At 66.6% G+C, this 55,450-nt stretch carries 56 protein-coding genes and 1 tRNA gene (1 of these 57 cut by a window edge); 32 read left to right on the top strand and 25 right to left on the bottom strand.

From position 1 onward, the window contains the following. Window positions 1-1,168: the 5' portion of a lipase family protein gene (locus ACFXHA_RS22495; protein WP_379359756.1), read on the bottom strand. Its footprint begins 32 nt before the window's first position; the window shows 1,168 of its 1,200 coding nt (coding positions 1-1,168); the start codon lies at window positions 1,166-1,168; the stop codon falls past the left edge of the window. A gap of 191 nt (window positions 1,169-1,359) precedes the next feature. Between ACFXHA_RS22495 and ACFXHA_RS22490 the strand changes: the two genes are divergently transcribed. Further along, window positions 1,360-2,871, top strand: a complete 1,512-nt coding sequence (locus tag ACFXHA_RS22490; RefSeq protein ID WP_379359754.1) for an alpha/beta fold hydrolase — start codon at window positions 1,360-1,362, stop codon at window positions 2,869-2,871. On the opposite strand, the gene ACFXHA_RS22485 is transcribed toward ACFXHA_RS22490, so the two are convergent. Beyond that, entirely contained in the window at window positions 2,872-4,029 is a 1,158-nt protein-coding gene (locus tag ACFXHA_RS22485) for a lipase family protein (RefSeq protein WP_379359752.1), read from the bottom strand. A gap of 164 nt (window positions 4,030-4,193) precedes the next feature. Between ACFXHA_RS22485 and ACFXHA_RS22480 the strand changes: the two genes are divergently transcribed. Beyond that, window positions 4,194-4,961 (top strand): SDR family NAD(P)-dependent oxidoreductase, encoded by a 768-nt coding sequence (locus ACFXHA_RS22480; protein WP_379359750.1) that lies wholly within the window; start codon window positions 4,194-4,196, stop codon window positions 4,959-4,961. Window positions 4,962-4,964: 3 nt separating this feature from the next. Here ACFXHA_RS22480 and ACFXHA_RS22475 read toward each other — a convergent pair whose 3' ends face one another. Both ACFXHA_RS22475 and ACFXHA_RS22470 read right to left on the bottom strand, forming a co-directional pair. Then, window positions 4,965-6,302, bottom strand: coding sequence for a 2OG-Fe(II) oxygenase (locus ACFXHA_RS22475; RefSeq protein WP_379359748.1), 1,338 nt, complete (start codon window positions 6,300-6,302; stop codon window positions 4,965-4,967). A 42-nt stretch (window positions 6,303-6,344) separates the two neighbouring features. After that, the gene (locus tag ACFXHA_RS22470) at window positions 6,345-6,926 is read right to left on the bottom strand and encodes a TetR/AcrR family transcriptional regulator (RefSeq protein ID WP_379360665.1); all 582 of its coding nucleotides are present in this window, start codon (window positions 6,924-6,926) and stop codon (window positions 6,345-6,347) included. 147 nt (window positions 6,927-7,073) lie between these two features. Here ACFXHA_RS22470 and ACFXHA_RS22465 point away from each other — a divergent pair, with 147 nt between their 5' ends. Together ACFXHA_RS22465 and ACFXHA_RS22460 are read left to right on the top strand one after the other, a co-directional pair. Beyond that, a complete protein-coding gene (locus tag ACFXHA_RS22465; RefSeq protein WP_379359746.1) occupies window positions 7,074-7,532 on the top strand; it encodes a hypothetical protein in 459 nt (152 codons plus the stop codon). A 79-nt stretch (window positions 7,533-7,611) separates the two neighbouring features. Continuing rightward, complete coding sequence (locus ACFXHA_RS22460; protein WP_379359745.1) at window positions 7,612-8,496, top strand: endonuclease domain-containing protein; 885 nt, start codon at window positions 7,612-7,614, stop codon at window positions 8,494-8,496. Window positions 8,497-8,498: 2 nt separating this feature from the next. Here ACFXHA_RS22460 and ACFXHA_RS22455 read toward each other — a convergent pair whose 3' ends face one another. Both ACFXHA_RS22455 and ACFXHA_RS22450 read right to left on the bottom strand, forming a co-directional pair. Next, window positions 8,499-10,295, bottom strand: coding sequence for an ABC-F family ATP-binding cassette domain-containing protein (locus tag ACFXHA_RS22455; RefSeq protein ID WP_379359743.1), 1,797 nt, complete (start codon window positions 10,293-10,295; stop codon window positions 8,499-8,501). 66 nt (window positions 10,296-10,361) lie between these two features. After that, window positions 10,362-11,297 (bottom strand): 4-(cytidine 5'-diphospho)-2-C-methyl-D-erythritol kinase, encoded by a 936-nt coding sequence (locus ACFXHA_RS22450; RefSeq protein WP_379359741.1) that lies wholly within the window; start codon window positions 11,295-11,297, stop codon window positions 10,362-10,364. A 122-nt stretch (window positions 11,298-11,419) separates the two neighbouring features. On the opposite strand from ACFXHA_RS22450, the gene ACFXHA_RS22445 reads away from it, so the two are divergent. The 5 genes from ACFXHA_RS22445 to ACFXHA_RS22425 all read left to right on the top strand — a co-directional run bounded on the left by ACFXHA_RS22445 (window position 11,420) and on the right by ACFXHA_RS22425 (window position 15,880). Continuing rightward, on the top strand, window positions 11,420-11,626 hold the full coding sequence (locus ACFXHA_RS22445) for a heavy-metal-associated domain-containing protein (RefSeq protein ID WP_379359739.1): 207 nt from the start codon (window positions 11,420-11,422) through the stop codon (window positions 11,624-11,626). Beyond that, window positions 11,623-12,516, top strand: a complete 894-nt coding sequence (locus ACFXHA_RS22440) for a hypothetical protein (RefSeq protein ID WP_379359737.1) — start codon at window positions 11,623-11,625, stop codon at window positions 12,514-12,516. Before ACFXHA_RS22445 ends, ACFXHA_RS22440 begins: the two co-directional genes overlap by 4 nt. Next, complete coding sequence (locus ACFXHA_RS22435) at window positions 12,513-14,753, top strand: heavy metal translocating P-type ATPase (protein ID WP_379359735.1); 2,241 nt, start codon at window positions 12,513-12,515, stop codon at window positions 14,751-14,753. The genes ACFXHA_RS22440 and ACFXHA_RS22435 overlap by 4 nt, the downstream gene beginning before the upstream one ends. Window positions 14,754-14,857: 104 nt before the next feature. Further along, window positions 14,858-15,319: a phage tail protein gene (locus ACFXHA_RS22430; protein WP_379359733.1), complete on the top strand. Its 462-nt coding sequence runs from the start codon at window positions 14,858-14,860 to the stop codon at window positions 15,317-15,319. A gap of 60 nt (window positions 15,320-15,379) precedes the next feature. Further along, window positions 15,380-15,880: an LpqN/LpqT family lipoprotein gene (locus ACFXHA_RS22425; protein WP_379359731.1), complete on the top strand. Its 501-nt coding sequence runs from the start codon at window positions 15,380-15,382 to the stop codon at window positions 15,878-15,880. Window positions 15,881-15,884: 4 nt separating this feature from the next. On the opposite strand, the gene ACFXHA_RS22420 is transcribed toward ACFXHA_RS22425, so the two are convergent. Together ACFXHA_RS22420 and ACFXHA_RS22415 are read right to left on the bottom strand one after the other, a co-directional pair. After that, complete coding sequence (locus ACFXHA_RS22420; protein ID WP_379359729.1) at window positions 15,885-16,076, bottom strand: DUF397 domain-containing protein; 192 nt, start codon at window positions 16,074-16,076, stop codon at window positions 15,885-15,887. Next, the gene (locus tag ACFXHA_RS22415) at window positions 16,073-16,945 is read right to left on the bottom strand and encodes a helix-turn-helix domain-containing protein (RefSeq protein ID WP_379359727.1); all 873 of its coding nucleotides are present in this window, start codon (window positions 16,943-16,945) and stop codon (window positions 16,073-16,075) included. Before ACFXHA_RS22415 ends, ACFXHA_RS22420 begins: the two co-directional genes overlap by 4 nt. A gap of 226 nt (window positions 16,946-17,171) precedes the next feature. Between ACFXHA_RS22415 and ACFXHA_RS22410 the strand changes: the two genes are divergently transcribed. After that, window positions 17,172-17,402 (top strand): hypothetical protein, encoded by a 231-nt coding sequence (locus ACFXHA_RS22410; protein WP_379359725.1) that lies wholly within the window; start codon window positions 17,172-17,174, stop codon window positions 17,400-17,402. Between the two features lie 409 nt (window positions 17,403-17,811). Here the strand turns inward: ACFXHA_RS22410 and ACFXHA_RS22405 are convergent, their stop codons facing one another. Both ACFXHA_RS22405 and ACFXHA_RS22400 read right to left on the bottom strand, forming a co-directional pair. Next, window positions 17,812-18,675, bottom strand: a complete 864-nt coding sequence (locus ACFXHA_RS22405) for an Abi-alpha family protein (RefSeq protein ID WP_379359723.1) — start codon at window positions 18,673-18,675, stop codon at window positions 17,812-17,814. Continuing rightward, the gene (locus ACFXHA_RS22400) at window positions 18,666-19,988 is read right to left on the bottom strand and encodes a hypothetical protein (protein WP_379359721.1); all 1,323 of its coding nucleotides are present in this window, start codon (window positions 19,986-19,988) and stop codon (window positions 18,666-18,668) included. Before ACFXHA_RS22400 ends, ACFXHA_RS22405 begins: the two co-directional genes overlap by 10 nt. 409 nt (window positions 19,989-20,397) lie before the next feature. Between ACFXHA_RS22400 and ACFXHA_RS22395 the strand changes: the two genes are divergently transcribed. Together ACFXHA_RS22395 and ACFXHA_RS22390 are read left to right on the top strand one after the other, a co-directional pair. Beyond that, a complete protein-coding gene (locus ACFXHA_RS22395) occupies window positions 20,398-21,222 on the top strand; it encodes an Abi-alpha family protein (RefSeq protein ID WP_379359719.1) in 825 nt (274 codons plus the stop codon). A 104-nt stretch (window positions 21,223-21,326) separates the two neighbouring features. Further along, window positions 21,327-21,848 carry a nuclear transport factor 2 family protein gene (locus ACFXHA_RS22390; RefSeq protein WP_379359717.1) on the top strand — a complete coding sequence of 174 codons (522 nt, stop codon included), beginning with the start codon at window positions 21,327-21,329 and terminating at the stop codon, window positions 21,846-21,848. Between the two features lie 38 nt (window positions 21,849-21,886). Here ACFXHA_RS22390 and pth read toward each other — a convergent pair whose 3' ends face one another. Both pth and ACFXHA_RS22380 read right to left on the bottom strand, forming a co-directional pair. Next, window positions 21,887-22,471, bottom strand: coding sequence for an aminoacyl-tRNA hydrolase (gene pth / locus ACFXHA_RS22385; RefSeq protein WP_379359715.1), 585 nt, complete (start codon window positions 22,469-22,471; stop codon window positions 21,887-21,889). A gap of 45 nt (window positions 22,472-22,516) precedes the next feature. Further along, window positions 22,517-23,104, bottom strand: a complete 588-nt coding sequence (locus tag ACFXHA_RS22380; protein WP_379359713.1) for a 50S ribosomal protein L25/general stress protein Ctc — start codon at window positions 23,102-23,104, stop codon at window positions 22,517-22,519. A gap of 369 nt (window positions 23,105-23,473) precedes the next feature. Between ACFXHA_RS22380 and ACFXHA_RS22375 the strand changes: the two genes are divergently transcribed. Together ACFXHA_RS22375 and ACFXHA_RS22370 are read left to right on the top strand one after the other, a co-directional pair. Beyond that, window positions 23,474-23,941 (top strand): hypothetical protein, encoded by a 468-nt coding sequence (locus ACFXHA_RS22375; protein WP_379359711.1) that lies wholly within the window; start codon window positions 23,474-23,476, stop codon window positions 23,939-23,941. 278 nt (window positions 23,942-24,219) lie between these two features. Continuing rightward, entirely contained in the window at window positions 24,220-24,513 is a 294-nt protein-coding gene (locus ACFXHA_RS22370; protein WP_379359709.1) for a hypothetical protein, read from the top strand. Window positions 24,514-24,569: 56 nt separating this feature from the next. On the opposite strand, the gene ACFXHA_RS22365 is transcribed toward ACFXHA_RS22370, so the two are convergent. Continuing rightward, window positions 24,570-25,232, bottom strand: a complete 663-nt coding sequence (locus ACFXHA_RS22365; RefSeq protein WP_379359707.1) for a lysophospholipid acyltransferase family protein — start codon at window positions 25,230-25,232, stop codon at window positions 24,570-24,572. Window positions 25,233-25,336: 104 nt separating this feature from the next. On the opposite strand from ACFXHA_RS22365, the gene ACFXHA_RS22360 reads away from it, so the two are divergent. After that, window positions 25,337-25,900, top strand: a complete 564-nt coding sequence (locus tag ACFXHA_RS22360; protein WP_379359705.1) for a TetR/AcrR family transcriptional regulator — start codon at window positions 25,337-25,339, stop codon at window positions 25,898-25,900. Between the two features lie 93 nt (window positions 25,901-25,993). Further along, on the top strand, window positions 25,994-27,619 hold the full coding sequence (locus ACFXHA_RS22355; protein WP_379359703.1) for a peptide chain release factor 3: 1,626 nt from the start codon (window positions 25,994-25,996) through the stop codon (window positions 27,617-27,619). A gap of 4 nt (window positions 27,620-27,623) precedes the next feature. Here the strand turns inward: ACFXHA_RS22355 and ACFXHA_RS22350 are convergent, their stop codons facing one another. Continuing rightward, window positions 27,624-29,270: a fatty acyl-AMP ligase gene (locus ACFXHA_RS22350; protein WP_379359701.1), complete on the bottom strand. Its 1,647-nt coding sequence runs from the start codon at window positions 29,268-29,270 to the stop codon at window positions 27,624-27,626. Window positions 29,271-29,375: 105 nt separating this feature from the next. Continuing rightward, window positions 29,376-30,548 carry an aminotransferase class V-fold PLP-dependent enzyme gene (locus ACFXHA_RS22345; RefSeq protein ID WP_379359699.1) on the bottom strand — a complete coding sequence of 391 codons (1,173 nt, stop codon included), beginning with the start codon at window positions 30,546-30,548 and terminating at the stop codon, window positions 29,376-29,378. Window positions 30,549-30,673: 125 nt separating this feature from the next. On the opposite strand from ACFXHA_RS22345, the gene egtA reads away from it, so the two are divergent. The 4 genes from egtA (at window position 30,674) to egtD (ending at window position 35,436) form a co-directional block, all read left to right on the top strand. After that, entirely contained in the window at window positions 30,674-32,110 is a 1,437-nt protein-coding gene (gene egtA / locus ACFXHA_RS22340) for an ergothioneine biosynthesis glutamate--cysteine ligase EgtA (RefSeq protein ID WP_379359697.1), read from the top strand. Window positions 32,111-32,243: 133 nt separating this feature from the next. Then, on the top strand, window positions 32,244-33,587 hold the full coding sequence (gene egtB, locus ACFXHA_RS22335) for an ergothioneine biosynthesis protein EgtB (RefSeq protein WP_379359695.1): 1,344 nt from the start codon (window positions 32,244-32,246) through the stop codon (window positions 33,585-33,587). Beyond that, window positions 33,587-34,468, top strand: coding sequence for an ergothioneine biosynthesis protein EgtC (locus ACFXHA_RS22330; protein ID WP_379359693.1), 882 nt, complete (start codon window positions 33,587-33,589; stop codon window positions 34,466-34,468). Before egtB ends, ACFXHA_RS22330 begins: the two co-directional genes overlap by 1 nt. After that, complete coding sequence (gene egtD, locus ACFXHA_RS22325; RefSeq protein ID WP_379359691.1) at window positions 34,465-35,436, top strand: L-histidine N(alpha)-methyltransferase; 972 nt, start codon at window positions 34,465-34,467, stop codon at window positions 35,434-35,436. The genes ACFXHA_RS22330 and egtD overlap by 4 nt, the downstream gene beginning before the upstream one ends. Before the next feature lie 26 nt (window positions 35,437-35,462). Here egtD and ACFXHA_RS22320 read toward each other — a convergent pair whose 3' ends face one another. From ACFXHA_RS22320 to ACFXHA_RS22295, 6 genes are all read right to left on the bottom strand, one after another. Continuing rightward, window positions 35,463-36,101 (bottom strand): DUF2461 domain-containing protein, encoded by a 639-nt coding sequence (locus ACFXHA_RS22320; protein WP_379359689.1) that lies wholly within the window; start codon window positions 36,099-36,101, stop codon window positions 35,463-35,465. 13 nt (window positions 36,102-36,114) lie between these two features. Next, window positions 36,115-36,606, bottom strand: a complete 492-nt coding sequence (locus ACFXHA_RS22315; protein WP_379359688.1) for a hypothetical protein — start codon at window positions 36,604-36,606, stop codon at window positions 36,115-36,117. Window positions 36,607-36,679: 73 nt separating this feature from the next. Then, window positions 36,680-37,012, bottom strand: coding sequence for a hypothetical protein (locus tag ACFXHA_RS22310; protein WP_379359686.1), 333 nt, complete (start codon window positions 37,010-37,012; stop codon window positions 36,680-36,682). Between the two features lie 162 nt (window positions 37,013-37,174). After that, entirely contained in the window at window positions 37,175-38,155 is a 981-nt protein-coding gene (locus ACFXHA_RS22305) for a ribose-phosphate diphosphokinase (RefSeq protein WP_379359684.1), read from the bottom strand. After that, complete coding sequence (glmU, locus tag ACFXHA_RS22300) at window positions 38,152-39,654, bottom strand: bifunctional UDP-N-acetylglucosamine diphosphorylase/glucosamine-1-phosphate N-acetyltransferase GlmU (protein WP_379359682.1); 1,503 nt, start codon at window positions 39,652-39,654, stop codon at window positions 38,152-38,154. The genes ACFXHA_RS22305 and glmU overlap by 4 nt, the downstream gene beginning before the upstream one ends. Before the next feature lie 76 nt (window positions 39,655-39,730). Beyond that, window positions 39,731-39,801: transfer RNA gene (locus ACFXHA_RS22295), tRNA-Gln, on the bottom strand. Between the two features lie 324 nt (window positions 39,802-40,125). Here ACFXHA_RS22295 and ACFXHA_RS22290 point away from each other — a divergent pair. From ACFXHA_RS22290 to ACFXHA_RS22270, 5 genes are all read left to right on the top strand, one after another. Next, window positions 40,126-40,755 (top strand): TetR/AcrR family transcriptional regulator, encoded by a 630-nt coding sequence (locus tag ACFXHA_RS22290; RefSeq protein WP_379360663.1) that lies wholly within the window; start codon window positions 40,126-40,128, stop codon window positions 40,753-40,755. Window positions 40,756-40,969: 214 nt separating this feature from the next. Then, window positions 40,970-41,617: a TetR family transcriptional regulator gene (locus ACFXHA_RS22285; protein ID WP_379359680.1), complete on the top strand. Its 648-nt coding sequence runs from the start codon at window positions 40,970-40,972 to the stop codon at window positions 41,615-41,617. A gap of 205 nt (window positions 41,618-41,822) precedes the next feature. Beyond that, window positions 41,823-45,440, top strand: a complete 3,618-nt coding sequence (gene mfd, locus ACFXHA_RS22280) for a transcription-repair coupling factor (RefSeq protein WP_379359678.1) — start codon at window positions 41,823-41,825, stop codon at window positions 45,438-45,440. Window positions 45,441-45,654: 214 nt separating this feature from the next. Beyond that, window positions 45,655-46,335: a MazG family protein gene (locus tag ACFXHA_RS22275; protein ID WP_379360661.1), complete on the top strand. Its 681-nt coding sequence runs from the start codon at window positions 45,655-45,657 to the stop codon at window positions 46,333-46,335. 109 nt (window positions 46,336-46,444) lie between these two features. Next, a complete protein-coding gene (locus ACFXHA_RS22270; protein WP_379359676.1) occupies window positions 46,445-47,425 on the top strand; it encodes a hypothetical protein in 981 nt (326 codons plus the stop codon). Between the two features lie 2 nt (window positions 47,426-47,427). Here the strand turns inward: ACFXHA_RS22270 and ACFXHA_RS22265 are convergent, their stop codons facing one another. From ACFXHA_RS22265 to ACFXHA_RS22255, 3 genes are read right to left on the bottom strand one after another with little or no spacing between them, the layout of a single operon-like run. Next, window positions 47,428-47,724, bottom strand: a complete 297-nt coding sequence (locus ACFXHA_RS22265; RefSeq protein ID WP_379359674.1) for an MTH1187 family thiamine-binding protein — start codon at window positions 47,722-47,724, stop codon at window positions 47,428-47,430. Beyond that, on the bottom strand, window positions 47,721-48,296 hold the full coding sequence (locus ACFXHA_RS22260) for a TerD family protein (RefSeq protein WP_379359672.1): 576 nt from the start codon (window positions 48,294-48,296) through the stop codon (window positions 47,721-47,723). The genes ACFXHA_RS22265 and ACFXHA_RS22260 overlap by 4 nt, the downstream gene beginning before the upstream one ends. Before the next feature lie 17 nt (window positions 48,297-48,313). Next, window positions 48,314-48,763, bottom strand: coding sequence for a hypothetical protein (locus ACFXHA_RS22255; RefSeq protein WP_379359670.1), 450 nt, complete (start codon window positions 48,761-48,763; stop codon window positions 48,314-48,316). A gap of 554 nt (window positions 48,764-49,317) precedes the next feature. Between ACFXHA_RS22255 and ACFXHA_RS22250 the strand changes: the two genes are divergently transcribed. The 3 genes from ACFXHA_RS22250 (at window position 49,318) to ACFXHA_RS22240 (ending at window position 52,086) form a co-directional block, all read left to right on the top strand. Continuing rightward, window positions 49,318-50,751 (top strand): stealth family protein, encoded by a 1,434-nt coding sequence (locus ACFXHA_RS22250; RefSeq protein WP_379359668.1) that lies wholly within the window; start codon window positions 49,318-49,320, stop codon window positions 50,749-50,751. Window positions 50,752-50,833: 82 nt separating this feature from the next. Beyond that, on the top strand, window positions 50,834-51,646 hold the full coding sequence (locus tag ACFXHA_RS22245; RefSeq protein WP_379359666.1) for a DUF4389 domain-containing protein: 813 nt from the start codon (window positions 50,834-50,836) through the stop codon (window positions 51,644-51,646). Between the two features lie 59 nt (window positions 51,647-51,705). Next, window positions 51,706-52,086: a hypothetical protein gene (locus tag ACFXHA_RS22240; RefSeq protein ID WP_379359664.1), complete on the top strand. Its 381-nt coding sequence runs from the start codon at window positions 51,706-51,708 to the stop codon at window positions 52,084-52,086. 36 nt (window positions 52,087-52,122) lie between these two features. Here ACFXHA_RS22240 and ACFXHA_RS22235 read toward each other — a convergent pair whose 3' ends face one another. Further along, entirely contained in the window at window positions 52,123-52,473 is a 351-nt protein-coding gene (locus ACFXHA_RS22235; protein ID WP_379359662.1) for a YbaB/EbfC family nucleoid-associated protein, read from the bottom strand. Between the two features lie 312 nt (window positions 52,474-52,785). Between ACFXHA_RS22235 and ACFXHA_RS22230 the strand changes: the two genes are divergently transcribed. From ACFXHA_RS22230 to ACFXHA_RS22215, 4 genes are read left to right on the top strand one after another with little or no spacing between them, the layout of a single operon-like run. Further along, on the top strand, window positions 52,786-52,989 hold the full coding sequence (locus ACFXHA_RS22230; RefSeq protein ID WP_379359660.1) for a hypothetical protein: 204 nt from the start codon (window positions 52,786-52,788) through the stop codon (window positions 52,987-52,989). Window positions 52,990-52,994: 5 nt separating this feature from the next. Beyond that, a complete protein-coding gene (locus ACFXHA_RS22225) occupies window positions 52,995-54,521 on the top strand; it encodes a hypothetical protein (RefSeq protein ID WP_379359658.1) in 1,527 nt (508 codons plus the stop codon). A 17-nt stretch (window positions 54,522-54,538) separates the two neighbouring features. Continuing rightward, a complete protein-coding gene (locus tag ACFXHA_RS22220; protein WP_379359656.1) occupies window positions 54,539-54,931 on the top strand; it encodes a hypothetical protein in 393 nt (130 codons plus the stop codon). Between the two features lies 1 nt (window position 54,932). Then, entirely contained in the window at window positions 54,933-55,322 is a 390-nt protein-coding gene (locus ACFXHA_RS22215) for a hypothetical protein (protein ID WP_379359654.1), read from the top strand. Window positions 55,323-55,450 lie beyond the last annotated feature (128 nt).

Genomic DNA, 55,450 nt, shown 5'->3' with positions numbered 1-55,450 from the left:
CGGTGAAGGCGTTCATGGCCGCCCACATCGCCGGATTCACCTCGGTGTGACCGCCGGTGCCGAGCACCGAACTGAAATCCACGCCGTTCGCCGCGAACTGGGCCATCAGGGCGGCGTGCAGCGGGGACGGGACGGTGGTGTCGGTCGTGTTGATCAGCAACAGGATCGGGGCGTCGTAGCCGCGGGTGGCCACGGTCATGTAGTCGCGCAGCACCGCCTGGAACGGACCCTCCGACAGCGAGCGGGACAGGATCGCCCCGGTGTCCACGCCCGCCATGCGATCGGTGAGCTCGCCGAGGCATTCGTACTGGATGCTGTCGAGCAGTTGCCGTCCGTAGTCGCTGAGATAGCTGTCGACCTGCGCGTCGGGGCGGGTCGCGCGCATACCGACCAGGATCGAGACGAAGAAGGCGTTGGTGTCTTGGCCCGAGGGGCCGGGCAGGGCGGGCACCCAGGGGCCGGCGATGGGCAGTACCTTCTCCACGTCCGAGGCCGGGTCGAGGGCGATGGTGCCGCGGAAGTCCAGCTCCGGCGCGGTGCGCACCTGATAGCTCGAACTGCCCAGGGCCGCATGCCCGCCCTGCGAGGCCCCGCTCACCGCCCAGGTGCGCGAGAGTTCGGGCCGGGCCGCGCGGGCCGCCTTCACCAGGTCGATGGTCGCGCCCGCCTCGGTGCTGATCTCCAGGTACGGGTGCGGGCCGGTGTCGAACAGGCCCAGGCCGATGTAGTCGGGCGCGACCACCGCGTAGCCCTTGTTCAGGAAGAACCGCATGATCAGCTCTTCCTCGCGGCGGCGGTAGGGGAGTACCTCCCGCTCCGGATCGGCCTGGCAGCCGCAGCCCGGGCCCAGGCCGGTGGTGCCGTGATCCCAGGCCATGATGGGCCAGCCGCCGGCGGGCGGCTGACCGGCCGGAACGAACAGCGCGCCGCTGGCTTTCACCGGTTCGCCGTTGGAGCGGGCCGTCCAGTATTCGACGGCGGACCCACCCCAGAGGTTGTGCCAGCCGTCGGGCTGGGTGGTGTCGGTGATCAGAGTGCCTGCGGCCGAACCGGGTTCGGCCGACACCCCAGTTTCGGGGGGTGTGGCGTGCGCTGCCGGGATGCTGACCAGTGCGCCAACGGCCAGCGTCGCAGCCAGGGTTCGCGTGAACGCGCCTGTAATCGGCATTCTTCCTCCAGCGGCGGGGCGGTGGGACTGATCGCCGCAGTCTATCGAGTCATTCGCTAGAGATTTGCCCAGCGGTCGGGTGCGGGCGTGGCGGTCGCGAGTGTCCGACCAAATCCGCCAGCTGACACCGTTTTTCACCGCACATCCGGGTAGCGTCGCCCCTCGGGAACTCTGACCTCGAAGGAGAGTGCATGCCCGCTCAGCGGATTCGACGGCTCGTCCTGGGAGCGACACTGCTCACCGCCGCTGTCGCGCTACCGGCGGGACCGGCGAACGCTGATGCCGCCGCGCTACCGGACCGCTTCACCCAGCAGACACTGGACTGGAAGCCCTGCGATGACGCGGTCCTGGATCCCGCCGGTGCCCTGTGCGCGGGTGTGCTGGTGCCGCTGGACTATTCCAATCCGGGCGGCCGGACGCTGACCATCGCCATCTCGCGCTTCGCCGCCACCGATCCGGCGCGCCGGCGCGGCATCCTGATGACCAATCCGGGTGGTCCGGGTGGCGCGGGTCTGCGCATGCCCGCCAACTATCTGACGAACCTGTCCGATGACGTGCGCGCCCAGTACGACATCATCGGCATGGACCCGCGCGGCATCGGCCGGTCCGAGAAGGTCGACTGCACGATTCCCATTCCGACCATGCTGTTCTCGGCCGGGTTCGACCTGTTCGGCTTCGCGCGTGACACCACGGTCGCGGCGGGTCTGGCCACCGCCTGCGTGGGCACCGATCCGGTCAAGGCGCGGCAGATCACGACGCGCAATACCGCGCGCGACATGGATCTCATCCGGGGTGTGCTCGGCGAGGCGAAGCTGAACTTCTTCGGTGCGTCCTATGGGACCTACCTGGGGACGGTCTATTCGCAGATGTTCGGTGACCACACCGACCGAATGGTTTTCGACAGTCCGATCGATCCGGCTCGCTACTACATCGGCCTCTACCAGGACATGGGTCCGATCAACGAGTACGCGCTGGACGACTGGGCCAAATGGGCTGCCCGCCATGACGATCTGTACCACTTCGGGGCGACCCCCGAGGCGGTCCGCGCCTGGGTCGAGGACCTTATCCGGCGCTCGGCGGGCCATGAGATCTACGGCAGCGGATTCCTCGTCGACGAGCACACCATCCCGATGCTGATCCTGGCCCTGCTGCCGAACCCGCAGTTCAACCCCAACCTCGCCGAGGTGCTCACCATGGTGGCCGGCGGTGTGGCGGGCGGGCCCATCGATATGGACGCGCTCAAGTCCAAGATCTTCTCGGTGGTGCCGCTGGACGCCTCGGCCATGGCCGCCGTTATGTGCGGCGACAAGGCCGCGCCCCGCGATCCGGCCTGGTACTACAAGAATGTCGACGCGGCCCGGGCGACGCAGCCGGTGTTCGGCGCGTTCGCCAACAACATCACCGCCTGCGCCTACTGGCCCGACCCGGTGGAGCCGCCCACCGAGGTCAGCAACAACAACACGCCCGTGCTGATCGTGGCCAATGTCCACGACACCCGCACCGCCTACGCGGAAGGGCTTGCGCTGCACGCGGATCTGCCGCAGTCTCGCCTGGTCACGCTGGCGGACACCAGGATTCACGCGTCGTTCCGGGATGGCCTGAGCCCCTGCCTGAACGACATCGTGAACACCTACCTCGCCACCGGCGTGCGGCCGGCCGAGGACGTGACCTGCGAGCCCGACTTCTCCTGGTTCCCGCAGTAGCTATTTGGCGGGAGTGGCCAGGATCCGATCGCTGAACGCGCCGATGGCATCCCACATCTGAGAGTTCAACTGGGTGTGGGAGCCGGTGCCGACCACGGTCTGGAAGTCGACGCGATTGACGGCGAACTGTGCGGCCAGCGCGGCGTGCAGGGGTGACGGCACGGTCGTGTCGGTCGCGTTGAGCAGCAACAGGATCGGCGCGTCGTAGCCGTTGACCGGGACCTCCATGTAGTCGCTCATGGCGGCCTGGAATTCCGGGGTGTTCAGCGGCCGCGAGAGCATGTCGCCGATGCCCATCCCGTCGACCACCTTCATGATGTCGACGAAGCACAGGCTCTGCGAATCGTCGACGACCTGCTTACCGCGCGGGGTCAGGTAGCTGTCGACATCGACCTCGGGGTGAGTCGCCCGCAGCCCGGCCAGCATGCTGACCACGAAGCCGTTCACCGCGGTTCCGGCCTGGCCCGGGATCTCCGGCACCCAGGGGCCGACGAAGGGCGTGATCTTCTCCAGATCCGACTCCGGATCGACGGCGATGGTGCCACGGAAGTCCAGGTCCGGCAGGGCGGATGCCTGCAGGTGCGCGGTGCCCAGGGCCGCCTGGCCGCCCTGCGAGAAGCCGGTCACCGCCCAGGTGCGGCCCAGCGCCGGATTCGCGGCGCGCGCCGCCTTCACCAGATCGATGGTGGATCCGGCCTCGGTGCTGATCTCCAGGTACGGGTGCGGGCCGGTGTCGAAGCGGCCCAGGCCCAGGTAGTCGGGCGCGACGACCGCGAAGCCCTTGTTCACGAAGTACTGGATGACCTGGTCTTCCTTGGGGCGGCTCAGCTTCGAGGTGTCGGTCTGCCCGCCGCAGCCCGGGCCCATGCCGGAGGTGCCGTGGTCGTAGGCCATGATCGGCCAGCCGCCCGCCGGGGCGGGGCCCGACGGAACGAACAGTGCGCCACTGGCTTTCACCGGTTCACCATTGGAGCGGGTGGTCCAGTAGTCGATGATGGTGCCGTTCGGCAGGCCCCGGAAGCCGTCGGGTGCGGCGGTGGTGGCGATGATCGCGCCCGCCGGATCGGCGTGGGCGGGAGCCCCCGGCAGAACCAACAGTGCACCCGCAGACGCTACGGCCGCAGTGAAAATCCGCGTCCGCCCAGCCACCAACCGCATGAATCCTCCATCAGGGTTTCCCGACCCATTTGCCAGTCGTATACGGGGGAAGAGCTTATCTATTTGAACAACGGTCCAGTATGAGAACACTCTGGCAATTAGCTACCGCAGGGTAGAAACGGCCACCCATTGACTCGACTTGAAACTTGTTCTAATTTCTCGCCATGACGCGCAGATACGAAGGTCGTCGGGTAATTGTCACCGGAGCGGGGTCGGGCATCGGGCAGGGCGTGGCCCTGCGATTGCTCGAGGAAGGCGCGCGACTGGTCGCCGCCGATGTGAACCCGGCCGGGTTGGCCGCCACCATCGACGCCGTTCCGGCCGACCAGCGCGACCGGGTGCGCACGCTGGTGCTCGACATCGCGGACCCGGACGCCGTGCGCACGGTCACCGCCGAGGCGCACGAATTCCTCGGCGGCCTCGACGTTCTCGTCAACGCCGCGGGCATCCTGCGCGCCGCGCACACCCACGACATGCCTCTGGAAGCCTGGAATCAGGTCATCGGCATCAACCTGACCGGCACCTTCCTGATGATCCAGGCCAACCTGCCCGCCCTCATCGAATCCGGGCACGGCGTCATCGTGAACTTCTCCTCCACCGCCGCCTTCGGCTCCAACCCGTACATGGCCGCGTACTCCGCGTCCAAGGCCGGGGTGAACGCGCTCACCCACTCCATCGCCCTCGAATACGTGAAAAAGGGCCTGCGCGCGGTGAATATCGTTCCCGGCGGCATCAGCACCGGCATCACGTCGGGGCTCGCCCTCCCCGCCGACGCCGACTGGTCCCTGATGGCCCGGCTCCCCGGCTGGATCGAAGGCGGCGCCCTCGGCAAGCCCGAGGACATCGCCGGCGTGGTCGCTATGGCCGCCTCCGACGACGGCCGCTACATGACCGGCACCGAACTCCGCGTCGACGGCGGCGCGCTCATGTAGCGCTCAGTTCCCCTTGGGCAACACCACGATTGCCGCGCGCCGATACCAGCGGTCCACCGTGCAGCCGTCGTTGCCCATGTAGCCCTCGGTCTCCACGGCGAAGGGCGATCCCGGCGATCGGGTTGTGTCACCGCACAACTCATCGTCGTAGATCGACGTATCGATCGCCTGCCCCGCGTCGCCCTGCCGGTCGAACCACCAGGTCAGGGTGACGTGGGAGGTGTACTGCCGCCCGAATTCCTCCGGGTTGATGAGGTCGGGATGGTCGGCGGGTTTCGCATTCCCGGACTCGTCCTCGAGGGGTTCGTCGACATCGTCGATCGGCTCGAAGTCCTCGTTCACGAGTTTCCATGCGCCGTCGAGGAATTCCCATTTCCGGCGGCGGCCGCACATCCATTCCTCGTCGTCGAAGGGCTCGTAGGCGTACGCCTCACGAACCTCGGCCGAGGCCAGCGCCGTCTCGCAGCCCGCCAGTCCCGCCGCCGCGATCAACGCGGCGGCGCGAGCCGCGTCACCACCCTTGAACAACGCCTGCGCGAGCCCCCGCTGCGAGTACTGATGGTCCAGCAGATAGATGAGGCGTTGCGGCGCACGGGTTTCCGGACCGCCGTCACGTCGCCATAACGGCACCTCCACCGGGGTTGCGAAATGCTCCCGCAACTGCTCTGCCAGCGCAGTCACCGGCCCGGCGGCTCCCGCACCGGTCCCGTTCTTCGCGATCAAGTTGTAGGTCAAGGAGATTCGATAACCCTCGGTAACCGGCAGCACCTCGTGCTCGCAGTCGGCGTAGAACGCCACGAACCCGAGCCGATCCGCCGCCCCCACATCGGTGATCGACTCTCCGTCATGCTCGACCACCAGCCCGCCACCGCTGAACTCCGACGGCAAGGTCACCACCAGCGTGCCGATCATCCCGTCGGCCTTCTCCGAATCCCGATGCCGCAGAAAGAATTGCCCGGGCTCGTACACCAACATCGAGTGCAACTCCGCCGACAGCTCACACTCCGCCGCCAACCCGAGATCCTCCCGCACTGCCTCGAGTACCGGCCCCAACGTCCGCCCCCACCGCTCCCGATCAATCCTCACCTTGCCCCGCGGAACTTCCCACGTATCTCGCACATTCGGATCCAGCAACGTCTGCTCCCGCAACCCGTACCGAGCCGGATCCGCCACCGCACACAACGCCCGCGCCTGCTCCGCCGACACCGGCCAAGCCAGCGCCCCAACCCCATCCACCTCGATCGACAGATCGCCCGCCGAACTGCTCCGCCGGGTGGCGAACCTCCCCGCCCCCACCCCCGCCAGCAACTCACCGATCGCCAGTACGCTCTGCTCGGTCATCCACATCTCCCCGGTTCAGGCCATTGCCATTCGCCGCGGAACCTACCAACCCGAACCGACAACCGGACCGGTGTGCCGCAGGTACCCGCTGAGGAGAATGACCGTCTCGTCCTCCACTTGCTGTGGGGGAACGGAATTCGAGGCGGTCATCAGCCGGTGGACCATCGATTCGACGGTCACCACCACCACACGTGCACTGAGCGCGGGGTCGGGAACCGCGACCTCGGGATGGTGTTCGAGCAATCCGGCGACCAATGCGACTGCCAGTTCCTCGGATTCGTGTAGGCGGGCGAGCAGACCCGGGGCGCGCGGTGCCTCTTCGAACAGCACGCGATGCAGTCGGGGATTGTCGCGGTGATTGTCGATGGTGGCCTTGATGACCAGCCGTAGGCAGTCGTCCAGTGCCGCGGGCAGGCCCGCCGCGAGACGCTCCTGATACAGCGCCGCACCGGCATCGAGGTGCTCGTCCATCAGCGCCCGCAGGATCGCGTCCTTGTTCGGAAAGTACCGATACAGCGAGCCGATCGAAATGCCCGCACGGTCGGCAATGCGGTTGGTCGTCCCCGCGCCGTACCCGAATTCGGCGAAAACCTGAGCAGCCGCACCGAGAACCCATCGGCGCATGTCGGCGGACCGCTGCTGTTTCGGTTGTCTACGTGGCTGAAAGCGGTCGGTGGGTGTCACCGTGGCCTCCCTGGAAAACGCGAGTAGTCGGCGCTCGGATCCTTCCACAGAATTAGGTGACCCTAATCGTGAAATCGAGGAAAGCCCATGCGCACCATAGAGATTCAGACCGACCTGCCAACCGACGCGCACCGAGTATGGGCGGCAATGCTCTCCCCGGCCACCTTCCTGTACGTCTGCCGCGGCCTGATCGGCATACCGGCACTACGCGACCGAACCGAACCCCTGCACGTCGGCGAGCGCGGCACCGCCTGGCTCTTCGCCTTCCACGTCCTCCCCGCCTACCGCCACACCATCGAAGTGGTCACCGTAGACGAATCCACCGCAACGATCCGCACCCACGAATACGGCGGCGTGATCAAATCCTGGAACCACACCCTGCACGTGGAACCCCTGTCCGCCAACAACTGCCGCTACACCGACACCGTCGAAATCGACGCCGGCACCCTGACCCCCCTCGTAGCCCTGATCGCAACAGGCATCTACCACCACCGCCACCGCCGCTGGCACAAGCTCATCCAATCCAGGGAGTACTCAGCGCGGTAACTCGGACAAATTTCCGCAGTGAGTACACCTTGATCTTGATGGGCTGGGTTGTCGGTGGGGTGGGGGAGGATTTCGGGGTATGGGGGAAATGGTGGGGCCCTTTGTGGGGTCGTGGGCGGTGGCGGCGGGGCTTGTGACGGCGTGGGGGTTGCGGGGTGGGGCCTTCGTGCGGGTGTTTCCGGATGTGTATGTGCCGCAGGGATATCGGGTGGGGGTGCGGGAGAGGGCGGTGGCGGCCGGGTGTTGGGCCAAGATGCGAGGCGTGTTGGTTGGGGTTTCGGCGATGGCGATGTTCGGGAGTCCCTATGTGGATGAGGGGCTTCCGGCTGAGATCGCGCTGGAGAGTTCGCGGTATGCGCCACGTGGGGTGCGGGTGGTTCGCTATCGCATTGGTGAAGATGAATGGTGCGAGGTGGATGGGTTTCGGGTGACGACACCTGTACGCACCGCTTACGACATCGCGCGCAAGCACTCACGGGATGTGGCGGTGCCACTGCTCGATTCGCATTGCGCCACCACCGGAATCCGTCCCGAGCAGGTCGTGGACTTCATGGCTACGCGTGAAAGGGGCCGTGTCGCAGCGCAGGTTCGCGCGATTCTCGCACTCGTGGACCCGGGTGCCGAGTCGCCCCAGGAATCCAGAACTCGACTGTTCCTGATGGACAGGGGATTCCCTAGGCCGCAGACACAGATCGCGGTATACGACGAGCACGGAAAGTTCGTGGCTCGCGTCGACATGGGCTGGCGTGAATGGCGAATCGGCATCGAATACGACGGTGCCCACCACTGGACCGACCCTCAGCAGCGCGCCCGCGACATCGACCGGCTCGTTGCGCTGGAATCCGTGGGGTGGCTCATTATTCGCCTGACTGCTGCCCACCTCCGCAGCAACCCCACACGCATCGTCACTCGCCTCGAGGAAGCTCTCACCAGTCGCGGTATTCGGTTGAATCTTGGTGCCTGAGGTCAGGCGCCGTCGGCGAGTTCGAGCCAGCGTTCTTCTGTTGCTTCTTTTTCGGATTGGACCTGCTTGAGTTCTGTGCCCAGGGAGATCAGTTTGTCGGGGGTAGTGGCTGCCTCGGCTAGGGCCGCGTGGAGTTTGGTTTCGCGGTCGGTGAGCTTTTCGATGGCACGTTCCAGCTTCGCGAGTTCCTTGCGGGCCGCGCGGTAGGTGGCTGAATCTGTGGCCGGGGCAGCGGAATTCGCGGCGGCCGCAGTAGTGGCCTTGGCCGGCGGCGCGACGAGGGCGGCGCGTTTGCGCAGGTATTCCTCGATGCCGCCGGGGAGGTTGGTGAGTTTGCGGTCGCCGAACAATGCCCAGGTGGTGTCGCAGATGCGCTCGATCAGGTAGCGGTCGTGGGAGATGACGACCATGGTGCCTGCCCAGCCGTCGAGCATGTCCTCGAGGCCCTGCAGGGTGTCGATGTCGAGGTCGTTGGTGGGCTCGTCGAGCAGCAGGACGTTGGGCTCTGCCATGAGGATTCGGGTCAGTTGCAGGCGGCGGCGCTCGCCGCCGGAGAGGTCGCCGACGGGGGTGCGCTGTTTGGCGGGGGTGAAGCCGAGCCGCTCGGCGAGCTGGCCGGCGGAGATCTCCTTGTCGCCCAGCATCATTCGCTGCGCCACATCCTGGACGGCTTCCAGTACCCGCATGTTCAGCGGCAGGTCGTCGAGTTCCTGGCGCAGCCAGCCGATCTTGACGGTCTGGCCCTGAATCCGCTTGCCGGTCTGCAGGTCCGCGTCACCGGCCAGCGCGCGCAGCAGTGTGGTCTTGCCGGAGCCGTTCACGCCGACCAGACCGACGCGCTCACCCGGCGCGAGCCGCCAGGTCAGATCGGACACCAGTTCCCGGCCATCCGGGGTGGCGAGGGTGGCGTTCTCGAGTTCGATCACTACGCGGCCCAGGCGCTTTCGCGCGAAGGAGGCCAGCTCCACGGTGTCGCGCGGGGCGGGCACATTGGCGATCAACGCCTCGGCGGCCTCGATGCGGTACTTCGGCTTCGACGTTCGCGCCGGTGCGCCGCGCCGCAGCCACGCCAACTCCTTGCGGGCCAGGTTCTGCCGCCGGGCTTCCATGGCGTCGGCCTGCCGGGAGCGCTCGGCGCGGGCGAAGATCCAGTCGTTGTAGCCGCCCTCGTAGCTTTCCACCTTGCCGCCCTGCACCTCCCAGGTGCGGGTGGCGATGGTGTCGAGGAACCAGCGATCGTGGGTGACGACCACCAGCGCGCTGCGCCGGTTCACCAGATGCTCGGCCAGCCACTGCACGCCCTCGACGTCGAGGTGGTTGGTGGGCTCGTCGAGAACGAGGAGGTCGAGGTCGCGGACCAGGGCGGCGGCCAGCGCGGTGCGGCGACGCTCACCGCCGGAGAGGTTGCCGACGAGCGCATCCATGCCGAGGTCGGCGATGCCGATGCCCTCGACGACGTTGCGGATGCGCGGGTTGGAGGCCCATTCGTGTTCGGCCACACCGTCGGTGCGCTGATCCTCGGCCAGGCCCGCGAGCACCACCTCACCCACGGTCGAGCCCTCGGGGAGCACTCCGCGCTGGGTGACGACGGCGATGCGCAGGTCACCGCGACGGCTGACCCGACCCGAGTCCGGCTGCTCCAGCCCGGTCAGGACTTCCAGCAGCGTGGTCTTACCGCCACCATTCAGACCGACGACACCGATCCGCTCCCCCTCCTGCACCCCGAGGGACACATTGTCGAGCAACGGCGCGATGCCGAAGCTCTTGGAGACCGCTTCGAGGTTGATCAGGTTGGCCACAGGATCCTCAATGTCGTCGATACTTGCCCCGGGCAAGCCTACCGAGCAGCGAGGAACGACCTCATGTCAGCGCTTGGCATCCTGCGTATCGGTGATCCGCCGGGCGCCCGGGACCGGGCCGTAGGCGGTGCGGACGCTGCGGCATACCCCCGCCCCCGCGAGTTCGGCGGCCACGGCGACGGCGGCCTCCTCGTTCTCGCAGAGGAAGGCGCAGGTCGGGCCGGAGCCGGAGACGATGCCCGCGAGAGCTCCCGCGGTGACTCCTCCGCGCAGGGTGCGGCGCAGCTCGGGTTTCAGCGAGAGCGCCGCGGCCTGCAGGTCGTTGCCGAGCAGCGGGGCGAGCTGTTTGGCCTCACCCGATGCCAATGCCTGCAGCAGTTCCTCCGGGTTGCCGAGCCGGGGCGGGTCGCCGACCTCGCGCAGCCGGTCGAGTTCCCGGAAGACGGCCGGGGTGGACAGGCCGTCCTTGGCCAGCGCCAGCACCCAGTGAAAGGTGTTGCGGGACAATACGGGCAGCAGTTCCTCGCCGCGTCCGCGGCCGAGCGCGGTGCCGCCGTGCAGGGAGAAGGGGACGTCACTGCCGAGTTCGGCTGCGATATCGGACAATTCAGTCCGGCCGAGGCCGAGTTCCCACAGGTCGTTCAGGCCGATCAGGGCCGCCGCGGCGTCCGCGCTGCCGCCGGCCATGCCGCCCGCCACCGGAATGCCCTTGGTGATAGCGAATTCCACGAGTGGCGCGCGTCCGCCCAGGTCGGCCAGTTTCACGGCGGCCTGCCAGACCAGGTTGCCGCGGTCGGTGGGCACCTCGTCCGCACCTTCGCCGGTGACCTTCACCCGCAGCGCCGTGGACGGCGCGATCTGGACGTCGTCGCTCAGCGACAACGCCTGGAACACGGTGGTGAGGTCGTGGTAGCCGTCCTCGCGCAGGTCGCCGACTCCGAGGTGCAGGTTCACCTTCGCGGGCGCGCGCACGACAACGGGGCTGGGCACAACTGAGAGCACGCGCACAGCCTAGTGCACAGATTTCCTCTGCGAGTACTTGCGCGAGGTACCCATGGGGGGTATGTTTCTGGATGTCGGGGATACCCCCACACCGTATGGATAAACGAGCTAAGGAGACCACCATGGCCACCAGCACCTACACCGTCACCGGCATGACCTGCGGCCACTGCGTCGGTTCGGTGCAGAAGGAGATCGGCAAGATCGACGGTGTCACCAGCGTGGACGTGGATCTCGCCAGCGGCTTGGTCAAGGTCGAGTCCACCGCGCCGCTGACCGACGCCGATGTGGTCGCCGCCGTCGACGAAGCGGGTTACGAGGTGGCCAGGTGAACGATCGACTGAGGTTCGCCGCCTTCGGCGGTGGACTGGTCGTCTTGTTCGGAGCCGCGCTCGGGATCGGTGCCCTGGTCGGGGACCGATCCGGCGCGGCCCCGAGCGGGGGCAGCGACCACAGTGCTCACCGGACCGCCGAGGCCACCGGCCTGCGGGCCGACCGCGACGGGTACACCCTCAGCGACATCACGGCCCCCGTCACTCCGAATCAGCAAGGGGCACTGCAGTTCCGGATCACCGGACCGCAGGGAACCGTCACCGAGTACAACGACCTGCACGAGAAGGACCTGCACCTGATCGTGGTCCGCACGGATGCGAGCCAGTTCCGGCACGTGCATCCCACGCGGGCCGCCGACGGCACCTGGTCCATCGACTGGAAGTGGGCCGCGCCCGGCAGCTACCGGGTGTTCGCCGACTTCTCACCCACGAACGGGCCCGGCGAGATCGTGCTGAGTCGCACCATCGCGGTCGCGGGCAACGTGACCGCCACACCCCTGCCCGCGCCTTCCCGAACCGCCGATGTGGACGGGTACCGCGTCACCTTGACCGGCGACCTGACCACCGCGGGCAGTGAACTCACCTTCACCGTCACCCGCGACGGCAAACCGGTGACCGATCTGCAGCCCTACCTGGGCGCGTACGCTCACCTGGTGGCATTGCGGGCGACCGATCTGGCCTACCTGCACGTCCATCCCGAGGGCGAGGTCGGCACCACCGCACCCGGCCCCGACGTCGTGTTCCACGCGCAAGCGCCGAGCGACGGCGACTACCGCCTGTACCTGGACTTCCAGCAGGGCGGCGCGGTGCACACCGCGGAGTTCACCCAGACAGCAACCGGCGCAAACATTTCGGACGCGCCCGCCCACCACGAAGGAGGTCATCAATGAGCGCCCCGGCTCCCGAGCGTTCGATCGAACTCGATATCGGTGGGATGACCTGCGCCTCGTGTGCTTCCCGCATCGAGAAGAAGCTCAACCGGATCGACGGTGTGAGCGCCTCGGTCAACTACGCCACCGAGAAGGCGAAGGTCAGTTTTCCCGAGTCCGTGACCACCGACGACCTGATCGCCAAGGTGGTGGACACCGGCTACAGCGCCAGCGTGCACCACACCGAACCGGTGAAAACCGATGCCGCCGACGTTGATCCGGGCCCCACGGCCGCGGATCGGCTGCGCCACAAGCTCTTGGTGACACTCGCGCTGGCCGTGCCCGTGGTCGCCATGGGTATGGCTCCCGCGCTGCAGTTCACCAACTGGCAGTGGCTGTCGCTGACCTTGACCGCACCCATCGTGTTCTGGAGCGCTTCGCAGTTCCACCGGGCGGCGTGGGTGAACGCCAAACACGGTGCGGCGACCATGGATACGTTGATCTCACTGGGCACGCTGGCCGCGTTCGGCTGGTCGGTGTACGCGCTGTTCTGGGGCAATGCCGGAATGCCCGGCATGAAGCACCCGTTCAGTTTTGCCATCGAGCGCGGTGATTCGTCCTCGGCGCTGTACTTCGAGGTCGCGGCCACCCTGGTCACGGCGATTCTGGCGGGCCGCTACTTCGAGGTCCGATCCAAGGAGAAGGCCGGATCCGCGCTGCGGGCCCTGCTGGAACTGGGTGCCAAGGATGTGGCGGTGCTGCGTGACGGCGTCGAAACCCGCATCCCCATCGGCGACCTGCGGGTCGGCGAGGAGTTCCTGGTTCGCCCCGGCGAGAAGGTCGCCACCGACGGTGTTGTGGTGCACGGCAATTCGGCACTCGACATGAGCATGCTGACCGGTGAATCGGTGCCCGTCGAGGCGGGCCCCGGCGACCAGGTGGTCGGCGCGACCGTGAACGCGGGCGGTCTACTGACCGTGCGCGCCACCCGGGTCGGCGCGGACACCCAGCTGGCGCAGATGGCCGCGCTGGTGGAGGACGCGCAGAACGGCAAGGCTCCCGTGCAGCGGCTGGCCGACCGGGTGGCGGGCGTGTTCGTGCCGATCGTCATCGCGATCGCGGTGGCGGCGCTGGGCTTCTGGCTCGGCACCGGCGCGGCCGTCTCGACCGCGTTCGGTGCGGCGGTAGCGGTGCTGATCATCGCCTGCCCCTGCGCGCTCGGATTGGCCACTCCCACCGCGCTACTGGTGGGTACCGGTCGCGGTGCGCAGCTGGGCATCCTGATCAAGGGCCCGCAGGTGCTGGAGTCGACCCGCCGGATCGACACGGTCGTGCTGGACAAGACCGGCACGGTCACCACCGGCAAAATGACTCTGGCCGAGGCGATTCCGGCCGCGGGCGTCGACACCGACGAACTGCTGTCGGTCGCGGCCGCCGTCGAGCACGGCTCCGAACACCCGGTCGCCAAGGCCGTGGTCGCCGGGGTGGCCGAGCGCGGACTCGACACCGAGAAGGTGGAGCAGTTCGTCAGCCACGGCGGCAAGGGCGTGCAGGGTCTGGTCGGCGAGCGGGCGGTGGTCATCGGACGCACCGAACTGCTGCAGGATTGGTCCATCACACTGCCGGAAGCCTTGGCGGACGCCAAGACTCGGGCCGAGCGGGCGGGCAATACCGCCGTCGTGGTGGCATGGGACGGGCAGGCGCGCGGGGTGCTGGTCATCGCCGACGCCGTGAAACCCACCAGCGCCCAGGCGATCTCGGAGATGAAGGCACTAGGGCTCACCCCGGTGCTGCTGACCGGCGACAACGCTGCCACCGCCCGCACCGTCGCGGATCAGGTCGGGATCACCGAGGTGATCGCCGAGGTGCTGCCCAGCGACAAGCTCGACGTCGTCAAGCGGTTGCAGGGCGAGGGCAAGGTGGTCGCCATGGTCGGCGACGGCGTCAATGACGCGGCCGCACTGGCCCAGGCCGATCTCGGGCTGGCCATGGGTACCGGGACCGATGTGGCCATCCAGGCCGCCGACCTCACCCTGGTGCGCGACGATCTGCGTGCCGTGCCGACCTCGATCAAGCTGTCGCGGGCCACCTTGCGGACCATCAAGGGCAATCTGTTCTGGGCCTTCGGCTACAACGTGGCGGCGATTCCGCTGGCCGCGGCGGGGCTGCTGAATCCGATGCTCGCGGGCGCTGCCATGGCGTTGTCGAGTGTGTTCGTGGTCAGCAACAGCTTGCGGTTGCGCCGCTTCCGGGGATGACGGGAGCCGATGTCGTAGCCCGATCCGTCCACCGGGTCGGGCTACGATTGCGTCGGATTCAGGAACGCTCGTAGATCACAACTTGAGACGGTCAGGAGTTCGCCATGGGTTATGTCGTCGACTTCAAAGATGTCTCCACCGTTGGGCTGGAATCATCGCCGGTCGCGGACGCGCTCGCGGGATTGCGGGCCAACGAGGCCAGGTACTTCAAGAACAAGTACGACCACACCTTCACCGTCGAGCCCGCGAGTAAGGCCGAGGCCGCCGTCGCCTGGGTGGCGAAGATCCTCGCGGACGAGCGGTCCATCGTGATCGAATCTCCTGCGCTGGAGGCCACGGAATTCGAGGTCGACGGCATTCGGATGGCGTACGTCTTCTACGAGAGCGGCTTGTCGATCAACGTGATGTACACGCTGGCGGACGCCGGGAAGCGGGCGGTCGGGTTCAAGCTCTCCGACGGCATGGAAGTGCCCGACGAGCTGTCGAATTTCAAGTTCGCGCGCCAGAAGTCGAAGCTGGCCGGAACGATTCGCGGCTCCTACTTCGTCATCAAGGGCGAGTACTGAGCCATCGCGTCATCGTGTTGAATGTCGGGTGACAACCGCCGTCCCCCGCGAGGAGTCCCGTTGACCACCATCGCCGAATACCTGGCCGCCGCCGGAGTGCAAGCCGCCCCGGTCGATCCCGAGGCCCCCGGCGCGCCGAAGGTCACCGTCGGCGTCCCCGAAGGCTGGCAGCAGGTCCCCGCAGGCATGTTCCCCGGCTCCTACGGCGTCTGGACCCAGCCCCCCGTCGACGGCTGGGCCGACAACGCGGTCCTCCTCGTCGCCGCCTTCACCCCCGCGGTCGACGCCCGCGACCTGCTCACCAACGCCTTCGCCGACGCCCGCCAACTCCCGGGCTGGCAAGACCTCGACCACGACACCGCCGACTTCGACGGCTACCCGTCAGCCGGCATCACCGGCACCTACAACGTCGAACACCTGACGCTGTGGGCATACAACCGCTACATCATCGTCAACACCGAGCAGGCCCAATACCTGGTCCAACTCACCATCACCACCCGCACCGACGCCGACGGCTCCGCCCCCACCACCATCCTCGAGGGCTTGTCCATCTCCGCCTGACGCGTCAGCGCCAAACCCCGCTGTCCAGGAAGCGGTCCCACTGCTCACCGGAAAACACGAGCGCGGGACCGCCGGGATCCTTCGAATCCCGCACCCCGACACCGGACCGCCCAAGGAACGCGACCTCGACGCAATCCTTGCCACCGGCGCTGCGGCTGCTCTTGAACCAGTTGGCCTGAGACAGATCACTTTTCACGGCGTGAACTCCTTGGCAAGTCGTCGCAGCATGTTCCTGCTGTCGGCCGCGTCGAGCGCGGCGGCACGAATGGTCGTGTGCGCCTGCCGATACAGCGCCACGCTGCTCGTTCCTTCAAGGTACAAGTCTCCGGCGTAGCTCTCGACGTAAATAACTGTCGGCTCGACGGGTTCGCCATCCTCATCGGTCTCGAAGTCCAGGATTGTGAACGGCCCAGGCGAGACCCCCAGCGGGAAACCGGCTGCGGCGGGCAGAATCTGAACCGTCACGTTCGGCGGCATCGCGGCCAGATGCCGCAGCTGTCCGGCCATGGTTTTCGGGCCACCCACCACTCGCCGCAAGGCCGCCTCGTCTATGACCAGCCGTGCGTCCGCAGGCTTCCGTTTGCGCATGATCAGAGACTGTCGCCGTATCCGCAGCTGTACCCGACGTTCCACCGCCGCGGGCGACTCGTACGAGAAATACGTATGGTCGAGAGCCCGTGCGTACTCGGGTGTCTGGAACAAACCGGAGATCATGTCAGGCCGATAGACGGCGAGGCGCTCCGCCGCCGACTCCAATCCCACATAGACGTTGAACCCGGCCGGAATCAGATCCCCGTACTCGTGCCACCACGATTTCACGTTCGCCTGCTGCGCCAACCCCTTCAGGGGCTCCACGTAGTCCGGCGCATCGTAGATCCGGCACAGCTCCTCGATGTCGCGCAACTGGATCCGCTCGGTGGCACCGCTTTCCAGTCGCTGCAGGCTGCCCGATCCCCGCTCGGCAAGCTTGGCGGCCTGCACGATCGACAGACCGCACTGCTGACGCAGTTCCCTCAGATACCGCCCGAGCTGGCGGCGGGGGAGATTGCTGGAGCGCTTCGACATGACCGTCTCCTGGAGTCGGCTCCGAAACCCGAATAAAGTCTGCGCCGAAATCGGGTGGCGTGCTGGGGAAACGCAGAAAAACCTGGCGAGCGCAGAAATCTCACTTCCCCGCACGCAATCTCTGATGTCCGATGTGCATAAGCCCCGGTCCATCAACCGAGATCCGAAACCCACCCCAGGACCGAGGCTCCCCGAATCTGCGTCCGAGCCCTAGAAGGAGCCTCAAATGCCTTGGGACACATGGGCACTGGTATCGATCGCCATCCTCTGCAGCAGCGTGATCCTCTGGTCCTGGTGGGGATTTCACAGCCAGCCGCAGCCACCGGCCCCCACCGCCCTACGCCTTTCCATCATCGGCGGCGGATATCTCGAAGTCCCACACCAGAGCGGATACCCGCCCGGGCGGCATCGCCCGGAGCGCCGCCAATCGCCTTCGCACGCACGAACTCCCCGCTGACCGGCATCGCAGAATCGACCTCGAGACTCCTCGCCATCAGACCATCTCCGCCGAACTCCTCAGGAGTACCTCCGTATGACCCCAGCCGAGATCGCGGTGTTGGATGCACTCATGCCCGACCGCATTCTCACCGCTGCTCAAGTCCAGCAAGCCTCGGCTCTGACGAGCTGGCGCACCCGGAATGCATTGGCCCATCTAAGCTCTCGTGGCCTCATCGTCCCGAGCCATCTCCCCGGCCGCTGGCACATCACCCACCGCGGCCGCCTCGCACTCGCCGTGAAGTCGCCCCGCTTCCGCTGAGCCCCGGGAGTTCAAGATCAGGGAGTACTCACTGCGGAATTTTGTCCGGGTTACCGCGCTGAGTACTCCGGACCCCCTTCATGAAGCGGGAGTACTGCGGGAGGGGCTGTTACCCGTGGTGCTCCAGAGCGTGGGCGTCCAGGCTGGGGACCGGGAGACAGGTGCGGACGAATCCTGCACCGAAGGAGCTCAATTCGATGGTGCGGTAGAGGACCTTGGTGCCGAAGCTTGCCCGCTTGAGGAGGCGGCGTACTTCAGGCATCGCCTCCAGCAACTGGTAGCGGTTGGGGTTGCCCAGGGCTTCGCGGGTGACGTGGATGAGGCCGAGCCGATCGAGATTGGTGATGTACTCGTCGATCCGGTTGGGGTAGCGCAGGGCGGCGTCCTCGCCGAGCATATTGAAAGTGGCCCGGTAGGAGGTTCTTCCGGTGCGGACTTCGACCGCGGGCTGCGGCCCGTCCAGGTAGAGGTGCCGCACGATGCGCGCCTCGTCGGGCGCGAGTTCGCCCAGGATGCGGCCGTAGGCGGTGTGATGGTGGTTGTCGTCCTCGGTGTGGAAATCCGCGGAGCGACGCAATAATTCGGCCCCGCGGGCGCGCAGCACGCTGGTGGCGCTGAGTTCGGGGGCGGCGTCGGAACTCTCGGGCGCGGTCACGCCCAGCGCCTGCCGCACCGAATGCCGCACCTGCGCACCGGCTTCGGAGAGGATCGCGCGCGGCGGCTGTCCGGCCATGCTGCCGCGCAACACCACCGAGGTCACGCCGAGCGCGGTGTGCAGACTCCAGAAGCTGGCCTCGACCGCGGCGGACACCGCCACCGCGACAACACCCGCCGTGGCGCGCACCGGCCCGGCGGGGGCGTGTTTCTCGTGGTGGGACACCGGTACCGGCAGTGACGCCTGCTCGCGCACAGCGATTTCCGTGCCGACCTCGTCGAGATCGTCATCGCCGCTGCCGGATTCGGTTATAGCCATGTGCTCGCCACTCCTGTTCCGAAGATCAGGAGGTGAGCGTAACCGGCGAAGAGCCCCAGCGCGCCGCCATGGACGAACAAAAGCCATTCATCTTGTTTGATGGCCGATCGCAGCATGTCCACGAACTCCGGCGGGGACAGCGCCGACATTTGTTTGGCGATGTACTCCTGCACCTGCCGACCCTGCTGGGCGTTGAACGCCGGGTCGGCGAAGGCGATGGGCGCGATGGTCATCGCCTCGGAGGTGAACGAGTCCTGCAGCGAGTCGTATTCGCGGTTGCCCAGCGCGAACTTGACCACCGACTTCGCCGGGCCCAGCGCCCGGTCGGCGGCGGGCTTGAGGGTGTCCTGCAGCATCTGCATGGTGCGGTCGGCGCGCGGCCCGTTGAGCAGCTCGTCGCCGATATTGGCCACCGTCATGATCTCGCTGGCCACCAGTGCCGCGTAGCCCTCGGTGATCTCGTCCTGCCGCTTGATCAGCAGGCCCTGCCGCCACGGGCACCACCACTTGGGGTAGGCCGGTTCGAAGATCAGGTTGATGCCGATCCAGTTGACCACCCAGCCGATGATCACTCCACCGATCGGCAGCACCACCAGCGAGGACCAGCCGGTGAAATGCAGGATGGCTACCAGTACCAGACCCATGGGCGCACCGAAGTAGAAGCCGAAGTTCTGCATGAATCGCAGTTCCTTGGCGCCCAGTACCTGGAACACCGAGTTCAGCATCTGCGGGCGGGCCTGGAAGTAGCGGATGGTCATCGATTTCACGTCGAGAAGTTGATCGATGTTCTTGCCGAGTTCATCGGTGAGTTCCCGCAGAATATCGGGCAGTTGTTCCTTCACCCGGTTGTGGATCATCTCCCGGACCCCGGTCGGGAGGTTGTACCAGAGCTGCGGATGTTCGCGTTTGAGGATGTCCTCCACAATGTCGCGAATCTGGAGATCCGCAATTTCAACAAAATGTTCAGCGAGCTTGTCGGGTTCGAGTTCCCGATAGAAATCCGCGACGCTGCCGAGTTTCGCCAGCCCCTTGTCCACCGCGATGCTGGCCATCTTGTCCGCCCGCGACGGCACGATCCCCTGCCAGCCCATTCGCCCGTCGTACTGCAGCAGCGGCAGTACCTGAATCCGCTTGGGCAGGAACGGAAAAACCGCAGCCAGACCGGGCAGCCGGAAACCGTGGAACCGGACCGGTTTGAACAGCATCAGCACGCCGGTCCAGTTGGTGATGTAGCCGATCACGCCCGTGAACAACGGGATGGTGATCAATTCCATGAGGATGGTCGGATGTACCCCAAAGACACTCTCTAGCACGACACCCTCCTGCCGACCCGCAACGCACCGCCGTCGGCGTTGACTACCCCATCGGCGATTCGGACCTTACTGGCTATTAAGGAAGCGAGTCCAGCGACGGAGTGTCTGAGTCGGAGATCTCGGTCACAGTGTCCGGGCAGGATGTTCCTTCCTCTCGATGGGACCACGAGAATGGCGAGGGCCACATCCATATCGTGCCTTGTGCTTGGGGTGTTGGGGGTCATGTGCGTCGTTAGTTGACGAACATGGACTGGGGTAGCCTTCGACTGGCTCGCAGGTTCAAGGTGCCTGAAGGTCCGTCGGGGGCAATAATCTGTGGACGATTGTGTTCACCTGGCGATATTCGGAGATGGACGTGGCGGAAGACAGGATCCCGGGGCAGGACGTGGCCCGACCGGGACCTCGTGCCGTGGAACGCAGTTCGGACGTGGAGCAGCGGCAGATCAGCAATGAGGCCCGCCTGATCCGAGGGGCGTTCAGAGCTGCCGGACTGGCGGTCGGCACCGCGGTGCGCGGGACCGAGTGGGCGGTCGGCACCAGCTTCGAGATCACCAAGCAGTTGACTCAGGCCGCGCTGGACGGCGAATCCTCCGCGGATATCGCCGAGCGCACGGGCGCGGCATTGCGGTCCATCGCGCGCAGCGCGCTCGGCGTCACCGAGGGGTCGGTGCGCGAGATCGTCAGCTACGTACCGACTCCCATGGGCGCGCCGCAGCAGGCCATCACCAACGGGGCACTGCTGCGCTCGGCCACCACCGACGAACTGCGTCGCCGCGGCGACGCACTGCTGGCCCGCTCGGCCGACGTCTATTTCACCGAGGACGTGCACCCGGCCTACGACCGCATCCTCGATCAACTCGCCCCCGACGAGGCCCGCATCCTGCGCTTCATGGCGTTGCAGGGCCCGCAGCCCGCGGTCGACGTGCGCACCAACCGGCCGCTGGGCATCGGCTCCGAACTGGTCGCGGGCGATCTGACCTCGGTGCCCGAGCAGTCCGGCGTCCGCTACCCGGATCGCGCCCGGCACTACCTGATCAACCTCAACCGCCTGGGTCTGACCACCACGTCGGAGGATCCGGTGGTGCTGTCGCGCTACATGGTGCTCGAGGTGCAGCCGGTGGTCGAGCAGGCCCTCAAGAAGGCCGGTCGGGTACCCAAAATCGTGCGAAAGAGCCTGCGCCTGACAGAGTTCGGCGAGGACTTCTGCACCACCTGCTTCAGCATCAACGGGTAACCCCCGGAACTCGCGGAGGCGTTCGGTACCGGGCTGATAGCGATCCGGTACAAATCCGTGCCGATCCCTGAAGGTTTCCTTCACCTGATGGGATTGTGGATGTTATGGATCCCGATGCGGTCGCGGCGATCAGCCGGTTGAAGTTCCGCTACCTGCGTGCGCTGGACACCAAGACGTGGGACGAGTTCGCCGACACCATGATTCCGGAGGCCACCGCCACCTACAGCGAGTACCTCCAGTTCGAATCGCGCGACGCCTTCCTGGCCTTCATGCGCAATACGCTGGGACCGCACGTCATCACCGAACATCGTTGCGACCACCCGGAAATCGATGTCGACGGCAACGAGGCGACCGGCACCTGGTATCTCGCCGACACGGTGCTGATCCCGGGCCACAACATGCTGCTGCGCGGCGCGGCCTTCTATACCGATCGTTACGTGCTGTGCGATGACGGGAATTGGCGGATCGCGCACACCGGCTACGAACGCACGTACGAGGTCGTGCTCTCGCTCTCGGATCTACCGAGCCTGCGCCTCACCTCGAGCCGCTGGGGACTCATCGCCCGTGATCCGGCCGACGCGCCCCGCATGGATCCCAGCAGCGACGGGTCGGGCACGCTCGGCTGACCGGAACTCGATGGGGCTGACCGGAATATGACTGCGGCTCAGTGCAATTGGTTCTGCGCGGGCTCCAGGCCGACGCGCAGCAGCAGTTCGACCGCGTCCGCGGTCTGCTCGACGATCACCGGAACTTCTTTGCGCTCCGGCGCGGAGAAGGGCTTGAGCACGTAATCCGCCGGATCCTGCCGGCCCGGCGGACGGCCGATGCCGAAGCGGACCCGCAGATAGTCCTTGGTGGTGAGGGCCTGCGAGATCGAGCGCAGACCGTTGTGCCCACCTTCGCCGCCGCCGCGCTTGAGGCGGATCTGGCCGAAGGGGAGGTCGAGTTCGTCGTGCACGACGATCACCTCGGTGGCGGGCACGGAGAAGAATTTGGCCAGCGCCGCGACGGGCCGCCCGGACAGGTTCATGTAGGTGCGCGGCTTGGCCAGCAGCACCTTGCGCCCGTCCAGGCGAGCCTCGAGCAGATCCGCGCCGGACTTCTTGTGCACGGTGAAACGGCCGCCGACGCGCTCCGCGAGCACCTCGGCGACCATGAAACCGACATTGTGCCGGGTGCGCTCGTATTCGGGTCCGGGGTTACCCAGACCGACCACGAGCGCGGGCCCGGCAGCAGTTATCTCTGTCATTGAGAGATTGCCTCGGTCGTTGAAAACCGTTATGGGAGTAGGGAGTTACTCCGCAGCGGCCTCTTCGGCAGCATCCTCGGAGGCGGCGGACGGGGCCGCGATGATGTTCACGATCAGGGCCTCCGGGTCGCCGGCCAGGGTGGCGCCCTTCGGCAGCGCGATGGAACCCGCGAGGATCTGGGTGCCGGCCTCGACGCCCTCGATGGAGATCTCGATGGACTCGGGGATGTGCAGCGCCTCGACCTCGATCGACAGCACGATGGTGTCCTGCTGGACCAGGGTGCCGGAGGCGGCGTCGCCGGTCAGGACGATGCTCACGTCGGCGGTGACCTTCTCGCCACGACGCACGATCAGCAGGTCGGCGTGCTCGATGTAGCGACGGATCGGGTGGACCACGACCGACTTGGTCAGCGCCAGCTGCTTCTTGCCGGCGATGTCCAGGTTCAGCACGGCGTTGGTGCCGTGCTCACGCAGGATGGCGGCGAACGCCTGGGCGTTCACGGACAGGTGCTGCGGCTCCTCGTTGTGGCCGTAAAGCACGGCCGGAACGTTGCCATCGCGGCGGGTACGGCGGGCAGCGCCCTTGCCGAACTCGGTGCGAACGGTGGCTTCGATGAGGTTGGCGTCGGACATGATTGTCTACTCCCTACGGCTCGTCCGGGCTGTAATGTCAGCTGGTCGCCAGGCGACTGGGCCGCCCTGGCTGAGGTTGGTCTGCTCGTCGACGAAGAACCAACATGGACGGCCGAATAGGCCGAGCCGCGTCGATCACGGTGGGCAGTTTGGGTGCCGCACCCTCGCCGAGACAACCTGACGACTTTAACATGCGGCGGAAACGGCTCTGCGCCACCCCTGGTTGAGCCGGAATGGGGGGAAATTATGCCCGGTTCCCGGGTCTCGCGACCAAGATTCTGACAAACTAACGTTTCGCATGGTTCATGAGTTCGCGGGGTCGCTCTGAATCATGCCGACCAGCTTGGCTTCTAAGTAAGGAACAGTTGTATGACGAACATCCGCAGCATCGGTGTGAGTGCCGTGGGCATCGCCGCCCTCTCTGCCGCCGCCGCCCTCACCGCTCCGTTCGCGGCGGCGGATACCACCGTCAGCGGCCTGACCGTCTCGGGCAGCGGCTACACGGTGGGTCAGACCTACACCATCACCGTCGTCACCGGCTCGCCGAGCACCACCGCGACCATCTTCGACACCGTTGCGGGCAATACCGTCTCGCTGGGTACCGCCACCCCGTCCGGCACCAGCACGTCGGCCGCGATCTACTGGACTCCGTCCGCCGCGGGCGCGCACCACATCTCGGTGACCGTGAATGCCGCCAGCCAGGGCCTGACCGTCGGCCCGGTGGACGTCACCGTCGCCGCCGCTTCGACCTCCACCGACTCCGGCAGCGCGACCTCGGTGCTGTCCGGTCTCTCCGGCATGTTCGGTGGTTCGAGCGCCAACTCGCGCGTCAGCTGAGTGTCGCCGGCCGCGTAGCGGCCGACTTGAAACGGCCGATCGTTCGGATTCCATAGCGAGTCCGAATGGCGGCCGTTTTCTTTTGCGGGGATCTCTATGAAAACCTTGTCCCGAATACTCTGAAGTATTACTGTTTCACAAAGTTCCCCGCGGGAGGGAACGCCCTGCACAACAAGGAAATTGCGCGCTGTCGGCCCCCTCTCGACAGCGCGGTTCCGCTTCCGGTGCGGGCACTCTGATCGGCTCCGGGCGGCCGGTCTGCTTAGTAAGGACAGTTTATGAAGAGCATTCACCGGTACGGACTGGGCGCTGTGGGCATTGCCGCCATCGCCGTCACCATCGCCGCCCCGATCGCCTCCGCGGATGTGGTGGGCCAGGACGGCGGCATCGCCGCCATCGCCACCAACGACTGCGGCCCGACCCCCACCCCGACGCCCACCCCCAAGCCGACCCCGTCGCCGTCCGGGACCGGCAGCTCCAGCAGCCTGGGCACGCTGCTCGGCGGCCTGCTGGGCGGCCTCGGCGCCGGTCAAGGCGCCACCTCCAGCGGTACCGGTGCCGCTGTCGGCTGATTGATCGACGGCCGGTTGTTCGGAGCTCGGGGCCGAACAACCGGCCGTTCCTTGTTTTACGCCGCGTTCGCCTTGAAAGTGGCCGCGTAGCAATCGACATAGGGGCGGCCGGAGCGGCGCACGATATCGGCCATCAATTCATCGGTGGCCACGCGCACGGCCTGCTGATCGGCGGGCCGGAAATAACGGGGACGGCCGAAAGAGATGCGCACCTTGGCTGGACGCAGGAAACGGCGATCGCGCGGATTGACCCGATCGGTACCCGACAGCACGACCGGGATGACCGGAGCGCCGGTCTGCATGGCCACCCGGATCACGCCGGTCCGCCCTCGATAGACACGGCCGTCGGGTGAGCGGGTGCCCTCGGGGTGAATGCCCCAGATTCCGCCCGACTCCAGAATGCGCACGGCCGCCGCGAGCGAATCCGAGCCCGCGCCGCCGCCGGTGCGATCCACCGGAACCTGACCGGTGGCGTTCATGACGAAGCGATTGATCCGCCCGCGGAAACCGCCCTCGGTGAAGTACTCCTGCTTGGCGATGAAGGTGACCTTCCGCCGCAGCACCAGGCACAGGTAGAGCGAATCCACCACGGCCAGATGGTTTGCCGCGATGATGACCGGGCCGTCGGCCGGAACATGCTGCAGTCCTTCGATCTTCGGCCTGCCCAGCAGTCGCAGTACCGGCCCGACCAGCACGTGCTTCAGCAGCCAGTACCACATGAAAAACCCTCCCGAACACGGCGGTAGACAGTGTCTACGTTTCTGACTCACTGTCTACCCCACCCGAGTAGACGCTGTCTACCTTTGCCGTGAGAATGTGAGTCATGACTTCGGTTGAGCCACTGCGGGAACGGTTGGTGACGGCGGGCGTGGACATGCTCGAGCAGGCCGGTGCCGGACAATTGGGACTGCGTGCCATCGCGCGCGAAGCCGGTGTCTCGCACGGGGCTCCACGCCGGTACTTCCCCACGCACAACGCGCTGCTGGCCGCCATCGCCGCCCGCGGCTACGCGGATCTGCGCGCGGACATCGAAGCCGTCCGCGCGAAAACACCACGCGCCCAACTGGACCGCACGGCCCTGGCCTACGTCACCTTCGCCCTGCGCCGCCCCGAGATGTTCACCCTCATGTTCCGCCACGATCTGCTCGAGGGTTCCGGCGAGAACCTCCGAGAATCGGTGTCGCTGCCGCTGTTCCGGCACTGGCGCGTGCTCGTCGCCGATTGTGTGGCGGACCCGACCGGGGAACGCGCCATGTGCCTGTGGACCAACCTGCACGGGCTGGCCGTCCTGGCCGCCAACCGCAGCCTCGAAGCCGTCGCCCCCGAGGCGGACCTGCTCGCCCTCATCGCCCGTGCCATCGCCCAATACCTGGGTAGCCCGGCCTGAACCTGCCGAGCTGGGGCCTGAACCTGCCGGTCGGGCGGACAGGCCGGTCGCGTACCCTGGTGCGGTTGCCTCGTCCGCACAAAGGAGTCCCCCGTGAGTTCCCCGACTGCCAGCGCGACCTCTGCTACCTCCGGGCGGCTGGCCGACGAGGCGGCGCGGCGGCGCACCTTCGCGGTGATCTCGCACCCGGACGCCGGTAAATCCACGCTGACCGAGGCGCTCGCGCTGCACGCGAAGAAGATCTCCGAGGCCGGCGCCATTCACGGCAAGGCCGGACGCAAGTCCACCGTCTCCGACTGGATGGAGATGGAGAAGGCGCGCGGTATCTCCGTCAGCTCCACGGCGCTGCAGTTCGAGTACGGCGACTGCGTGATCAACCTGGTCGACACCCCCGGCCACTCCGACTTCTCCGAGGACACCTACCGCGTGCTGACCGCCGTCGACGCGGCGGTCATGCTCATCGACGCGGCCAAGGGTCTGGAACCGCAGACGCTCAAGCTCTTCCAGGTCGCCCGCGATCGCGGCATCCCGGTGATCACGGTCATCAACAAGTGGGACCGGCCGGGGCAGGCCCCACTGGAACTGCTGGACGAGATCATCGAGCGCATCGGCCTGACACCGACCCCGCTGTTCCTGCCCGTCGGCATCGCGGGCGACTTCCGCGGTCTGATGCGCCGCGGCGCGGAGGGTGCGCCCACCGACTACATCCACTTCACCCGGACCGCGGGTGGCGCGACCATCGCGCCCGAGGAGCACTTCACGCCCGAGCAGGCCGCCGAACGCGAGGGCGACGTGTGGACCACCGCCGCGGAGGAGAGCGAATTGCTCTCCGCGGCAGGACAGGACCACGATCAGGAACTGTTCCTGGCCGGGCACACCTCGCCGGTCATCTACGCCTCGGCCATGCTGAACTTCGGGGTGCGTCAGATCCTCGAGACGCTGATCGAGCTCGCGCCGCCGCCGCGTTCCCGCAAGGACGTCAAGGGCAACGAGCGTGAGACCACCGCGCCGTTCAGCGCCGTCATCTTCAAGGTGCAAGCGGGCATGGACACCGCGCACCGCGACCGGCTGGCCTTCATGCGCATCGTGTCGGGTGAGTTCGAGCGCGGCATGGTGGTGACGCACGCGCAGACCGGGCGGCCCTTCGCCACCAAGTACGCGCTGACCGTGTTCGGTCGCGAGCGCACCACCGTCGACACCGCCTACCCGGGCGATGTGGTCGGTCTGGTGAACGCGACCGCGCTGGCTCCCGGCCACACGCTGTTCGTGGACAAGAAGGTCGAGTTCCCGCCGATCCCGTCCTTCGCGCCCGAGCATTTCGCCTCGCTACGTGCCAAGACCGCGGACAAGTACAAGCAGTTCCGCAAGGCCATGGATCAGCTGGACTCCGAGGGCGTGGTGCAGGTGCTGCGCAATGACGCCCGCGGCGAGCAGTCGCCGGTGCTGGCGGCGGTCGGCCCCATGCAGTTCGAAGTCGTCACCGCGCGCATGCAATCCGAGTTCAATGTCGAGACGCAGCTCGACCACCTGCCGTACCAGCTGGCCCGGCGCACCGACGCCGAATCGGCCGAGGAGCTCAGCCGGCAGCGCGGGGTCGAGGTGTTCACCCGCACCGACGGCGCGATCCTGGCGCTGTTCAGCGACAAGTGGCGGCTGCAGTACATCACCAAGGAAATGCCGAAGCTGACCCTCGAACTCCTGGTCGCCGGAACCGAATAGCGGTTCAGGACAGCTGCGTCGCCGTAGCGGAGCGACGCAGCTTGCCCGAGGAGGTCTTGGGGAGTGCGCCCGGTCCGAGGACCGTGACGCTGCGCGGACGGACCCCTACCTCCGAGAAGACGGCGTGCACGATGTCGTGCTCGATGCGGCGCACCTCGTCCGGATCCTGGTGGTCGTTGGATTCGACTACGACGGCGAAGCTTTCCCGCTTCTGACCTGCGTCCAATCGGACGGCGACCGCATTGCCGGGCCGAACGCCCTCGATACGCAGGGCCGCTCGCTCGATATCGGTCGGGAAGATATTGCGGCCCGCCATGATGATGACGTCCTTGATGCGGCCGCACACGACGATCAGGCCGTCCTCGGTGAGATAGCCGATGTCGCCGGTGTCCAGCCAGCCCTCCGAGTCCTGCGCGGGACGGAAGCCTTCGACGGTGACATAGCCGGAAGTGACTGCGGGTCCCCGTAATTCGATGACGCCGACGCTGCGGGTCGGCAGCGGGCGATGTTCGCCGTCGACGACGCGGCCCTCCAGATTGTCGACCAGATAGCCCAGTGTCGGCAGCCTGCGGATACCGCCGTGATGATGCTCGGGATCGCGGACGGGGACGGCCTTGCCGAGTGCTTCGAGCAGATCGGCGTCGACGGTGTCGAGGACCTGGCCCAGGCCCGGATCGGGAATCGATACGGCCAGCGTGGTTTCGGCCATGCCGTAGACCGGCGTCAACGCCATCGGGTTGAGGCCGAAGCGTTTTCCGGCCTCGGCGAGGGTGTCCATGGTGTCGGCGTCGACGGGTTCCGCGCCGTTCCACATGTAGCGCACGCTGCTCAGGTCGAACGCGCCGTCGGCGGCGTTGCGCAGGCGGCGGGCCAGCAGTGAGTAGGCGAAGTTCGGTGCGGCGGTGACGGTTCCGCGGTATTTCGAGATGAGTTCGGCCCACAGGATGGGCCGGGTCAGGAAGTCCAGCGGTGTCACGCACACCACTTCCGCACCGAATTGCATGGGGACGCTGAGGAATCCGACCATGCCCATATCGTGGAACAACGGCAGCCAGCTGATCATCACGTCGTCGTCGAGCTGGAATTTCACCCGGTCGAACATGGCGTAGGCGTTGACATAGAAGTTGCCGTGGGTGATCCGTACGGCCTTGGGGGAGCCGGTGGAGCCGGAGGTCAACTGCTGCAGGGCGATCGCGTCCTCGCCGGTCGGCACCGGCTCGACGGGTTCGCCCGCGCGCATGGCGTCGATGGTGATGACGGCGATGCCGCGTTCGCGCAGTAGCGGTTCCGCGATCATGAAGGGCTCGCCCAGGATCACCGCGCGCGCCTCGATCATGCCGAGCACCGTCTCGGTGTCGCGGGTCCACACTTCGAGATCGGTGCGCGGCGTCGGCTGATGCAGCATGGTGATGGAGGCCCCGCGCATCCAGACCGCCTGGCAGGCGGGCGCGATATCGACCGGCATGCCGGCCAGCACGCCCACCGCGTCGCCCGGGCCGATCCCGGCGGCGGCCAGTCCGCCCGCCATTCGGCGTGCGGCGTCATGGATTTCGCCCCAGGTGTGCCGCGTCGGTGCATCCGGTTCGCCCGTCACCAGCCCCCGCAGCGAGGTCCGGGCGGTCTCGTACATCTCTTCGGTGAAGCGGCTCACGATCGACTCCTCAAACGCGTAACCAGCATCTCCAATATCCCGCGTGGAGTGAGCGCTGTTAACGGTTTCGGAGTTATGCGGTCGGTTATGCGAGGGTTCTGACGGCTATGCGAGGGTCCTGACGGCGCCGACGAAGCGATCGAGGTCCTCGAAGCTCACGAAGCAGTGCGGGGAGGCGCGCACTACCGAGTTCAGTTCGCGCGCGGACATATCCAGCAGGGTGGAGCTCCGGAAGCTGGCGGTGACGGTGATCGCCTCGGCGGCCAGCCGCTCCTTGACCCGGATCGGTTCCACCCCGTCGACGGTGAAGGACACGATGCCCGCGTGCTGGGTGCCGCGGTCGCGCATGTCCACGCCCGGGATCTCCTGCAGTTCCTTGCGCAGGTATTCGGCGCGCTCGGCGATGGCGGCGTACACCTGTGCCGGACGCAGGTCCAGCAGGTAGCGCACGGCCGCGCCCAGGCCGAGGCGGGCGGCGACATTGCATTCCCAGAATTCGAAGCGGCTCGCGTCGGGGGACAGGACGTAGTCGTCGGGTGCGGTCCACTCGGCGCTGTGCAGGTCCAGTCGGGTGGGTTCGAGGCTCAGGGCCAGTTCGGGGCGGACGTAGAGGAAGCCGGTGCCGCGCGGGCCGCGCAGCCATTTGCGCCCGGTGGCCGATATCGCGTCCACCTCGAGTTCGGCGACATCGAGCGGCAGTTGCCCGGCCGACTGGCAGGCGTCCAGCAGGGCCAGCGCGCCCACGCGATGCACGATGCGGGCGGCCTCGGCGACCGGGTTCACCAGTCCGCCGTTGGTCGGAACGTGTACCAGCGACACCAGTTTCACGCGTTCGTCGATCATGGCGTCGAGCGCGTCGAGGTCGAGTTGGCCGCTGGAGTCGCTGGGAATTGCCTCGACGGTCGCGCCGGTCTGGCGGGCGCGCTGCAGGGCGGCGATGGCATTGCTGCCGTAGTCGGCGCCGGAGATCAGGATGCGGTCGCCGGCGGAGAGCGGGACCGAATAGAAGAAATCGCTCCATGAGCGGCTGGCGCTGTCGCTGAGGGCTACTGCTCCGGGATCGGCGTTGATCAGCTCGGCGATGGCCGTCTTGACGCCGTGCAGGTCGTCGATGCGTTCATTCGCTGCCCGGTAGCCACCGATCTCGGCCTCGCGGCGTAGATGGTCGATGGTGGCGTCGAGGACCACTGTCGGCGGGAGCGAGGAGCCCGCGCTATCGAGAAAAACCTGATTTTCACAACCGGGGGTTTCGGCCCGCAAAGCAGCGATTTCGAGCATACGAACGACCATATCGGTTGGTGTGTTCTCCATTTCGTCAGATTTCTTGTCACCCTCACTCGTTACCCTGGTTTGGGTCGCCGTGCGTCCCCTCAACGGCGACCCGCATCAGACGGAGGTTGGCAATGGCTGTCACGGCGTCACCGACCGATGTGCTGCACAGTGGCCTGGCCGAATCGGAGCCGGGCGGCGAGTTCTCCTCGAGAGCCGCCGCCGAGGCTTACATCGGGAAAGTTTGTTTCAAACAGGGTCCACCGCTGCTCATCGGTGCCGAACTCGAGTGGCTCACCGCGCAAGGTGAACTTTCGGCAACTAATTCGCGTCCGGACCTGAAGGTCCTCGCGGACGCACTCGGACCACATGCGCCACGGTCCATTTCTCCAGATTCCCCGGCCGTTCCCTTGCCGGGAGGCAGCCGGGTCACCATCGAGCCCGGCGGTCAGATCGAATTGTCCAGCGCCCCGTTCGGCACCGCCGCCGAACTGTGCGAGCGCTTGCGGACAGACACGATGCGCCTGCGGGAGCTGCTCGAATCCCGCGCAATCCGAACCTTTTCCGGGGCCGCCGACGCGGTCCGGCGGCCCTCGCGCGTGCTGCGGCTGCCGCGCTACCGCGCCATGGAGCGTTCCTTCGCCGGCATCGGCCCCTTCGGCGCGCTCATGATGTGCAATACCGCCGCCACCCAGGTGAGCGTGGACGCGGGCGCGGATCCCACCGAGATCGCGGCGCGCTGGCGGGTCCTGCACGCGGTCGGGCCCGCCCTGCTCGCGGCCTTCGCGTGCTCGCCCGAACTGCACTCCGCGCCGCCCGGCGAGTGGGCGTCGCAGCGTATGCGGGCCTGGCAGCGCCTCGACCACCTGCGCACCCGGCCGCCGCTGCACGACTGGGCCGATCCGGTCACCGGCTACGCACGCTGGGCGCTGGATGTGCCGCTGCTGTGCGTTCGTCCCCGGGCGGCCCCCGCGCAGTCGAATCGGTCCGGGGCGGCCCCGCGCAATCGGCTCGCGGCTGTCCCGCTGGATCGGGCCAAGGCATCCAGGCCGAATCGGCTCCGGTCGGCTCCGTCGAGTTCGGATGCGGCCGACTGGAGCGCACCGCCGGGGGCGACCTTCGCCGACTGGCTGTGCGGTGCGCTCGACGAGGAGATCGGTCGCCGCCCCGACCGCACGGATCTGGACTATCACCTCACCACCGTGTTCCCCCCGGTCCGCGCGGCCGGGCACCTCGAGGTCCGCTACCTCGACGCCCAGCCGGGTGACGGCTGGTCGGTCCCGATCCACGTGTTCGACGCACTGCTGTCGAGTCCTGAAATCGTCACGGAAGCAACGGCTCTGGCCGCTTCCACGGCGGACGCCTGGTCGGAGGCTGCCCGCCTCGGCCTGGCCGACCCGCAATTACGTGCCGCCGCGGTGAGCCTGCTGGAGTTGGCCACCGCGCACGCACCTACCCCGCAAGCGGTCAAGGAACTGGCCGCGGCCGCCGGCCGATGTCGTCGCGGCCGACCGCCCGGGGAGGGCGACTATCCGACGCCCGGGGAGGGCGAATCCAGGGGCGGCGCATGACATTCCCCCTCGGCCGCAGCGCCCGCGTACGCGGGATTCATCGGCCGGGGCAGCGCCCGCTGCGCACTTTCCGAAACTTCGGCGCGGCGGGTGCGGTTCCGGCGCGCCCGATTCACGAATTGGAAGTTCTCTCATGACTGTTCAGCATTTGCCGGGAAGCGATCGGGCCGAGACCGAGGCGCTCCGCGAACGCATTGCCGTGACCCTGGAGCGGGCCCGGCGGCGGACCATCGGATTGACCGAGTGCGTGGACGAGGCCGAACTGGTGGCCCAGCACTCGCGCATCATGAGCCCGCTGGTGTGGGATCTCGCGCACATCGGCAACCAGGAAGAGCTGTGGCTGGTGCGCGATGTCGGCGGGCGGGAACCCGTGCGGCAGGACATCGATCAGCTCTACGACGCGTTCAAGCATGCGCGCGCCGACCGGCCCGCGCTGCCGCTGCTGAATCCGGTGCAGGCTCGCGAGTACGTCGGCACCGTGCGCGACAAGGTGTGGGATGTGCTGGAGCACAGCCCGTTACGCGGTGACGGTCTCGTCGAGGATGGCTTCGCGTTCGGCATGATCGCCCAGCACGAGCAGCAGCACGACGAGACCATGTTGGCGACGCATCAACTGCGCACGGGCGAGGCGGTGCTGTCCGCGCCCCCGACTCCGGCCGCGCAGGTTCGGGTGAGCGGTGAAGTCGTCATTGCCGCAGGCGAATTCAGTATGGGCACCGACACCGACCCGTGGGCGCTGGACAATGAACGCCCCGCGCATCCGGTCCACGTCGACGGTTTCGCGATCGACGCCGCGCCCATCACCAACGAGCAGTACCTGGCCTTCCTCGACGACGGCGGGTACGAGCGTCCGGAACTGTGGTCCGAGGCGGGTTGGGCGCACCGCGTCGAGGCCGGGCTGACCGCTCCCCAGTTCTGGGAGCAGGACAGCGGAGGCCGTTGGTGGCGAAGGGTTTTCGGCACCATGCAGCCGCTGCGTGCGCATCAGCCGGTGGTGCACGTCTGCTGGTTCGAGGCCGAGGCGTACGCCAACTGGGCGGGCAAACGCCTGCCCACCGAGGCCGAATGGGAGAAGGCGGCCCGCTTCGACCCTGCCACCGGTCGCTCCCGCCGATACCCCTGGGGCGACACCGATCCCACCGACGAGCTTGCCAATCTCGGCCAGCACCACCTGGAACCGGCCGACATCGGCGCCTACCCGTCCGGTGCCTCGCCGTCCGGTGTCCACCAGTTGATCGGCGACGTCTGGGAGTGGACCGCCTCCGGTTTCGACCCCTACCCGGGCTTCCACGCCTTCCCCTACCGCGAATACTCCGAAGTCTTCTACGGCGGCGACTACCGAGTCCTGCGCGGCGGCTCCTTCGGCGCGGACCAAGTCGCAGCCCGAGGCACCTTCCGCAACTGGGACCACCCCATCCGCCGCCAAATCTTCTCCGGCTTCCGCCTGGCCAGAGACCTCACCCCGGACGAACGCTGATGTGCCGCCACCTGGCCTACCTGGGCCCACCCACCCCGGTAGGCGAACTCCTCACCCGAGGCCCGTATTCGCTGCGCACCCAATCCTGGGCACCCCGCGAAATGCGAGGCGGCGGCACCATCAACGCCGACGGCTTCGGCGTCGCCTGGTGGCACCTCCCCGACGCCGCCACACCCGACGGCGGCCCGGGAGTCATCTGGCACGGCGGAGCGTCCCCGGATTCCCGTGCGGCGGCCCGGGCTACCTCGGCCGAGACCGCCTCCACCACAGCCGATCTGACGGTCAGCAGGTACCGCAATGCGGCACCGATCTGGACGGACCCCGCCGTCGGCGAGGTCCTACCCCAGCTCCGCTCCACAGCTGTCCTGGCCGCAATCCGTTCCGCCACAGTGGGAATGCCGATCGAACGCTCCGCCTGCGCCCCCTTCACCCACGGCCGCTGGGCCTTCAGCCACAACGGCGCAATCCCGGACTGGCGCCGCGTCCTGACCGACGTGGCTGCCGAATTCGGCTCGCCCCCACTGCTGGAGGCCGAGTCCCTTACCGACTCGGCCGCCCTCTGGGTGATCCTGCGCGGACTGCTCGAAGGTGGCGGGATGGAGCCGGGGGAGGCGGTGCGGCGGGTGATGGCGGCGGTGTTGGCGCGGTCGCCCGAGGCGCGGTTGAACCTCTTATTGGGGGATGGGGTGGGGATTTGGGGGAGTACTTGGCATCACTCGTTGTCGGTTTTGGCGGGTGACGGGTTTTTCGTGGTGGCTTCGGAGCCGTTCGATGACGATTCGCGGTGGCGGCCGGTGGGAGACCGGCAGTTGGTGCGGGTGGTTGGTGGGCGGGTTTCGGTGGAGCCGCTGGATATCGAGATCGGAAGGGCTGGTTCATGAATACGCCGACTGTGGAGATTCATCTCACCGACGAAGATCTGACTGCCGCGTTGCGGGAGGATGTGCGGGCGGGACTGACTGCGGAGCCGAAGTGGTTGCCGCCCAAGTGGTTCTATGACGCTCGGGGTAGTGAGCTGTTCGAGAAGATCACCGAGCTGCCGGAGTACTACCCGACGCGGACCGAGCGGGCGCTGCTGGAGCGGGTGGTCGGGGAGATCGCGGCCGTCGCGCAGGCGGAGGTGCTCGTCGAGCTCGGGGCGGGATCGGCGGCCAAGACTCGGCTGCTGTTGAACGCGTTGAGCGCCGCGGGACCGCTGCAGAAGTATGTGCCACAGGATGTTTCCGTCTCGGCGCTGCGGATGGCGGCCGACGAGGTGGCCTCGGAGTTCCCGGAGTTGAACGTGCACGGTGTGGTCAGTGACTTCACCGCCGCGCTGGACAAGCTGCCGGGCGGCGGGCGGCGCATGGTCGCCTTCCTGGGCGGCACGATCGGCAATCTGGTGCCCGCCGAGCGCGCCGAATTCCTCGGCGGCATCCGGGATGTGCTGGAACCGGGCGAGCAACTGCTGCTGGGCGCGGGCCTGGTCATCGATCCGGCGGTGCTGGTGCCCGCCTACGACGATGCGGCCGGTGTCACCGCCGAGTTCAATCGCAATGTGCTGCATGTGCTCAACGCCCGCCTGGGCGCGAGCTTCGAGCCGGAGAAGTTCGCGCACGTCGCGATTTGGGATGCCGAGCGGGAATGGATCGAGATGCGTCTGGAAGCCACCGAGGCCATGACGGTCCGCATCCCGGAGCTGGACCTGACCGTCGATTTCGCCGCCGGTGAGCAACTGCGCACCGAGATCTCGGCCAAGTTCCGCCGCGAGGTCCTCGAATCCGAGCTGGACGCAGCCGGTTTCACCACCGAGCGGGTCTGGACGGATCCGGACGAGCGTTTCGCCCTGGTTCTCGCGGAACGTCGGTAGCGGCTACCACCGCCCAGAAGTAGCGTCTACTTCTGGGCGGTGACTGCGGCCAGCCATTCGATCAACGGCCGCATCTGCTCCCAGGCTCCCCGGATCTCCTTGGCCGCGCGTGGCGTGCTCAGCCATTTGGGCGCGCCGAAATCCTTTCCGGCGGTGAGGGATTTGTGGCGCAGCAGCTCGATGCGCGGGTGATCGATCTCGTAACCCTTGGGTTTGGTGGCCAGCTTGTCCCCGCCGATGCCGTATCCGGCCGAGACTAGTTGCGCGATCAGCCCTTCCAGTTCGGTGCCGCGCACCTCGTCGTCGATGGCCACCCGCAGCGCGGTCAGCTGTGCGGGCGAGGCGGCGTACATGCCGCCCGCCACCCGCAGCCCGGCCGCCCCGAGCTGCACATACCAGCCGGAGTACTGCGCGCTGTAGACCACCGCGCCCTGATGGTTCTTGTAGGGCGACTTGTCCTTGGCGAAGCGCACATCCCGGTGCGGCCGGAACATCTTGGCCTCGCCGAAGTCCGGTTCCAGTTCCGCGACAAGCGCTTTCATCGGGTCCCGCACCGACTCCTCCCACACCTGCTTGTGGGCGTTCCAGAAGGCCTTGGAGTTATCGGCTTCCAGGTCTTCGTAGAAATCGAGTCCGGCGAGCGGGAACCCGGTGAATGCGGTCATGGCTAGCCATTATTCATCGTGAGGTATTGAGGACCGCGAGCCCTATCCCGAACCCGATGACCATGCACACGCCGGCGGCGATGGCGGCCCACTTACCCAGTGGTTCACCCTTGTTGTTGCCGACGACACCGAGCACGATGCCGACGATGCCGATCAACGGGCACAACAGCAGTGCGATACCCGCGCAGACGAATCCGATGATCGAGAAGGTCTGGGTGCCCGACCGCACCGGCGCACCGTACGGGTCACCCGGATACGGCTGCCCGTAGGGCTGTTGCCCGTACGGCTGCTGGCCATAGGGCTGCTGCCCATAAGGCGGTTGACCCGGCCCGCCTTGCGGATACGGTGGCGGAGTGCTCTGCGGATACGCCGGATACGGGTCGTTCGCGGGTGGCGGTGTGTCCTGCGGCGGATACCCGTAGCCCCCGCCCGGCTTGGCTAGGTTGATCGACTCCGCATCGTCCGGATTGCCCGGCGTACCGGGTTCGTTCGGTGGCGTGCTCATGTCGCGCCCTCCTCGGTCGTGTAGTGACGCCTTGCCATGGGGTATCCCTGAACCGGACTCGCTATGCGCCGATTCAGTCGCCGGGTTCTTCCACGATGTCCATGGCCGCGATTTCCGCGGGCCGATCGTCCTCGGTCCCGTCCTCTTCGCGCTGCCGGCGGCGCGTCCACTCCTGGTCCAGCTCGGCTCCTATGCCCAGCCGCCCGGTGTCCTCGTTCTCGCGATTGCGAATGACCAGGTCTTCGGGGGGATCGGAGATGTACCGCTGATACTCGCGGATGTCGTCTTCCTGATCGTCGTCGCCGAGGTCGTAGTCGAGATTGTCGACATCACTGTCGAAGACCTGATCGGTGTCGAAGACCTCGTCCATGATGCGGGCGTCGTCCTCGTCGGGCCGGTCGGCCATTCGGCACCACCTCTCCGCGCATCAGCGCACCAGTAGCAAACCGCGAGTCCGCGTCCAACGCTACCGCGTGTTGTCCGAATCGGGCATCCATTACCACTGCCATTTCACACAGAAGCGCCCCTCCCGCATCGCGGAAGGGGCGCTTCTACAGCAGAGAGGCTGTTATGCGTTCCCGTTGAAAAGGCCGGTGACGGAACCGTTTTCGAAGACCTCGCGGATGGTCATGGCCAGCAGCGGGGCGATCGACAGCACGGTCAGCGTGGGGAACTTCTTCTCCTCGTCGATCGGCAGCGTGTTGGTGACCACGACCTCCTTGGCCCCGCAGTTGGCGAGACGCTCGGCGGCCGGGTGCGACAGGATGCCGTGGGTGGCGGCGATGACGACGTCGACCGCGCCCGCCTCCTTGAGCACCTTGACCGCGCCGGCGATGGTGCCACCGGTGTCGATCATGTCGTCGATCAGAATGCAGGTGCGGCCCTCGACCTCACCGACCACGCGGTTGGACACGGTCTGGTTGGGCACCAGCGGGTCGCGGGTCTTGTGGATGAACGCCAGCGGCGCGTCCGCGAGCGAGTTGGCCCACTTCTCGGCGACCTTCACGCGACCGGCGTCGGGGGAGACGACCGTGATGTTGGACAGGTCGTAGTTGGTGCGGATGTGCTCGGCCAGCTGCACCTGCGCGTGCATGTGATCGACCGGGCCGTCGAAGAAGCCCTGGATCTGATCGGTGTGCAGGTCGATGGTGATGATCCGGTCCGCGCCCGCGGTCTTGAGCAGGTCGGCGACCAGGCGAGCCGAGATGGGCTCGCGGCCGCGGTGCTTCTTGTCCTGGCGGGCGTACGGGTAGAACGGCAGCACCGAGGTGATGCGCTTGGCCGAACCGCGCTTGAGCGCGTCGATCATGATGAGGTGCTCCATGACCCACTGGTTCAACGGGGCCGGGAAGCTCTGCAGCACGAAGGCGTCGGAGCCGCGGACCGATTCCTCGAACCGGACGAAGGTCTCACCGTTCGCGAAGTCGCGGGCGGTCTGGGGAGTGACGTGAACGTTGAGTTCCTTGGCCACTGCCTCGGCGAGCTCAGGATGAGCGCGCCCCGAGAACAGCATCAGATTCTTCTGGTTATCGGTAGAGAACGCGGTCACTGACGTTCGCCATCCTTTTTCTCGTCGGATATCTCGGTGGTTCCCGGTTTGTCCGGGAGCTCCGCGAGGGCCACTTCGGCCGCGCGGGCTGCATCGGTGCCGGGGCGATTGCGCTGCACCCAGCCTTCGAGGTTGCGCTGTGCACCACCCGAGACCGCGAGCGCTCCCGGTGGAACATTTCTGCGCAGTACAGTACCCGCCCCGGAGTACGCGCCGTCACCCACGGTGACCGGGGCGACGAACATATTGTCGCTGCCCGTGCGAACATGCGAACCCACGGTGGTGTGGTGCTTCTTGACCCCGTCGTAATTGACGAAAACGCTGGACGCTCCGATATTGCTGTATTCGCCAATGGTGGCGTCGCCCACATAAGTGAGGTGCGGAACCTTGGAGCCGGTGCCGATCGTCGCGTTCTTCGTCTCCACGAAGGTGCCGATTTTGCCCTTCTCGCCGAGCGAGGTGCCGGGGCGCAGATAGGCGAACGGGCCAACGCTCGCGCCCGGGCCGATATTGGCCTTCTCGCCGTGCGTGCGGACCACCTTCGCGCCGTCGCCGACGGTCACATCGGTCAGCGTGCAGTCCGGTCCGATCTCGGCGTCCTCACCGATCACGGTGTCGCCCAACAGTTGTACGCCCGGACGGATCACGGCGTCTCGGCCGATCGTCACGTTCCCGTCGATCCAGGTGGTGCCCGGATCGATGATGGTGACCCCGGCGCGCATGTGCCGTTCCAGGATGTAGCGGTTGAGGGTGCGCGCGGCCCCGGCCAACTGCACCCGGTCGTTCACGCCGGTGACCTTGGCGTGGTCGAGCAGGCGCGCGCCGTGCACCGGATGCCCGGCCTCGCGGGCCAGCTTGAGCACATCCGTGAGATAGAGCTCATGGCGGGCGTTGGCGGTATCGATGCGCGAGATCATGATTCGCAGCACGGCCGCGTCGAAGACGTAGACGCCGGAGTTGACCTCGGTGATAGCGGCCTGCGACGGAGTGGCGTCGGCGTGCTCGACGATCTCCATCATGCGACCCTCGTCGTCGCGCACGATGCGGCCGTAGCCGTTGGGGTCGTCGGGCTCGAAAGTCAGTACGGTGACGGCGGATCCGTCGGAATAGCTGCGATGCTCGTCGAGTAGAGCGTTGAGCGTGTGCCCGTCCAGCAGCGGCACATCGGCGTAGGTGACGAGCACGTCGCCGGCGAAATCGTCGGGCATGACCTCGAGCGCGCATTGCACGGCGTGCCCGGTGCCGCGCTGTTCTTCCTGCACCGCCAGCGTGATCTGGCGGCCCAGTTCCGCTCCCACCTTGCCGACCGCGTCGCCCACCGCTTCGCGGTCGTGGCCGATCACGGTGATGAGCGACGTCGGATCGATCTCGTGCGCGGCATGCAACGCGTGAGCGAGCATGCTTCGACCGGCGAGCGGGTGCAACACCTTGGGTGTCTTGGACCGCATTCGGGTTCCGGCTCCGGCGGCGAGAACGACGACGGCGGTCTGCTGTGGCATGGATCTCCCTCGGCTGCCGGTCATCGTGTGCTGGAAAGCAATGTGCGGGTCAAACCATATAGACCCTGCTGGTGAGCTCCGCCGCCAGGACTCGAACCTGAACTAACTGAACCAAAATCAGTTGTGCTGCCATTACACCACGGCGGATTGCAGCGTCATGCGGGTCTGATCCTCGCATGAACTACCCCCGAACGTCGAACTGTCCCGCCTCCCCGCGTTTTTTGCCGACGTGTCAGTCGGGACTCGCCTTTCGTCGCGGACCGGCGGCTCGCGACGTGGCCGCGTCAGCCCGTACCCGGTGAGTTACCCGGATCGAGCTAGATCAGTTGTTACGTTGGCGAACACGGTCGGTGAGTGCCCCCTGGCCGCTTTGTTCCGAGAAGTCTGGAACAGTTATGGGCGACCTGACGGTGAGGTAGGGAGACATCAGCGATGACGGGTAGCGAGGGAGCTCGGCCGGCGCGGGCGCGCATGACCGGTACCCAGCGCCGTCAGCAGCTCATCGAGATCGGGCGGGCGCTGTTCGCGGAGCGCGGGTACGACGCGACCTCGATAGAGGAGATCGCGGCGCGGGCGCAGGTGTCGAAACCGGTGGTGTACGAGCACTTCGGGGGTAAGGAAGGGCTCTACGCGGTTGTGGTCGATCGCGAGATGTCGATGTTGCTGGCGATGATCACGGCCTCGCTGAGCAACAACCGGTCGCGGGTGCGGCTGGAGCAGGTGGCGCTGGCGTTGCTTACGTATATGGAGGAACGCACCGACGGGTTCCGGATTCTGATGCGGGATCAGCCGGTGTCGGCGGCCGAAGGGACGTATTCGTCTCTGCTCAATGAGGCCGTGAATCAGGTGGCGCACATTCTCGCCGGGGATTTCGAGCGCCGCGGTCTGGACCCGAATCTGGCGACGCTGTACGGGCAGGCGCTGGTGGGAATGGTTGCGACGGCGGCGACCTGGTGGCTGGACGAGCGCCAGCCGTCCAAGGAAGTGGTGGCCGCGCATCTGGTGAACCTGTGCTGGAACGGCCTCACACATTTGGAGGCCGAGCCCGTACTGAAGTCGGAATGGCCGAGCGGCAAGGGGTTATCGAACCCGTCGGTCTGAACTTTGGTCTGATATGTCTGTCCTAGCGGGGCAGAACTGGACAGTTAACCAGCGAATTGCGAAGGAGGACGGGTCGAATGCTCGAATCGACTGGCAGCGCGCAGCCGGGTGGTACGGTTCACCCATCCTTCGAGTGCTGTTCGAACTGTGATGTCGGTCAACTTCGGGATGTCGGTCTACTTCAGGATGGCTGGTTTGATGACAGGCGGATCTGATGGCTAGGCAAGCGCGTGCGGAGATCACTCGCGATTCCGTGCTCGCGGGCGCGGCGGATGTCTTTTTGCGACTCGGCTACGCGAACGCGTCCCTGTCGGAGATCATCGCGCAGTCGAATGTGACCAAGGGCGCCTTGTACTTTCACTTCGGCTCCAAGGAAGAACTGGCCCGCGCGGTTGTCGATCAGGGCAACGAGCGACTGGTCAGCGCCTGCCAGGGATTCTTCGATCCGCGGGTGCCCGCCCTCGAGGCGTGCATCGGGATCACCTACGTGGTGGCGGATCTGACGATGAACGATCCGATGGTCGGAGCGATGCTGAAGCTCACCCATCAGATCGGCGATTATCGCGGCGCGACGGGCGACAATATCGCCAAGACATGGGGCGAGACACACCGTTTGCTCGCCGAACGCGCTATCGCCCAAGGGGATTTGAAGGCCGACCTGGATCCGGAAACCATCGGCCTGCTCCTGCAGGAGATGACGACCGGCGTCCACATCGTCGCGGTCAGCACCGAATCCATCGACCAGATGGCAACCCGCATGGAACGCGCCTGGTTCTTCTTGCTGCCGAGCATCGTCCCGGACGAGAAGGTCGCCTACTTCCGAGAATTCGCCGCCCGCCGCCTCCGCCGCTACGTGCAATAGAGCCAACTCTCGGGACTCTCAGGGGCAAGCCCCTGAAACCCCAAGGGTGGGGAGGGCCGCGCCGACTCACGAGAGCCGGGATCTTCTGAACCTCGATTTACCCGCCTCCGCACGGTGGCGGGTGCGGTGTACTCAACCTGTCATTACGGGTGACTAGACTCGGTTGGTCGTCTGGAACGCCTGTCTGCGCCGAGGAGTCCGCCGCATGTCCACTCATCGTCCACCTCTGGCTGGCCTGGCTGCGGTGGCCGCTGAAGATGCCGCATTGCAGCAGGTCGCGAGCCTGATCGGGCGGGAGTCCGCAATGCTGGTCGCGCCTTCGGCGGTGCGGCCGTTCGTGGCCTCGACCATTGCCGGGCAGCGGCCGCTGCTGGTGGTGACGGCTACCGGGCGCGAGGCCGATGATCTTGCCGCCGAGCTCACCGAGATCCTGGGCGATACCGTCGCGCTGTTCCCGTCCTGGGAGACGCTGCCGCACGAGCGGCTCTCGCCGGGCGCGGACACGGTCGGTCGACGGATGCAGGTGTTGCGGCGGCTGGCGCATCCGGAGGATCCGGGTAGCTCGGGCCCGCTGCGGGTGGTGGTCACCACGGTTCGCTCGCTCATGCAGCCGATGGCGGCGGGGCTGGGGGACGTGGAGCCGATCGTGCTGCGCAAGGGCGCGGAGTTCGACTTCGACGAATTGCTCATGCGGCTGGTGGAATTCGCCTACGAGCGGGTCGACATGGTCGGCAAGCGCGGCGAGTTCGCGGTGCGCGGCGGCATCCTGGATGTCTTCCCGCCGACGGCGGATCATCCGGTGCGCGTGGAGTTCTGGGGCGACGAGGTCTCCGAATTGCGGGCCTTCTCCGTGCAGGATCAGCGCTCCATCCACGAGGTGCCGGTGGAGCTGGTGGTCGCGCCGCCGTGCCGGGAACTGTTGCTCACCACCGCACTTCGCGAACGCGCCGCCGAGGTGGCGGTCGAGAACGCGGCCGATGCCGCCCTGGTGGAGATGCTGGAGAAGATCTCCCAGGGCATCCCGGTGGAGGGCATGGAGGCGCTGCTGCCGGTGTTGCAGCCCGGCGAGCTGCAACTCCTGGTGGATGTGCTGCCCCCGGAAACCCATGTGCTGCTGTGCGATCCGGAGAAGGTCCGCACCCGCTCCGCCGACCTGGTGCGCACCGGTGAGGAATTCCTGGAGGCGTCGTGGACGGCGGCCTCCTTCGGCGGGGCCGCGCCGCTGGGCGCGCACGGCCTGGATCTGGCGGCGTCGGGCTATCGCGGCCTGGATGTCGTGCACGCCGACGCCGAGCGGCGCGGGCTGCCCTGGTGGACGCTGAGCCCGCTGGCCGCCGACCATCCCGACGAGATCGTGCTGCCGGTGCTGGCCGCCGCCTCCGCGCGCGGTTCCGAGGAACTGGTCGCCACCATCTTCGCCTCGCTGCGCGCACAGGTCGTCACCGGTGGCCGCGCGGTCATCGTGGTGGCGGGACACGGTACGGCGCAACGCATTCTGGAGCGCCTCGCCGACGCCGAGGTGCCCGCCGCGGCCCTGGAATCCGGTGCCGAACCGGGTCCGGGCGTGGTCGGCGTGCTGTGCGGCTCGCTGCACGACGGCATCGTGTTCGACAACGCCAAGCTGGTGGTGATCGCCGAATCCGATCTCACCGGCAACCGGGTCACCGCACCCGGAGAGGGCAAGCGGCTGCCCGCCAAGCGGCGCAACCAGGTCGATCCGCTGGCGCTCACCGCCGGCGACATGGTGGTGCACGATCAGCACGGCATCGGCCGCTTCGTGGAGATGATCGAGCGCACCATCGCCGGTGCCCGGCGCGAATACCTGGTCATCGAGTACGCGCCGAGCAAGCGCGGCCAGCCGGGGGACCGCTTGTTCGTGCCCATGGACTCGCTCGATCAGCTGTCGCGGTATGTGGGCGGCGAGCTACCGAGCCTGTCCAAGCTGGGCGGGTCCGACTGGCAGAACACGAAACGCAAGGCCCGCAAGGCGGTTCGTGAGATCGCCACCGAGCTGGTGCAGCTCTACGCCGTCCGCCAGGCCGCGCCCGGCCACGCCTTCGGCCCGGATACGCCGTGGCAGCAGGAGATGGAGGACGCGTTCGCGTTCACCGAGACCGTCGATCAGCTCACCGCCATCGCCGAGGTGAAGGCGGATATGGAGAAGACGGTCCCGATGGACCGGGTGGTCTGCGGTGACGTCGGCTACGGCAAGACCGAGATCGCGGTGCGCGCGGCCTTCAAGGCGGTGCAGGACGGCAAGCAGGTCGCCGTGCTGGTGCCGACAACGCTGCTGGCGCAACAGCATCTGCAGACCTTCACCGAGCGGATGGCCGGATTCCCGGTGGTGGTGAAGGGCCTGTCGCGCTTCACCGACGCGGCCGAATCCCGCGAGATCCTGGAGGGCATGACCACCAAGGATGTCGACATCGTGGTGGGCACGCACCGGCTGTTGCAGACCGGCGTGCGGTGGAAGGACCTGGGGCTGGTCATCATCGACGAGGAGCAGCGTTTCGGCGTCGAGCACAAGGAGCACATCAAGGCGCTGCGCACGCACGTCGATGTGCTGACCATGTCCGCCACGCCGATTCCGCGCACCCTGGAGATGTCGCTCGCGGGCATCCGTGAGATGTCGACGATCCTCACCCCGCCCGAGGAACGGCATCCGGTGCTCACCTATGTGGGCGCGTACAACGACAAGCAGGTGGCCGCGGCCATCCGCCGTGAGCTGCTACGCGACGGCCAGGTGTTCTACGTGCACAACCGGGTGGCCTCGATCGACAAGGCCGCCAAGCGGATTCGTGACCTCGTGCCGGAGGCGCGAGTGGTCGTCGCGCACGGGCAGATGAACGAGGACATGCTGGAGAAGACCGTGCAGGGCTTCTGGGAGCGCGAATTCGACGTGCTGGTGTGCACCACCATCATCGAGACCGGCCTCGACATCTCCAATGCCAACACGCTGCTGGTGGAACGCGCCGACTCGCTGGGTCTTTCGCAGCTGCACCAGTTGCGCGGCCGCGTCGGCCGGTCCCGGGAACGCGGCTACGCCTACTTCCTGTACCCGCCGGAGAAGCCGCTCACCGAGACCGCCTACGACCGCCTCGCCACCATTTCGCAGAACTCGGATCTGGGCGCGGGCATGGCGGTCGCCATGAAGGACCTCGAGATTCGTGGCGCGGGCAATGTGCTGGGCGCGGAGCAGTCCGGCCATGTCGCGGGCGTCGGCTTCGACCTGTACGTGCGCCTGGTGGGCGAGGCGGTGGAGGCCTACCGCGCCGCCGCCGACGGCCGCCCGATCACGGTGGACGAGGAGGTCAAGGAGGTCCGCATCGACCTGCCGGTGGACGCGCACATCCCGCCCGACTACATCGCCTCCGACCGGCTGCGCCTGGAGGGCTACCGCAAACTCGCCGCCGCCCAGGATGATTCGGCCCTCACCGCCGTGGTCGAGGAACTCGTCGACCGCTACGGCCCGCTGCCCGTCGAGGTCGCCCGCCTGGTCTCGGTCGCCAAGCTCCGCCTGCTGGCCCGCGAGTACGCCATCGCCGAAATCGGCGTCACCGGAACCACTCTGAAGGTATCCCCGCTGCAACTGCCGGATTCCAAGCAACTCCGCCTCAAGCGCCTCTACCCCAACGCCACCTATCGCCCCACCACCGGCATTGTCCAACTCCCGCTACCCCGGGTCGAGGACAGCGTCGGCGCGTCCCGAGTCCGCGACGTCCAGGTCCTCCAATTCGTCGCCGACTTCCTCCTCGCCCTGGACGGAAAAGCCCCGGGCGCAGTCGACGTCAAGGTCGCGCCCGAGGTGCTCGCCCCACGATGAGTGCTGACCGTCCGATCGGCGAGCCGCCCGGTCAATTCGGAGACACACCCCGTCATTCCGGCGTGTCCTTGGCCGGAATCCAGACTGCGGGTGTGGATCCCGGCCAAAAGCACGCCGGGACAACGGAGGGGATGCCGGAATGACGGATGGGCGTACGCATGTCGATAATCCCGCGACTGGCGGGGACCAGGGCGAGGCGGCGGATATCGCGGCCATGACCGAGGCGCTCGGCGAGGCGGTCGATGTCATGGATCGGCTGTGGAGCTTCGGCGGGTGGGAGGTGACGCAGACGCATGATTCGTTGCGGCCCTATCTGCTGGAGGAGACCTACGAGCTGCTGGACGCCATTCAGGCCGAGGACGCCGAGACGATCAAGGAGGAGTTGGGGGATCTGCTGTTGCAGGTGCTGTTCCACTCTCGGATCGCCGAGGCCGCAGGGGAATTCACGGTGGCTGAGGTGGCGGCGGCGCTGGTGGCCAAGCTGACGCATCGTAGCCCGCATCTGCTGGGGGAGCGCGACGCCTACGGTTTCGATCCGGATGCCGCGGTGGCCGACAAGATCGCGGCGCAGGAAAAGGCTTGGGAGGAGCGGAAATCCGCGGAGAAGGCGCGGCGCTCCTGCCTGGACGGCATCGCCATGGCGCAGCCCGCGCTGGCGCTGGCGGAGAAGGTTCGCTCACGAGGTATCAAGGCCGGTTTACCGGAGGATCTGGTCCCGGACGCGCTGCGGGTCGTCGAGTTGGGTGGGCCCGATAGCGCCGAGGAGCGGCTGCGCAAGGCCACTCTCGGCTTCGCCGAACGCATTCGCGCCGCCGAGGACGCGGCCGAAATCGCGCGGGGTGAGCGCCGCGCGCTGGTTGCCGCGGACTGGCGGGAGTACTGGCCGCACGGCTGAGCGTCATCCGCGCGAAATCCATTGGGGTGGCCGAAACGGGCATAGCGGAAGCTATGCCGAGTGATAACGGCGGTGTTGCCTTCGGCTCGTTTCGGCTAGCGTCAGGGGGGTGCAAGCTTCGGGGCGCGAATCGATCACCGAGTACTACCCGTCGAGAACGGGTGCGGCCGTCGCGCTGGTCTTCTTCCTGCTGATGACCGCGCTGCCCGGTTTCGTGGTGTTCGACGGTGATGAGCACGTGGTCATGCGGGTGCTGGGCGGTGTTGCCATGGCGTTGTTCGGTTTCGGGGTGTACGCCATGCTCGACGACCTGGTCAGACCGCAGCCCACGTTGCTGATCACCGATCAGGGCTTCACGTATCGCGGCTATCCGCATGTGGCGTGGGCCGAGGTGGAGCGGCTGCGCCTCGGCATCGGCCGGCTACGCAAGGGCGGCCACACCGAGCGATTCGCGGAGGTGGTGCTGCGTGATCCCGCCGAATTCCACGACCGCGTGCGGGCTCTCGGCGATGTCACCGCACGCAAGCATCCGGAGCGCCCGCTCTACATCGTCCCCGAGCGACTAGCCGTCCCGGTTCCGGCCGTGGTGGATGCCATGCGCCGGCATCATCCGGACCTGGTGGTGCGAGCTCTCGAGGACGACCCCGCCCAGGCTCCCGCCGCTCCCGGCGCGCCCCGCTCGGCCGACCGCGACATGGTCGAGAGCGCCCTGGTCAGCGCGCTCACCGATGCGCTGCCGGAGCACTGGCAGCTCGCGGTCCTGTGGTTCTGCCTGGTCGGCGATGACGGCCACACCGGCATCCAGGTCGACATCACCGATGCCGACCCCGAGGAGCTGCAACCCTCCGAGGAGACCCTCATGCTCCTCAACCGCCTCAAGGAAGTCTGCTACGACCAGATGACCGGCACCTGGCTCAGCGGCCAGGTAGTCCTCCAGGCCGCTTCCTCCAAGGCCCAATTCACCTTGTCCTTCAAGGAAGTCCCCGACTGGCTCCCCCTCCCCGAACCAGACGAATGCCGCCGCGAACTCGCCACCTACCCCCGAGCCGGCGACGAAATCCCCGACTGGCTCCGCGAACGCATCTCCTGAGTTCAGCTTTCGGCGAGGTAGCGCTCGACGGTGTCGACCTTGGCCTGCATGGCGTTGGTGACGCCGGGGCGGATGTCGGCTTTGATCACCAGGCTGCAGCGCGGGGCTACTTCCATGATGGCGTCGGTGGCTTGTTTGACGACGGCCATGACCTCGTCCCATTCACCTTCGATCATGGTGAACATGGCGTTGGTTTCGTTGGGGAGGCCGCTGGCGCGGACGATCCGGACCGCTTCGGCGACGGCGCGGCCGACGTCCGCGCCGACGCCGAGCGGGGTGACGGAGAAGGCGACGATCAAACGTTCACGCCGTAATCGCGGGCGATACCGGCCAGGCCGGAGGCGTAGCCCTGGCCGATGGCGCGGAACTTCCACTCCGGGCCGTGGCGGTAGAGCTCGCCGAAGACCATGGCGGTTTCGGTGGAGGCGTCCTCGGTGAGGTCGAAGCGGGCCAGCTCCGAGTTGGTCACCGCGTCGATGACGCGAATGTAGGCATTGCGGACCTGGCCGAAGGACTGGCGACGAATGTCGGCCTCGTGGATGGAAACCGGGAAGAAGATATTGGTGATGGTCGGCGGCATGGCGGCCAGGTCGACATTGATCACCTCGTCGTCCCCGTCGCCCGCGCCGGTGAGGTTGTCACCGGTGTGCTCGATGGTGCCCTCGGGGGAGCGCAGGTTGTTGTAGAAGATGAAGTGCGCGTCCGAGAGCACGCGCTGATTGGATCCGCAGGCCATGGCGCTGGCATCCAGGTCGTAGTCCGCACCGGTGGTGGTGCGCACATCCCAGCCCAGCGCCACGGCGACCTTGGTCAGGTTCGGGGCTTGTTTGGACAGTGAAACGTTTCCGCCCTTGGCCAAGCTGACAGACACGCGGTCTCCTTAGTTCCTCAGTTCTGATCGGCCGCCATTGCCTTCAGCGTCGCGACCCGTTTCTCCAGATAGCGTAGTTCGGTGTCGTCCTGGACGGTGCGTTGAATTCCCGTGGCGACCTGGAAAGCCGATTGGCGATGGTCGTCGATCACCTCGACGGTCAATTCCACGCCGACATAATCGTCGGCGCCCGGCAGCGGGTCGGCGATGACGCGGGCCTTGCCGCGCGCGCACAGCGCCACATTGCCGCCGCCCAGAATCAGCAGCGCCACTTCGGGGCGTTCGCGCAGCCGGGCCAGCGAACCTCGATCCGACTTGAGGCTCAGCAGGATTCGACGCTCCCCGGCGCGCACCGGCCAGGAGACCGGGATGGCATGCGGGGTGGGATCGGTGGTCACCAGGACCGCGATGGTGTCGAGCGGCCACTCGGGAAGTGCGTCGAGTTCGGGGTGTTCCTGTTGGTTCACTGTCGAGGGCTCCTGACGTTCCCGCGCGTCGGCTACCATCCGCGTCACCTCACCGTCGGCGTTGCGCACAGCGGGCTGGACTGTGCTGCCGCAAGTGTATGCCGTTGCGCCGCTGGCCCGCTGGCGTCCGAATCGGGTATAGGATTGGCCGGACTCGTCGGTTTCGTCCGTTAAGTCTGTGAAAACACAGCTGGACCTGCGGGGAAACGGATTGACGAGAACCGATAACGGTTGCATCATTCGTTACAGTCCCTCGTCTGAACGAGGTCATGCGAGTAACCGGCCGATGACCGCCCGGTGAAGTACGCAACAGCTTTCCCATCGACGCGACAGGCGTCACCCAACCGAGTGAGGTGAGTGCGAATGGCATACCGGCCGTATCAGCGACGACCGTGGACCATGCCCCGCACCACCCTGTCAGCTCCGTTCTTCTGACTGCACAACGGTTTTCACGGTACGCGTCGCCTCCGGAACCCCGCCGGGCCGGCGCGGGGCCGTGTCGGCGCGCGGGGTGCAGGCGTGAGGTGTGCAGTGCGAACAGAGCGGAGACGGTGATGGTGGACGAGTTGGTGGGTCGCGCGACGGTGGCGAATCTGGTGGTATCGAGTGCGGTGCTGGACGACCTGCGTTATCTGCGGGGTGAACTGACCCTCGCCGAGGTGCCCTATCTGCTGGTGCGTGACGCCGATCATCGGTTGGTGCTGGCCGTGGACAGCGGCCACCGGGCGGCCCTGAGACGGGTGCTGGGCGCCACCATGGTCGCCGGATTCCGCTGCAATGAGAAGCAGCACAATGTCTTCCGGCTCAGCCGCGATCTCGATCCGGCCCACCACGTCGACATCGAACTGTGGGAGTACCACGGTGACACCGTGGAGTGCCCGCGCCCGAATGCCTTGACCCGCATGGTTTTCGACGTGGCCGATGTGGAACCGACCACCGTGCTGCTCTACGACGCCAGCTGGCCCACCCTCGCGGGCATGTTCACCCCGCATTCGACCGATGTCGGCTTCGACATCGATCTGGTGTTCTCCTGGGTCGACGGCACCGACCCCGAATTCCGTGCTCGCCGTGCGGGAATGCTGGCGCAGGTGGTGGTCGGCGAGGGTGACGAGGCGGATGCCCGCATCCGGCAGATCGACGAGTTGCGGTACGCGCTGCGCTCGGTGCACAAGAACGCGCCGTGGATTCGGCGCATCTTCATCGCCACCGATTCCCGGGTGCCCGATTGGCTGGCCGAGGATCCCCAGGTGACGGTCGTGCGGGCGGTGGATCACTTCTCGGATACCAGCGGGCTGCCGGTGTTCAATTCCCATGCGGTGGAATGCCAGTTGCAGCATATCGAGGGTCTGTCGGAGCATTTCCTGTATTCGAACGACGATATGTTCTTCGCGCGGCCGGTCCGCCCGTCCATGTTCTTCACGCCCGCCGGCATCAGCCGCTATATCGAGGCGGGTACTCGAATCGGCCCGGGTACCAATAACGAACGCCGCAGCGGCTTCGAGAACGCGGCCCGGGTGAATCGTGGGTTGCTGACCCGCCGGTTCGGCCACATCATCACCCGTCATCTCGAGCACACGCCGGTTCCCTTGCGCCGCAGCGTGCTACTGGAGATGGAGCAGGTTTTCGCCGACGATTTCGCCCGCACCCGCGCCAGTCGTTTCCGTGCGGCCACCGACATCTCGGTCACCAATTCCCTCTACCACTACTACGCCCTGCTCACCGGTCGCGCGGTCCCGCAGGAGGCGGCCAAGGTCCGCTACGTCGACACCACCATGTACACCGGCCTGGCCCTCCTCGACGGTCTCGCCAAACGCCGCAATGTCGATTTCTTCTGCCTCAACGACGGCAGTTTCCCGGAGGTCCCGGAGGCCGAACGGGTGCGCGCCGTCTCCGAATTCCTGGACACCTATTTCCCGGAGCCGGCGCCGTGGGAGAAACCCGACACGACTGCGGGCACCATGACCGCCTTCGAATCGGGCGCGGCCTGACGGGTCCGGTGCGGTCGCTGTGAGACGCTGACCATGAAACGTCACCTTTCAGTCTTTACGGACCGGGAAGCGAGTGCGTGTCATGGATCAGTACCAGGCGGTGCAGCCGATGCCGGAACCCATCGTCGGGCTCGATGTGTTTCCGCCCGAGCGGCATCGGCGCTGGACGGTGCTGCTGCGGGCGATCCTGGCCATCCCGCAACTGCTGGTCCTGGTCATCCTGGGTCTGGCGACGGCGGTGGTGGCCGTCATCGGCTGGTTCGGCGCGCTGTTCCTCGGCGCGCTCCCGGAGTGGTGTGGTGATTTCCTGCGCTCCACCTTCGCCTACACCATCCGGGTGCTGGCCTACATGTACCTGCTGGTAGACGTCTACCCGCCGTTCAGCCTCGACGTCGAGGCGAATTATCCGGTGCGCGTACAGTTCCCGGCTCCGACACGGTTGAACCGCTGGGCCGTGTTCTTCCGCTTCATCCTGGCGATCCCGATCCTGGCGCTCAACAGCTGGATGGCCACCGGCTGGACGGTGATCGCCGTGATCGTCTGGCTGATCATGCTGATCACCGGCCGGATGCCCGCCATGATCTTTCAGGCGACCGCGGCGGTCCTGCGCTGCCAGGTCCGCACCGACGCCTACTGGCTGATGCTCACCCCGGCCTATCTGACCGGGGTGTTCGGCGACGGTCCCGTCCCGCAGCCGGGCATGCTGCCCGCCCCCGGTTATGTCCCCGCCTCCCCGACCCGCCCGCTGCTGGTCTCGCAGGGCGCGAAGGTCCTGCTCTGGATCATCCTGGTGCTCGGCATCCTGTGGAACATCTTCAACCCCACCCCGGACTTCTCCACCGACACCGGTCGAGTCGAGCCGACCACCGTCTACTGGCCGACCCCGACCCCCTGAGTAGTGCACCAATAGTCTTCTGTTGGAATCCGATTGGTGGCCCGGCCCACTCTTTGGTCATGAACAAGAAATTCCTCGCCGCCGCCGTCCTCGCCGCCGCTTCCACCGCCACCATCCTGGGTGCCGGTTCCGCCTCCGCCGACGACGTGCACCAGATCTACTTCGCCTACAACACCGACAACGGCTACGTGAACGGTCACCTGCAGGGCTTCAGCCACGACACCTACCAGGTCGACGCCCGCGGCGGCCAGGTCATGATCGTCGATGCCAGCCCCGACTGGTCCGACGCCGTCGTCACCATCACCGGCCCGACCGGCACCCTGTCCTACGACCGCCAGTGGTCCCGCGTCGTCCTCCCTTGCGACGGCTCCTACCAGCTGCGCGTCTCCTCGCCGCACCACAACACCATCGACTACGGCATGAGCGTCAAGATCGACTGAATATCGACAGGAAGGAACGGAATGCGCCCCGTCCGGTCATACCGAGTGTGTGATGCGGCTCGGGGCAAGCTCTTCCCACTCCGTGGATTCGACTGGGGTTTTCGGTGTCGGCAGCATGGGAGTGTCCCGCAATTGCGCGAAGACTCTGCCGACCTCGGCTTGGGCTCGCTCCACGGCGGTCTCATGGCACTGCGTGATCGCTCTCGCGAGCTGGTCGGGTTCGACCGACAGGGCGGACCGGGAAAGCTGAAGATCGGTGATGAGTCCATTCGCGTCGGTTTCGATTTGCACTGCGCCACCGGGTGTTCGAGCGCTGCCGCGAACCTGGGAGATTGCCTGCTGGACCTGCTCGCTGAGTCCCGCGGCCTGCTCCGCACTGCTGTTCATCGATGCTCTCCCGGTACTGGAGCCTGAGTTGGCGACCCGCAGGGTATCAGCTGATCGCGAACCAGGTGGGTCGTCGATGGGCGCCGTGGAAATCCCTGTCCGGCTGTGGGTTTCAAGGACCATACCGTCTCCGTTTGCCGTGGCGCGTCAGGAATTACTACGCTTACCTTCCGGACTGCGGCATTAATACGAGGGGGCGACGTGTCGGGTGGGGGCGGCTTTTCAGCTGACCAGGCGGGGATTGTGCAGCTGGCGAAGTTTGTTGGAGACCGCGCCGGCGATTTGCGAGGTGTCCGTTCGACACTGCTCAGTGTGTCAGCGGCCTCCGAGGACGTCCTCGGTGAGGCGGCCGGCGCTTATGGCACGTTCCTGGAGGCGTGGGCCGACGAATTCTCGCTGAACGCGGACGCACTCGACGAAATCGGAACCAAATTCGGTGCCGCAGCTGACGCCTACACCCAGCATGAGGTGTATTGGTCGCAGAAGTTCCGGGCGTTCATCCCGCCGAACCAGTAACGATCATGTCCTATCGCGACACGGTGAACGCCGCGCTGCTGCGCCTCTACCTGAACTTCACCGCCGTGCCCCTGTCGGTGAGCATCATGCGGCAGATCCCACCGCCCAAGGGCGATCCGGTCGCTCTCGGTGGCCTCGCGGACGTCTTCGGCAGCGCCGCTTCACCGACCGATCAGGTCTCGATCGAGCTGGTGCAGGCATCGGACCAGAAGCTTCCGGAAATCTGGACCGGCCGTGCATCCGTGCTGGCAGGTGATGTCGTGGTGGCGGTGGCCGAGGATATCGCCAATGCCGCAACGGTTCTCGGCAAGGTGCGCACGATCTTGTCGGTCCTGTCGGACGGGATCTTCGACGCCCATCAGATGCACGCCAACGCACAGGACGTCTTGTTGGATGCGGCGCGCCAATGTGACTCGGGCAGTTTCGCTTCCGCCCGCTCGCTGGCTGTGCAGGGTGGAATCGGACTGCTGGCAGCGATGGATGCGGCTGTGGCGGCAGGTGCGCGTGCCGCTCGCGACCTGAACAAACTCACGAGTGAGGCCCACGCGCATGCGCTGAAATCCGGCAACCTGGATGCGTCCGACCGGGTAGTGCTGGGTGAGGCCGCCAACCCGGAGGGGCAAACCGAGCTGAACCGCATCCTGACGTTCGCACAGGCACAGCGGGCTGGGCAGCGGCTCGATCAGATGAGTGACGACGATCGCAAGCGGTTCGATGCGTTGTTGTCGCAGGCGAAATCCCCCGAAGAGCGGGCCTATCTGATGAAAACCCTTGCCGCTGGGCATGATATCGGCGAACTGGAGTCCTTCGACAGCCTGATCCACGGTCACGGCAACGACCCGGATTGGTTGCAGCAGCATCTGTCCCCGATCATCAACAAGACCGACCCCGGCGAAGTCGACTATCAGCCGGCGGAGCAGGATCCGGCCTCATGGACGCAGGGCACCTACCCCACCTGCGTGGCGTCGTCGACGATCACCGCCCGGGCGATGATTGATCCGGCCTACAACTTGAAGCTGACGACCGGCAACAAGCCTGATGATCCAGACTCGACCAGCAAGGAAGCCTTCGAGAAGCGCCTGCGTGACGAGCAGGCGAGCCTCTACGACCATGGTCGAGACGAAGGCTCCCTCGTTGACCGTTTCAAGCAGGACTTCCGCGGGCAAGAGGGCATGACCCCCGTGGAAGGGCGCAAGATCGCCGACGAGCAGATCGGTGCCGCTACCGGGCAAACCTACGAGCAGCTGTCGGTCGGAGACGCCAATGCCCGCCAAGCCGCACTACCGGCCATCGAACTCGCTGTCGATCAGGGCCAGCCGGTCCCGATCCAACTCAGCGGAACCGGGATAGGGCATCAGGTGCTGATCATCGGCCATGACGGTGACAAGCTCGAAATCTACAATCCCTGGGGTACTACCAGTTGGGTCAGTGAGGACTCGTTCATCAACAGCCGCATGAATGAGCTTCCCGGCTCGGATGGCAAAGCCAGTGGCGTTCCGCCCAACGTCGCCGGCATCCTGCTTCCACACTGACATGGACGGCGGCCATCATGAATCATGAATCCCTGACCGATGCCGACCTGGCCGAGGTCGATATCGGCGCGCTGGTCGAAGCTGGTTTGGCAGATCGGAATTCAGCCGCCGGTCGCGAGCTTTACGGACGGGGTGCGGTCGCAGCGGCGGTACGGTTGCGGCGACTCGGCGTCTTTCCCCGCTCCGTCGCCTTCCTCGCCGATTTCGTCCGGGCAGGGGGAGTTCGAAGCGCCGCAACGCTTCCCGAGCCACTACCGCAACCCCACCAGACCGCCGCGGTCCGCCCTTGGCTCGAGGCGGCCGGGGGCGTGAGTACCACTGTCGACGTAGACGATGCTTTCGCCATTTGGTTGCGCTCGGTGGCTACCGTGTTGGCAATCCACGGCGCCGAACCGTTTCGAGGAGCGTGAAATGACCATGTACCGAGCCGCCGGAACCACGGTAGGCGGCGGCCGTCGTGGGACCGTGGTGGCGGGAGTCTTCGGAGGGCTCTTCACTGTGGGGAATCTGGTCGCGGCCTTCGTCTTCGCCCGGTGGGCGGGCAAGGGGCCGGAGTATGTCCGCACCCCGTCGGGTGGCGTCACCGAACTCTCGCCCTCCTATCCCCGTTCCCACCTGGAGTTGGCCGACCTGCTGTTCTCCGTCAATGCCTGCGCGGTCGCCGCCTGGTGTCTCTTCTCTGCAATCCGTGCCCCGCAGCGAAACGGCCTGCTGATCACCGTCCACGCAGTCCTCGCCGTTGCGGCCTTCCTGTTCGTATTGCTCTCCGCGACGTCATTGTCCAGTCAGCCGCTCTACTGAGAAGTGCGCCCCAATAGTCTTCTGTTGGAATCTGATTGGTGGCCCGGCCCACTCTTTGGTCATGAACAAGAAATTCCTCGCCGCCGCCGTCCTCGCCGCCGCTTCCACCGCCACCATCCTGGGCGCCG

Source organism: Nocardia sp. NPDC059240 (genome assembly GCF_042753865.1).
In the GTDB taxonomy this organism is placed as follows: Bacteria; Actinomycetota; Actinomycetes; order Mycobacteriales; family Mycobacteriaceae; genus Nocardia.
Note: the sequence above shows the minus strand (reverse complement) of the source record. Positions and strands in the feature narration are given on the sequence as shown.

Bases quoted from the DNA above. Each gene is read 5' to 3' on its own strand.
- ACFXHA_RS22490 (WP_379359754.1), top strand. From the start codon at position 1,360: ATGCCCGCTCAGCGGATTCGACGGCTCGTCCTGGGAGCGACACTGCTC.
- ACFXHA_RS22485 (WP_379359752.1), bottom strand. From the start codon at position 4,029: ATGCGGTTGGTGGCTGGGCGGACGCGGATTTTCACTGCGGCCGTAGCG.
- ACFXHA_RS22480 (WP_379359750.1), top strand. From the start codon at position 4,194: ATGACGCGCAGATACGAAGGTCGTCGGGTAATTGTCACCGGAGCGGGG.
- ACFXHA_RS22475 (WP_379359748.1), bottom strand. From the start codon at position 6,302: ATGACCGAGCAGAGCGTACTGGCGATCGGTGAGTTGCTGGCGGGGGTG.
- ACFXHA_RS22470 (WP_379360665.1), bottom strand. From the start codon at position 6,926: ATGCGCCGATGGGTTCTCGGTGCGGCTGCTCAGGTTTTCGCCGAATTC.
- ACFXHA_RS22465 (WP_379359746.1), top strand. From the start codon at position 7,074: ATGCGCACCATAGAGATTCAGACCGACCTGCCAACCGACGCGCACCGA.
- ACFXHA_RS22460 (WP_379359745.1), top strand. From the start codon at position 7,612: ATGGGGGAAATGGTGGGGCCCTTTGTGGGGTCGTGGGCGGTGGCGGCG.
- ACFXHA_RS22445 (WP_379359739.1), top strand. From the start codon at position 11,420: ATGGCCACCAGCACCTACACCGTCACCGGCATGACCTGCGGCCACTGC.
- ACFXHA_RS22435 (WP_379359735.1), top strand. From the start codon at position 12,513: ATGAGCGCCCCGGCTCCCGAGCGTTCGATCGAACTCGATATCGGTGGG.
- ACFXHA_RS22430 (WP_379359733.1), top strand. From the start codon at position 14,858: ATGGGTTATGTCGTCGACTTCAAAGATGTCTCCACCGTTGGGCTGGAA.
- ACFXHA_RS22415 (WP_379359727.1), bottom strand. From the start codon at position 16,945: ATGTCGAAGCGCTCCAGCAATCTCCCCCGCCGCCAGCTCGGGCGGTAT.
- ACFXHA_RS22410 (WP_379359725.1), top strand. From the start codon at position 17,172: ATGCCTTGGGACACATGGGCACTGGTATCGATCGCCATCCTCTGCAGC.
- ACFXHA_RS22405 (WP_379359723.1), bottom strand. From the start codon at position 18,675: ATGGCTATAACCGAATCCGGCAGCGGCGATGACGATCTCGACGAGGTC.
- ACFXHA_RS22390 (WP_379359717.1), top strand. From the start codon at position 21,327: ATGGATCCCGATGCGGTCGCGGCGATCAGCCGGTTGAAGTTCCGCTAC.
- pth (WP_379359715.1), bottom strand. From the start codon at position 22,471: ATGACAGAGATAACTGCTGCCGGGCCCGCGCTCGTGGTCGGTCTGGGT.
- ACFXHA_RS22380 (WP_379359713.1), bottom strand. From the start codon at position 23,104: ATGTCCGACGCCAACCTCATCGAAGCCACCGTTCGCACCGAGTTCGGC.
- ACFXHA_RS22375 (WP_379359711.1), top strand. From the start codon at position 23,474: ATGACGAACATCCGCAGCATCGGTGTGAGTGCCGTGGGCATCGCCGCC.
- ACFXHA_RS22370 (WP_379359709.1), top strand. From the start codon at position 24,220: ATGAAGAGCATTCACCGGTACGGACTGGGCGCTGTGGGCATTGCCGCC.
- ACFXHA_RS22365 (WP_379359707.1), bottom strand. From the start codon at position 25,232: ATGTGGTACTGGCTGCTGAAGCACGTGCTGGTCGGGCCGGTACTGCGA.
- ACFXHA_RS22360 (WP_379359705.1), top strand. From the start codon at position 25,337: ATGACTTCGGTTGAGCCACTGCGGGAACGGTTGGTGACGGCGGGCGTG.
- ACFXHA_RS22345 (WP_379359699.1), bottom strand. From the start codon at position 30,548: ATGCTCGAAATCGCTGCTTTGCGGGCCGAAACCCCCGGTTGTGAAAAT.
- egtA (WP_379359697.1), top strand. From the start codon at position 30,674: ATGGCTGTCACGGCGTCACCGACCGATGTGCTGCACAGTGGCCTGGCC.
- egtB (WP_379359695.1), top strand. From the start codon at position 32,244: ATGACTGTTCAGCATTTGCCGGGAAGCGATCGGGCCGAGACCGAGGCG.
- ACFXHA_RS22330 (WP_379359693.1), top strand. From the start codon at position 33,587: ATGTGCCGCCACCTGGCCTACCTGGGCCCACCCACCCCGGTAGGCGAA.
- egtD (WP_379359691.1), top strand. From the start codon at position 34,465: ATGAATACGCCGACTGTGGAGATTCATCTCACCGACGAAGATCTGACT.
- ACFXHA_RS22320 (WP_379359689.1), bottom strand. From the start codon at position 36,101: ATGACCGCATTCACCGGGTTCCCGCTCGCCGGACTCGATTTCTACGAA.
- ACFXHA_RS22315 (WP_379359688.1), bottom strand. From the start codon at position 36,606: ATGAGCACGCCACCGAACGAACCCGGTACGCCGGGCAATCCGGACGAT.
- ACFXHA_RS22310 (WP_379359686.1), bottom strand. From the start codon at position 37,012: ATGGCCGACCGGCCCGACGAGGACGACGCCCGCATCATGGACGAGGTC.
- glmU (WP_379359682.1), bottom strand. From the start codon at position 39,654: ATGCCACAGCAGACCGCCGTCGTCGTTCTCGCCGCCGGAGCCGGAACC.
- ACFXHA_RS22290 (WP_379360663.1), top strand. From the start codon at position 40,126: ATGACCGGTACCCAGCGCCGTCAGCAGCTCATCGAGATCGGGCGGGCG.
- ACFXHA_RS22285 (WP_379359680.1), top strand. From the start codon at position 40,970: ATGGCTAGGCAAGCGCGTGCGGAGATCACTCGCGATTCCGTGCTCGCG.
- mfd (WP_379359678.1), top strand. From the start codon at position 41,823: ATGTCCACTCATCGTCCACCTCTGGCTGGCCTGGCTGCGGTGGCCGCT.
- ACFXHA_RS22275 (WP_379360661.1), top strand. From the start codon at position 45,655: ATGACCGAGGCGCTCGGCGAGGCGGTCGATGTCATGGATCGGCTGTGG.
- ACFXHA_RS22250 (WP_379359668.1), top strand. From the start codon at position 49,318: ATGGTGGACGAGTTGGTGGGTCGCGCGACGGTGGCGAATCTGGTGGTA.
- ACFXHA_RS22245 (WP_379359666.1), top strand. From the start codon at position 50,834: ATGGATCAGTACCAGGCGGTGCAGCCGATGCCGGAACCCATCGTCGGG.
- ACFXHA_RS22240 (WP_379359664.1), top strand. From the start codon at position 51,706: ATGAACAAGAAATTCCTCGCCGCCGCCGTCCTCGCCGCCGCTTCCACC.
- ACFXHA_RS22235 (WP_379359662.1), bottom strand. From the start codon at position 52,473: ATGAACAGCAGTGCGGAGCAGGCCGCGGGACTCAGCGAGCAGGTCCAG.
- ACFXHA_RS22225 (WP_379359658.1), top strand. From the start codon at position 52,995: ATGTCCTATCGCGACACGGTGAACGCCGCGCTGCTGCGCCTCTACCTG.
- ACFXHA_RS22220 (WP_379359656.1), top strand. From the start codon at position 54,539: ATGAATCATGAATCCCTGACCGATGCCGACCTGGCCGAGGTCGATATC.
- ACFXHA_RS22215 (WP_379359654.1), top strand. From the start codon at position 54,933: ATGACCATGTACCGAGCCGCCGGAACCACGGTAGGCGGCGGCCGTCGT.